The organism is Pseudomonas sp. G1002, from assembly GCF_013385455.1.
Lineage (GTDB): Bacteria > Pseudomonadota > Gammaproteobacteria > Pseudomonadales > Pseudomonadaceae > Aquipseudomonas.
This window is the reverse complement of the sequence record NZ_JACAPY010000019.1, coordinates 55,329-112,999: the sequence shown is the minus strand read 5'-3', so window position 1 is coordinate 112,999 and position 57,671 is coordinate 55,329. Positions and strand designations below refer to the sequence as shown.

General features: G+C 62.3%; 45 protein-coding genes (2 of these 45 cut by a window edge). 24 read left to right on the top strand and 21 right to left on the bottom strand.

Features of this window, described 5'->3' with window-relative positions:
- From HX801_RS09670 to gloB, 5 genes are all read right to left on the bottom strand, one after another.
- Positions 1-55, bottom strand: the 5' portion of a protein-coding gene (locus HX801_RS09670; RefSeq protein ID WP_008435207.1) for a microcin C ABC transporter permease YejB. 1,019 nt of this gene lie to the left of the window's left edge; only the first 55 of its 1,074 coding nucleotides appear in the window; the start codon lies at positions 53-55; its stop codon lies beyond the left edge, outside the window.
- Between the two features lies 1 nt (position 56).
- Positions 57-1,895 (bottom strand): extracellular solute-binding protein, encoded by a 1,839-nt coding sequence (locus HX801_RS09665; RefSeq protein ID WP_177021970.1) that lies wholly within the window; start codon positions 1,893-1,895, stop codon positions 57-59.
- A complete protein-coding gene (locus tag HX801_RS09660; protein WP_008435204.1) occupies positions 1,892-3,721 on the bottom strand; it encodes an extracellular solute-binding protein in 1,830 nt (609 codons plus the stop codon). Before HX801_RS09660 ends, HX801_RS09665 begins: the two co-directional genes overlap by 4 nt.
- 168 nt (positions 3,722-3,889) lie before the next feature.
- The gene (locus tag HX801_RS09655) at positions 3,890-5,302 is read right to left on the bottom strand and encodes a lytic transglycosylase domain-containing protein (protein WP_008435202.1); all 1,413 of its coding nucleotides are present in this window, start codon (positions 5,300-5,302) and stop codon (positions 3,890-3,892) included.
- A gap of 98 nt (positions 5,303-5,400) precedes the next feature.
- Positions 5,401-6,168 (bottom strand): hydroxyacylglutathione hydrolase, encoded by a 768-nt coding sequence (gene gloB / locus HX801_RS09650; protein WP_177021969.1) that lies wholly within the window; start codon positions 6,166-6,168, stop codon positions 5,401-5,403.
- Between the two features lie 65 nt (positions 6,169-6,233).
- Here gloB and HX801_RS09645 point away from each other — a divergent pair, with 65 nt between their 5' ends.
- The 3 genes from HX801_RS09645 to dnaQ all read left to right on the top strand — a co-directional run bounded on the left by HX801_RS09645 (position 6,234) and on the right by dnaQ (position 8,357).
- A complete protein-coding gene (locus tag HX801_RS09645) occupies positions 6,234-6,992 on the top strand; it encodes a class I SAM-dependent methyltransferase (RefSeq protein ID WP_008435200.1) in 759 nt (252 codons plus the stop codon).
- A gap of 101 nt (positions 6,993-7,093) precedes the next feature.
- On the top strand, positions 7,094-7,546 hold the full coding sequence (gene rnhA, locus HX801_RS09640; protein ID WP_003207474.1) for a ribonuclease HI: 453 nt from the start codon (positions 7,094-7,096) through the stop codon (positions 7,544-7,546).
- Between the two features lie 70 nt (positions 7,547-7,616).
- A complete protein-coding gene (dnaQ, locus tag HX801_RS09635) occupies positions 7,617-8,357 on the top strand; it encodes a DNA polymerase III subunit epsilon (protein WP_162835175.1) in 741 nt (246 codons plus the stop codon).
- A gap of 3 nt (positions 8,358-8,360) precedes the next feature.
- Here dnaQ and HX801_RS09630 read toward each other — a convergent pair whose 3' ends face one another.
- On the bottom strand, positions 8,361-9,221 hold the full coding sequence (locus HX801_RS09630; protein ID WP_003207477.1) for a LysR substrate-binding domain-containing protein: 861 nt from the start codon (positions 9,219-9,221) through the stop codon (positions 8,361-8,363).
- 239 nt (positions 9,222-9,460) lie between these two features.
- On the opposite strand from HX801_RS09630, the gene HX801_RS09625 reads away from it, so the two are divergent.
- The 17 genes from HX801_RS09625 (at position 9,461) to HX801_RS09545 (ending at position 33,097) form a co-directional block, all read left to right on the top strand.
- Positions 9,461-10,297: a transporter substrate-binding domain-containing protein gene (locus tag HX801_RS09625; protein ID WP_008435195.1), complete on the top strand. Its 837-nt coding sequence runs from the start codon at positions 9,461-9,463 to the stop codon at positions 10,295-10,297.
- Between the two features lie 3 nt (positions 10,298-10,300).
- Complete coding sequence (locus HX801_RS09620; RefSeq protein WP_177021968.1) at positions 10,301-11,107, top strand: transporter substrate-binding domain-containing protein; 807 nt, start codon at positions 10,301-10,303, stop codon at positions 11,105-11,107.
- The gene (locus HX801_RS09615) at positions 11,100-12,521 is read left to right on the top strand and encodes an FAD-binding oxidoreductase (protein WP_177021967.1); all 1,422 of its coding nucleotides are present in this window, start codon (positions 11,100-11,102) and stop codon (positions 12,519-12,521) included. Before HX801_RS09620 ends, HX801_RS09615 begins: the two co-directional genes overlap by 8 nt.
- Complete coding sequence (locus HX801_RS09610) at positions 12,518-13,729, top strand: aminotransferase class I/II-fold pyridoxal phosphate-dependent enzyme (protein ID WP_177021966.1); 1,212 nt, start codon at positions 12,518-12,520, stop codon at positions 13,727-13,729. The genes HX801_RS09615 and HX801_RS09610 overlap by 4 nt, the downstream gene beginning before the upstream one ends.
- On the top strand, positions 13,726-14,460 hold the full coding sequence (locus tag HX801_RS09605; RefSeq protein ID WP_003207485.1) for an amino acid ABC transporter permease: 735 nt from the start codon (positions 13,726-13,728) through the stop codon (positions 14,458-14,460). Before HX801_RS09610 ends, HX801_RS09605 begins: the two co-directional genes overlap by 4 nt.
- On the top strand, positions 14,450-15,142 hold the full coding sequence (locus HX801_RS09600) for an amino acid ABC transporter permease (protein ID WP_003207487.1): 693 nt from the start codon (positions 14,450-14,452) through the stop codon (positions 15,140-15,142). Before HX801_RS09605 ends, HX801_RS09600 begins: the two co-directional genes overlap by 11 nt.
- On the top strand, positions 15,129-15,953 hold the full coding sequence (locus HX801_RS09595; protein WP_003207489.1) for an amino acid ABC transporter ATP-binding protein: 825 nt from the start codon (positions 15,129-15,131) through the stop codon (positions 15,951-15,953). Before HX801_RS09600 ends, HX801_RS09595 begins: the two co-directional genes overlap by 14 nt.
- 16 nt (positions 15,954-15,969) lie before the next feature.
- Positions 15,970-16,566, top strand: a complete 597-nt coding sequence (locus HX801_RS09590; protein WP_102368879.1) for a cysteine dioxygenase — start codon at positions 15,970-15,972, stop codon at positions 16,564-16,566.
- Positions 16,567-16,701: 135 nt separating this feature from the next.
- Entirely contained in the window at positions 16,702-17,349 is a 648-nt protein-coding gene (locus HX801_RS09585) for a glutathione S-transferase family protein (protein WP_177021965.1), read from the top strand.
- A gap of 25 nt (positions 17,350-17,374) precedes the next feature.
- Positions 17,375-20,083 (top strand): cystathionine beta-lyase, encoded by a 2,709-nt coding sequence (gene metC, locus HX801_RS09580; protein ID WP_177021964.1) that lies wholly within the window; start codon positions 17,375-17,377, stop codon positions 20,081-20,083.
- A gap of 108 nt (positions 20,084-20,191) precedes the next feature.
- The gene (gene tpx / locus HX801_RS09575) at positions 20,192-20,692 is read left to right on the top strand and encodes a thiol peroxidase (RefSeq protein ID WP_102368881.1); all 501 of its coding nucleotides are present in this window, start codon (positions 20,192-20,194) and stop codon (positions 20,690-20,692) included.
- A 230-nt stretch (positions 20,693-20,922) separates the two neighbouring features.
- A complete protein-coding gene (locus tag HX801_RS09570) occupies positions 20,923-22,233 on the top strand; it encodes an MdtA/MuxA family multidrug efflux RND transporter periplasmic adaptor subunit (RefSeq protein ID WP_177021963.1) in 1,311 nt (436 codons plus the stop codon).
- Positions 22,230-25,331, top strand: coding sequence for an MdtB/MuxB family multidrug efflux RND transporter permease subunit (locus HX801_RS09565; RefSeq protein ID WP_177021962.1), 3,102 nt, complete (start codon positions 22,230-22,232; stop codon positions 25,329-25,331). Before HX801_RS09570 ends, HX801_RS09565 begins: the two co-directional genes overlap by 4 nt.
- Entirely contained in the window at positions 25,328-28,435 is a 3,108-nt protein-coding gene (locus tag HX801_RS09560; RefSeq protein WP_003207502.1) for an efflux RND transporter permease subunit, read from the top strand. Before HX801_RS09565 ends, HX801_RS09560 begins: the two co-directional genes overlap by 4 nt.
- A complete protein-coding gene (locus HX801_RS09555; protein WP_003207503.1) occupies positions 28,432-29,910 on the top strand; it encodes an efflux transporter outer membrane subunit in 1,479 nt (492 codons plus the stop codon). Before HX801_RS09560 ends, HX801_RS09555 begins: the two co-directional genes overlap by 4 nt.
- 274 nt (positions 29,911-30,184) lie before the next feature.
- Positions 30,185-32,278, top strand: coding sequence for a bifunctional diguanylate cyclase/phosphodiesterase (locus HX801_RS09550; RefSeq protein ID WP_003207505.1), 2,094 nt, complete (start codon positions 30,185-30,187; stop codon positions 32,276-32,278).
- A gap of 72 nt (positions 32,279-32,350) precedes the next feature.
- A complete protein-coding gene (locus tag HX801_RS09545) occupies positions 32,351-33,097 on the top strand; it encodes an SDR family oxidoreductase (protein WP_003207506.1) in 747 nt (248 codons plus the stop codon).
- Positions 33,098-33,146: 49 nt separating this feature from the next.
- On the opposite strand, the gene HX801_RS09540 is transcribed toward HX801_RS09545, so the two are convergent.
- From HX801_RS09540 to HX801_RS09525, 4 genes are all read right to left on the bottom strand, one after another.
- A complete protein-coding gene (locus tag HX801_RS09540; protein WP_003207508.1) occupies positions 33,147-33,449 on the bottom strand; it encodes a hypothetical protein in 303 nt (100 codons plus the stop codon).
- 257 nt (positions 33,450-33,706) lie between these two features.
- The gene (mapR, locus tag HX801_RS09535) at positions 33,707-35,116 is read right to left on the bottom strand and encodes a GntR family transcriptional regulator MpaR (RefSeq protein ID WP_003207510.1); all 1,410 of its coding nucleotides are present in this window, start codon (positions 35,114-35,116) and stop codon (positions 33,707-33,709) included.
- Positions 35,117-35,286: 170 nt separating this feature from the next.
- Positions 35,287-36,702 carry a cytochrome c oxidase accessory protein CcoG gene (gene ccoG / locus HX801_RS09530; RefSeq protein WP_177021961.1) on the bottom strand — a complete coding sequence of 472 codons (1,416 nt, stop codon included), beginning with the start codon at positions 36,700-36,702 and terminating at the stop codon, positions 35,287-35,289.
- A 184-nt stretch (positions 36,703-36,886) separates the two neighbouring features.
- A complete protein-coding gene (locus HX801_RS09525; RefSeq protein ID WP_003207514.1) occupies positions 36,887-37,126 on the bottom strand; it encodes a DUF3203 family protein in 240 nt (79 codons plus the stop codon).
- 120 nt (positions 37,127-37,246) lie between these two features.
- Between HX801_RS09525 and HX801_RS09520 the strand changes: the two genes are divergently transcribed.
- Entirely contained in the window at positions 37,247-37,741 is a 495-nt protein-coding gene (locus HX801_RS09520; RefSeq protein ID WP_008435167.1) for an MgtC/SapB family protein, read from the top strand.
- Between the two features lie 86 nt (positions 37,742-37,827).
- Here the strand turns inward: HX801_RS09520 and HX801_RS09515 are convergent, their stop codons facing one another.
- Positions 37,828-38,664: a hypothetical protein gene (locus HX801_RS09515; protein ID WP_177021960.1), complete on the bottom strand. Its 837-nt coding sequence runs from the start codon at positions 38,662-38,664 to the stop codon at positions 37,828-37,830.
- 195 nt (positions 38,665-38,859) lie between these two features.
- A complete protein-coding gene (locus HX801_RS09510) occupies positions 38,860-39,018 on the bottom strand; it encodes a hypothetical protein (RefSeq protein ID WP_166742161.1) in 159 nt (52 codons plus the stop codon).
- A 205-nt stretch (positions 39,019-39,223) separates the two neighbouring features.
- On the opposite strand from HX801_RS09510, the gene HX801_RS09505 reads away from it, so the two are divergent.
- The 3 genes from HX801_RS09505 to glgB all read left to right on the top strand — a co-directional run bounded on the left by HX801_RS09505 (position 39,224) and on the right by glgB (position 46,940).
- The gene (locus HX801_RS09505; RefSeq protein ID WP_102605565.1) at positions 39,224-41,221 is read left to right on the top strand and encodes an alpha-1,4-glucan--maltose-1-phosphate maltosyltransferase; all 1,998 of its coding nucleotides are present in this window, start codon (positions 39,224-39,226) and stop codon (positions 41,219-41,221) included.
- A 140-nt stretch (positions 41,222-41,361) separates the two neighbouring features.
- The gene (gene treS, locus HX801_RS09500; protein ID WP_008435160.1) at positions 41,362-44,709 is read left to right on the top strand and encodes a maltose alpha-D-glucosyltransferase; all 3,348 of its coding nucleotides are present in this window, start codon (positions 41,362-41,364) and stop codon (positions 44,707-44,709) included.
- Positions 44,706-46,940 (top strand): 1,4-alpha-glucan branching protein GlgB, encoded by a 2,235-nt coding sequence (glgB, locus tag HX801_RS09495; RefSeq protein WP_003207521.1) that lies wholly within the window; start codon positions 44,706-44,708, stop codon positions 46,938-46,940. The genes treS and glgB overlap by 4 nt, the downstream gene beginning before the upstream one ends.
- A 129-nt stretch (positions 46,941-47,069) precedes the next feature.
- Here glgB and HX801_RS09490 read toward each other — a convergent pair whose 3' ends face one another.
- The 9 genes from HX801_RS09490 to HX801_RS09450 all read right to left on the bottom strand — a co-directional run.
- Positions 47,070-49,655 carry an autotransporter outer membrane beta-barrel domain-containing protein gene (locus HX801_RS09490; protein WP_177021959.1) on the bottom strand — a complete coding sequence of 862 codons (2,586 nt, stop codon included), beginning with the start codon at positions 49,653-49,655 and terminating at the stop codon, positions 47,070-47,072.
- Between the two features lie 95 nt (positions 49,656-49,750).
- Positions 49,751-50,512, bottom strand: a complete 762-nt coding sequence (locus HX801_RS09485; RefSeq protein WP_087692380.1) for a PIG-L deacetylase family protein — start codon at positions 50,510-50,512, stop codon at positions 49,751-49,753.
- A 187-nt stretch (positions 50,513-50,699) separates the two neighbouring features.
- Positions 50,700-51,359 carry a glycosyltransferase family 2 protein gene (locus HX801_RS09480; protein WP_177021958.1) on the bottom strand — a complete coding sequence of 220 codons (660 nt, stop codon included), beginning with the start codon at positions 51,357-51,359 and terminating at the stop codon, positions 50,700-50,702.
- Complete coding sequence (locus tag HX801_RS09475; protein ID WP_177021957.1) at positions 51,356-51,955, bottom strand: SAM-dependent methyltransferase; 600 nt, start codon at positions 51,953-51,955, stop codon at positions 51,356-51,358. The genes HX801_RS09480 and HX801_RS09475 overlap by 4 nt, the downstream gene beginning before the upstream one ends.
- Positions 51,952-52,710: a PIG-L deacetylase family protein gene (locus HX801_RS09470; RefSeq protein ID WP_003207531.1), complete on the bottom strand. Its 759-nt coding sequence runs from the start codon at positions 52,708-52,710 to the stop codon at positions 51,952-51,954. Before HX801_RS09470 ends, HX801_RS09475 begins: the two co-directional genes overlap by 4 nt.
- Complete coding sequence (locus HX801_RS09465; RefSeq protein ID WP_102368888.1) at positions 52,707-53,705, bottom strand: acyl-CoA dehydrogenase family protein; 999 nt, start codon at positions 53,703-53,705, stop codon at positions 52,707-52,709. Before HX801_RS09465 ends, HX801_RS09470 begins: the two co-directional genes overlap by 4 nt.
- Position 53,706: 1 nt before the next feature.
- Entirely contained in the window at positions 53,707-55,866 is a 2,160-nt protein-coding gene (gene glgX / locus HX801_RS09460) for a glycogen debranching protein GlgX (RefSeq protein WP_003207536.1), read from the bottom strand.
- Positions 55,867-55,989: 123 nt separating this feature from the next.
- Positions 55,990-56,256, bottom strand: coding sequence for a DUF2934 domain-containing protein (locus HX801_RS09455; protein WP_003207537.1), 267 nt, complete (start codon positions 56,254-56,256; stop codon positions 55,990-55,992).
- A 23-nt stretch (positions 56,257-56,279) separates the two neighbouring features.
- Positions 56,280-57,671 carry the 3' portion of a malto-oligosyltrehalose synthase gene (locus tag HX801_RS09450; RefSeq protein ID WP_177021956.1) on the bottom strand. The gene runs 1,365 nt beyond the window's last position, so the window shows 1,392 of its 2,757 coding nt (coding positions 1,366-2,757); its start codon lies beyond the right edge, outside the window; it ends in the stop codon at positions 56,280-56,282.

Sequence of the window (57,671 nt, the reverse complement as noted above, 5' to 3'; positions counted from 1 at the left end):
TGCCGAACAGGGTCGGGATGATCAGCAGCAGTCGACGAAAAATATAGGCCAGCATCTCAGTCGCCCCCGCTCGCCGGATCGGCGCTCTGGTCGGTGTCCACGGTTATCGCAGGTTTCACGTCGGGTTTGCTCCACCAGGTGGCGGTGCCGACGTCATACCGTGGCGAGACCTTCGGATGGCCGAGGTGGTCCCAATACGCCACGCGGAAGGTCTTGATGTGCCAGTTGGGGATCACGTAGTAGCCGAACTGCAGCACGCGGTCCAGAGCCTTGGCGTGGGCCACCAGGCTTTTGCGCGAGTCGGAGTCGATGAGTTCTTCCACCAACTGGTCGATGGCCGGGTCTTTCAGGCCGATGTAGTTGCGGCTGCCGGGCTTGTCGGCGCTGGATGACTTCCAGTACTCGCGCTGCTCGTTACCGGGCGATGAGGATTGCGGGAAGCTGCCCACCACCATGTCGAAGTCCCGGGAACGGATGCGGTTGATGTACTGCGAGATGTCGACCCGGCGAATCACCAGGTCGATCCCCAGGTCTGCCAGGTTACGCTTGAACGGCAACAGGATGCGTTCGAACTCGGTCTGTGCCAGCAGGAACTCGATGGTCACTGGCTTGCCGGTGGTGTCGACCATCTTGTCGTCGACGATCTTCCAGCCGGCCTCTTGCAGCAGTTGATAGGCCTCGCGCTGCTGGGTGCGGATCATGCCGCTGGCATCGGTCTTCGACGGCTCGAAGGCTTCGGTAAACACCTGGGGCGGGATCTTGTCCCGCAGCGGTTCAAGAATCGCCAGCTCATCCGGGCCGGGCAGGCCGGTGGCGGCCATCTCGGAGTTTTCGAAATAGCTGCGGCTGCGGGTGTAGGCGCCGTTGAACAGTTGCTTGTTGCTCCATTCAAAGTCCAGCAACAGGCTGATGGCCTTGCGCACTCGCACGTCCTGGAACATCGGCTTGCGGGTGTTGAACACGAAGCCCTGCATGCCGGTGGGGTTGCCGTTGGGAATTTCTTCCTTGATCAGGCGGCCCTGGGTGACGGCGGGGGTGTTGTAGGCATTGGCCCAGTTTTTCGCGCTGATTTCCAGCCAGTAATCGAACTGCCCGGCCTTGAGGGCTTCGAGGGCCACGGTGTTGTCGCGGTAGTAATCGGTGACCCGGTTATCGAAGTTGTAGAAGCCCTTGTTGATCGGCAGGTCCTTGGCCCAGTAGTCCTTGACCCGCTCGTAGCGGATCGAACGCCCGGCCTTGACCTCGGCCACCTTGTACGGGCCGCTGCCCAGCGGAATCTCCAGGTTGCCCTTGGAGAAGTCGCGGCCCTCCCAGTAATGCTTGGGCAACACTGTCAGTTGCCCAAGGATCAGCGGCAGTTCGCGGTTGTTGGTGCGCTTGAACTTGAACAGCACCCGCAGCGGGTCTTCGGCGATCACTTCGTCGACATCGGCGTAGTAGGTCTTGAAGATCGGCGAGCCGTCCTTCATCAGTGTCTGGAAGCTGAACACCACGTCTTCGGCACGGATCGGGTGGCCGTCGTGGAAGCGCGCTTCGGGGCGGATGTAGAAGCGCACCCAGCTGTTGTCCGGGGCCTTTTCGATCTTGCCGGCCACCAGCCCGTATTCGGTGATGGGTTCGTCCAGGCTTTGCTGGGCCAGGGTGTCGTAGATCAGGCCGATATCATCTGCCGGCACGCCCTTGCTGATGAATGGGTTGAGGCTGTCGAAGCTGCCCATGCTGGATACGCGGAAGGTACCACCCTTGGGGGCATCCGGATTTACGTAGTCGACGTGTTTGAAATCGGCGGGGTACTTGGGCGGTTCGTTGTAGAGGGTCAGGGCATGTTGCGGGGCCGCATTGGCCGCGGCGCAAAACAGCAGGCTGCCAAGGATCGCAGTACGCAAAGGTATCATTGGGCTTTCTCCGAAGCTTTCAGCCACCATGCGCTCAGGCCCAGGCTGTAGGGCGGCGTGGTGACGAAGGCGAACCGGTTGCGGTACGCCAGGCGATGATAGTTGAGGTACCAGTTGGGAATACTGTAGTGCTGCCACAGCAGGACGCGGTCCAGCGCCCGGCCGGCGGCCAACTGTTCTTCACGGGTTTGCGCCGCCAGCAGTTGGTCCAGCAGGTGGTCGACCACCGGGTTGGCGATGCCTGCGTAATTCTTGCTGCCCTTGATCCCCGCCTGGCTGGAGTGGAAATACTGCCACTGCTCAAGGCCGGGGCTGAGGGTCTGGTTGAGGGTCATCAGAATCATGTCGAAGTCGAACTGATCGAGGCGTTGTTTGTACTGTGCGCGGTCTACCGTGCGCAAGCGGGCATCGACCCCGATGCTTGTCAGATTCTCGACATAGGGCTGCAGGATGCGCTCCAGGTTCGGGTTCACCAGCAGAATCTCCAGCCTCAGCGGCTGCCCGTCACTGTTGAGCAAGCGTTGCCCGGACAGCTTCCAGCCGGCGTCCGCCAACAATGCGAGGGCGCGGCGCATCGTGTCGCGAGGAATGCCGCGACCGTCGGTCTGGGGCAGGCTGAAGGGCTGGGTAAACAGGTTGGCCGGCAGTTGGTCGCGATAGGGCGACAGCATCAGCCACTCATGGCCGGTCGGCACGCCGGTAGCGGAGAATTCGCTGTTGGGGTAATAGCTGAGGCTGCGTTTATAGGCGCCGCTGAACAGGGTGCGGTTGGTCCACTCGAAATCGAACATCAGCCCCAAAGCTTCGCGGACCTTGGCCTGGCTGAAGGCCGGGCGCCGGCTGTTCATGAACAGGCCCTGGCTCTGGGTCGGTATCTGGTGGGCGATCTGCGCCTTGATCACATCGCCGCGGTTGACCGCCGGGAAGTTGTAGCCATTGGCCCAGTTTTTCGCCTGGTGCTCGATATAGATATCGAACTCGCCGGCCTTGAACGCTTCGAAGGCCACGTCGCTGTCTCGGTAGAACTCCACCTCGACCTTGTCGTAGTTATACAAACCACGGTTGACCGCCAGGTCCTTGCCCCAGTAATCCTTGACCCGCTCGAACACCAGTTGTCGCCCGGGGCTGACCTTGCTGATGCGGTAAGGCCCGCTGCCCAGCGGCGGTTCGAACGTGGTGGCCTTGAAGTCGCGGTTTTTCCAGTAATGCTGGGGCAATACCGGTAGCTCGCCCAGGCGCAGGATCAGCAACGGGTTGCCGGCGCGCTTGAACACAAAACGAATGCGATGCCGGTTAAGAATGTCGACCCGGGCCACTTCCTGCAGGTTGGTGCGGTACTGCGGGTGGCCTTCGGTCAGCAGCGTGCGATAGGAAAACGCCACGTCGTAGGCGGTGATCGGCTTGCCATCGTGAAACCGCGCTTCAGGGCGCAGGTTGAACACTACCCAACTACGGTCCTCGCTGTATTCCACCGATTGGGCAATCAGGCCGTAACTGGAAGTCGGTTCATCGCCGGACGGGGCATATTGGCCGGTGCCGACCATCAACGGCTCATTGAGCTCGTTGACGCCATATTGCAGGAAATTGGCGGTGGAAACCGGGCTGGAACCCTTGAAGGTATAAGGGTTGAGGGTGTCGAACGTGCCAAACGCCATGACCCGCAAGGTGCCGCCCTTGGGCGCTGCGGGGTTTACCCAGTCGAAGTGGGTGAATTTGGCCGGGTACTTGAGCGTGCCGAACTGCGCATAACCGTGGCTCTCGGTGATGGTCGCGTTCGCGGAAAAGCTCAAGGCCAGACTTATTAGTAGAAGGAGGGGACGCTTCAAGTCAGGGATCCGATCCAGGCGGCTTGGGCTTTATGAACCGTACAGTAACAGCTTGTTCCGATTGGAAAAAGGCTGGCGCCGCAGGAGGGAGACTACAGGCTTGGATGGGGGTTGGCAGGGTGAAGAACAAAGGGGGAGCTGTTGCCAGTTCCCCCTCGTGTTTGCTGCTTAGCGCGGCCCGGAAACCACCAGCATCTGCCCAGGTTTCAGCGCCTGGCCAGTGCGTGGGTTCCAGCGCTTGAGATGTTGCATCTCGACGTTGAAGCGCTTGGCGACGATGTACAGCGAATCGCCTTTCTTGACCTTGTACTGCACCGGCTTCTTGCTGTCGGCCTTGGCCACCAGCTTGCGGGTGTCCTGCATCACCAGGGTCTGGCCGACCTTGAGCGCCTGCCCGTTGAGCTTGTTCCAGCGCTGCAGGTCATGTACATCGACCTTGTTGGCCTTGGCGATCAGCGTCAGGTTGTCGCCGCTGCGCACCTTGTAGTTGCGGGTGCGACCGGCAATGGCCTTGTGCTCAACGTCGTCGAACACCGGCTTTTTCGGGCGCATGCTCAGCAATTCTTCCGGCTTCATCGCCGAAAGGCTGCTGGCCAGCAGCTGCGCCTTGGACGTCGGCACCAGCAAATGCTGCGGGCCGTCCAGGGTGGTGCGCTGTTTCAAGGCAGGGTTGAGCTGGAACAGTTCGTCTTCGTCGATCTCGGCCAGCGCGGCGACCCGTGACAGGTCCATGCTGGTCTTGATTTCTACCACTTCGAAGTACGGCGTGTTGGCGATCGGGTTGAGGTTGACGCCATACGCCTCGGGGGCCAGCACCACCTGGGACAGCGCCAGGAACTTGGGCACGTAGTCCTTGGTTTCCTGGGGCAGTGGCAGGTTCCAGTAGTCCGTCGGCAAGCCGAGCTTCTCGTTACGCTCGATGGCCCGGCTGACCGTGCCCTCACCGGCGTTGTAAGCCGCCAGGGCCAGCAACCAGTCGCCGTTGAACATGTCATGCAGGCGCGTCAGGTAGTCGAGGGCGGCGGTGGTGGAGGCGGTGATGTCGCGGCGGCCGTCGTAGGCGCGGGTCTGACGCAGGTTGAAATAGCGCCCGGTGGCGGGAACGAACTGCCACAGGCCGACCGCATCGCTGCGGGAATAGGCCATTGGGTTGTAGGCACTTTCAATCACTGGCAGCAGCGCCAGCTCCAGCGGCATGTTGCGTTCTTCAAGGCGTTCGACGATGTAATGAATATAGAGGCTGCCGCGTTCGCCGGCGTTCTCGAGGAAGGATGGGTTGCTGGCAAACCACAATCGTTGCTGTTCAATGCGCGGGTTGACGCCTAACCCGTCCTGCAATTGAAAGCCCCGGCGCATGCGTTCCCAGACATCCTGGGGCACTTCCGGGCTTGGCTTCTCTGATAGCCAAAGGGGTTTTTGCTTGATCTTGGCGGTAAGGTTTGGCTTGGGTTGCACGGTGGATTGTGCGGCAAAATGGGTCGATTGGCAGCCCGCCAGAGTAGCGGACACAGCCACCGCCACGGCTTGAGCCAGGCGGGTCAATGCGTCTGAATGGTTGGTTTTACGAATAGATGACGACATTGGCTGGAAGTAAGTTCCGGGCAAAAATGTCGGGCGATTCTAGAAAGCGCGTGGGTTGCGGTCAACCATTCAGAAATTACGTACTAAATTCCGCGCGCTTAGAACGTATCTTTCCACGACCTCAAGCTAGCAAACACCTCACTCCCGGCCCGGTTATCGCGGCCATTCCGTTCGTCCGCTTTTTCTTTAACGGATGTTTCAGAGGTCCGCAGAAAAGGGTTGGTGCGTTTTTCCAGGGCCAAAGTCGAAGGCAATGTTATCTGGCCGTTCGCCCGCAGTTGCCGCACGTTTTCCACCCGTTCGGCGATATCCGCGTTATGCGGTTCCACGGCCTGGGCGAATTTCAGGTTACTTTGTGTGTATTCGTGGGTGCAGTACACCAGCGTGTTGGCCGGCAAGGCCGCCAGGCGCTCCAGTGAGGTGTGCATTTGCTGCGGGGTGCCTTCGAACAGGCGGCCACAACCGGCGGCAAAGAGGGTGTCGCCACAGAACAGCACGCCCTCGTGATAAAAGGCGATGTGCCCCAGGGTATGGCCGGGTACGGCAAACACCTCGAAGTCCCAACCCAGCACGTTGATGCGGTCGTTATCCTGGAGTGCCACGTCCCGCGCCGGGATCTTTTCATTTGCCGGGCCGTAGACCGTGGCGCCTGAAACACTTTTAAGTTGCTCGACGCCGCCGACATGATCATGGTGATGGTGAGTCACCAGGATGTCGCTGAGGGTCCACTCGGGATGCTGCTGGAGCCAGGCCAGCACGGGCGCGGCATCACCGGGATCGACCACCGCGCAGCGCTTGCTCGGCTGATCCTGTAACAACCAGATGTAGTTATCGGTGAAGGCGGGCAGGGCACTGATCTGTATCATTCTTTGATTCGCCAAGCTGAACACATTGGTGCATCTTAGAGCTTCTTGGCGCGTTGGAGAATGCAATGACTGATAAAGCGTTCGCCCAGGCCGATCCCGAGTGGCTGGCACTGATCGGTGCCGCCCGTGAATGGCTGTCCGGGCCTGTCGGGCAATTTTTACTGGATGAAGAACGGCGCATGCTCGAAGACGAGCTGGGTCGGTTCTTTGGTGGTTACCTGGTGCATTACGGGCCGTCGGCACAAACCCCGCCGTCGGCACCCCAGGTGCAACGCAATGTGCGCCTGGGGGCGCCGCTGCCGGGGGTTGAAATCGTCTGCGAGGAGCAGGCCTGGCCGTTGAGCGAGCATGCGGCCGATGTGGTGGTGATGCAGCATGGCCTGGATTTCTGCCTGTCGCCCCACGGTTTGCTGCGCGAAGCGGCCAGCAGCGTGCGCCCTGGTGGCCATTTGCTAATCATTGGCATCAACCCCTGGAGCAGTTGGGGCTTGCGCCATGTGTTCGCCCATGACGGGCTGCGCCAGGCGCGCTGCATCTCGCCGTCGCGAGTCGGCGACTGGTTGAACCTGCTGGGCTTTGCGCTGGAGAAACGCCGCTTCGGGTGCTATCGTCCGCCGCTTGCGTCTGCCAAGTGGCAAGGCCGGCTGGCCGGCTGGGAACGCAGGGCCGGTGCCTGGCAATTGTCCGGCGGGGGTTTCTACCTGTTGGTGGCGCGCAAGATCGTCGTTGGCCTGCGCCCGGTGCGCCAGGTGCGTCGCGAGCCGATGGGCAAGCTGGTGCCGATGCCGATGGCCAAGGTCAATCGCAAGCAGAGCGAACAGTAAACATACCTTTTTGATTTCAGGTCGAGCCTCTCGACCTCGGGCACTTGTCGGTCGATTATCGGCAACCCGCTTTGATGGATCCCGCTTTAATGGACAGTGAAATGACCGATACCGTAGAACTCTTCACCGATGGCGCCTGCAAGGGCAACCCCGGCCCCGGCGGATGGGGCGCCTTGCTGGTGTGCAAGGGCGTGGAGAAGGAACTGTGGGGCGGCGAAGCCAACACCACCAACAACCGTATGGAACTGATGGGCGCGATCCGTGGCCTGGAAGAGCTCAAGCGCCGTTGCGACGTATTGCTGGTGACCGACTCCCAGTACGTGATGAAGGGCATCAACGAGTGGATGGTCAACTGGAAGAAGCGCGGCTGGAAGACTGCGGCCAAGGAGCCGGTGAAAAACGCCGACCTGTGGCAATTGCTCGATGAGCAATGCAATCGCCACAACATCACCTGGAAATGGGTGCGCGGGCACATCGGCCATCCCGGCAACGAGCGGGCCGACCAACTGGCCAACCGCGGTGTGGATGAAGTGCGCGGCTACAAACAGAGCTGATGCCGGTTGACGTGTTAAGATCCCGCCCTTTGAAATGTACCAAACCGTTGAGAGCTGAACCCTGATGGCCATCCGATCTGTTGTACTCGATACCGAAACCACCGGCATGCCGGTGACCGACGGCCACCGGATCATTGAAATCGGCTGTGTCGAACTGATGGGCCGCCGCCTCACCGGCCGGCACTTCCACGTCTACCTGCAACCGGACCGGGAAAGTGACGAAGGCGCCATCGGCGTCCACGGCATCACCAACGAATTCCTGGTGGGCAAGCCACGGTTTGCCGAAGTGGCGGATGAGTTCTTTGAGTTCATCAACGGCGCGCAACTGATCATCCATAACGCGGCGTTCGACGTTGGCTTCATCAACAACGAATTCGCGCTGATGGGGCAGACCGACCGGGCTGATATTACCCGGCACTGCTCGATCCTCGACACCTTGATGATGGCGCGTGAGCGTCACCCGGGCCAGCGCAACAGCCTCGACGCATTGTGCAAACGCTATGGCGTCGACAACTCCGGCCGTGAACTCCACGGCGCGTTGCTCGACTCCGAGATTCTCGCTGACGTCTACCTGACCATGACCGGTGGCCAGACCAGTCTGTCCCTGGCCGGTAATGCCTCGGACGGCAATGGTTCGGCGGAAGGCTCGGGCAATCGTCCTTCGGAAATCCGCCGCCTGCCAGCGGATCGTCAGCCCACTACGATCATTCGTGCCAGCGAGCAGGACATGGCCGAGCATGCAGCGCGCCTCGAGGCGATCGCCAAGTCTGCCGGCGCACCCGCGCTATGGACCCAATTGACCCAGCAATAACCGTCACCCCAGCGCCAGCCCCTGGCTGGCCCTGATCAGGTCATATGCCTTGCGCGCAATCGGGTTCGCCGTGTTCGGACGGATCCACAGGTAGTACGTCACCTCCGGCATCCTCGGCAATCCATCGTTTTCCCCCAATACCCGCATATCCGGCCCTAGCATCTCCATGCTCCGTGGGGTCACGCCCAGCCCTGCGCGGGTTGCCGCCTTGATACCGATCAGGTTCGATGCCAGGTACGCCTGGCGCCACGGGATATTCGCCCGTTCCAGCGCCTCAAGGGCGTAGCGCCGATAAATGCTCGGCTCATCCACCAGAATCAATGGCAGCGGCTCGCTTGGCGAGTGAATGTATTGCGCCGAACAAATCCACCACACCGGCGAGGTCCGCAGTGCAAAGCCCTCCAGGTTGGCATCGGCGCGGGTGGAAATCACCATGTCGACCTTGCCCCGGTGCAGGTCATCCATCAGGAACGGGCTGCGCCCGACGTCGATCTCCAGGCGCAGGCGCGGTGCCGAGCGGGCGATGTGGCTGAGGATCGGCGGCAGGATGGTGTCGGCGATGTCGTGGGGCGAGCCGATGCGCAGTACGCCGCTGAGGCTGCTTTCCCGCAGGGAATTGAGTGCATCGTCATTCAGCGAGAGCATCTGCCGCGCATGCCGCAACAGCTGCATCCCGGGTTCTGTCAGTTGTTTTTGCCGGCCACGTTTTTCAAACAGGCTGACGCCCACTTGTTGTTCCAGGCGCTGCATATGCTGGGTGACGGAAGATTGTGTGCGTGCCAGGTGAGTGCCGGCTTCGGCAAAGCTGTGGTGGTCGACCACGGCGATAAAGGTGCGGAGCAGTTCAAGATCGAGGGTCGACATGGCCATTCCAGGGCGTTTTTATATCAAGGGTGCGAAGATAAACATTACAGATGTTTATGTTTTGTCGCGCCGGGTTTTTACGAGGGCTAATGAATTCGAGTATATGGCCAAAAGTCAGCGCGTCCATATACGGGAAGTTATAACGATATTAGATATTTGAATTTCCGTTAGCCCGGCACTCTCCCTAGCATGCCCCCACATCAGGTCGGGGTACGCCGATCGCTAATGAGGGGAGTTCCATGGGGTTTGTGCGCGCGGCGGTAAAACGAAGGTTGCCTGTGGTCCTGGGCGCGTTGATCGCCCTGGGCGGCAGCGCAGTGGCTCAGGCCGATGCGACCCTGGACAAGATCCAGCAGCGCCATGTGCTGGTGGTCGGCGTGCTGCTGTCTGGCGGGCCGTTTGGCGGCATCGACCCCACCACCCAGAAGCCCAGGGGCTTGAACGTCGACCTGGCCAACGAGCTGGGCCGTCAGTTGGGCGCCGAGGTGCAGCTGGTGCCGGTATTGCCGGCCAACCGTGTGCAGTTCCTGCAACAGGGCAAGGTCGACCTGCTGATCGCCAATATGGAATGGACCGCCGAGCGTGGCGAGATCCTCGGGTTCGTGCCGACGCCGTTCTACAAGATCGGCGGCACTGCTGCCGTACTCAAGGACAGCAAGATCACCCGCTGGGAAGATCTCAAGGACCAGCCGGTGTGCACCTCCCAGGGCAGCAGCTACGTCAAGCCGTTGACCGAACTGGGCGCGCAGATCAAGGCCTTCAAGAGCTCTTCGGAATCCCTGCTGGCCCTGCGCGGCAACAACTGCGTCGCCGCGGTGCATGACTCCACCCTGGTCAACCCGCTGATCAACGACAGCGCCGAATGGAAGGATTACCGCACCCTCAGTCCCGAGCTGAACCCGGCGCCATCGGTAATCTGGACCCGCCGTGGCGAGAGCGACACCCAGGCCAAACTCGACCCTATCGTCAAGGACCTGCACCGCAGCGGCTGGCTGATCGAAGCCCAGACCCGCAACCACATCACCCCGGCGTCCCCGGCGCTGGTGGAGTTGCAGAAACAGTTCAAGGGTGCCTGACACATGACATTGAGAACCCTGACTGCCTTGGGCCTGGCACTGTGCGCCAGCCTGGCCCACGCCGACGCCACCCTCGACAAGATCCAGCAACGCCACGCCATCAGCGTCGGCGTGATCCTCAGCGGTCCGCCGTTTGGCACCATCGACCCCAAGACCGGCGAACACCTGGGCTACAACGTCGAACTGGCCAAGGGCCTGGGCCAGGCGCTGGGTGTGGAGACCAGGACCGTTTCGGTACTGGCGCCCAACCGCGTGCAGTTCCTGCAACAGGGCAAGGTCGACGTGCTGATCGCCAACATGCAGTACACCGACGAACGCGCCGAGATTCTCGACTACGTGCCCACGCCCTATGAAGAAGTTGGCGGCGCGGCGTTGATCCGCAAAGGCGCCGGCATCACCCAGTGGGCCGACCTCAAGGACAAGCCGGTGTGCGTGTCCCAGGGCAGCAACTTCATCAAGCCGTTGCAGGAAACCTACGGCGCGCAGATCAAGGCGTTCCGCAGCCAGTCCGAATCCCTGCTGTCGTTGCGCGGCAATGGCTGCGTGGCGGCGGTGCACGTCAGCCCGACCATGCATGCGCTGCTGGAGGATGCCGAATGGTCCGGCTACGAGATCCCGTTGCCGGGGGATTTGATCCCGTCCAAATCCGTGATCTGGATCCGCAAAGGCGAACACGACACCCAGGCCAGGCTCGACGCCATCGTGCGCGACTGGCATCGCAGCGGCTGGTTGATCGCCCTCGGCGAACGTACCGGCATGGCTCCGTCCCAAGCCCTGCGTGATCTGCACGAGCAGTACAGCCATGAGTGAAGCGCTATTCGCCACCCTGCAACAACTGCTCGGCGCCGCCCATGTGCAGCGCAGCGAAGACGCCGCTCAGTACCTGACCGACAAACAGGGCCGCTACACCGGCCAGGTAATCGCCGTGGTGCACCCGGCCAACACCGAGGAAGTGGCCGCCGTGGTGCGTGCGTGTGTCGCCCTGGAAGCGCCCATCGTGGTCCAGGGCGGCAACACCGGCCTGATGGCGGGTGCCACACCGGATGCCAGCGGCCGCGCGGTATTGTTGCTGCTCGACCGCATGAACCGGGTGCGCGTGATCGATACCGACAACGACACCCTGACCGTCGAAGCCGGCTGCATCCTGCAAAACATCCAGGACGTGGCCCGTGAAGCCGGTCGCCTGTTTCCATTGAGTCTGGGCGCCGAAGGCAGTTGCACCATCGGCGGCAACCTTGGCACCAATGCAGGCGGCACCGCCGTGCTGCGTTATGGCAACACCCGCGAGTTGACCCTGGGCCTGGAAGTGGTGACCGCCGAAGGCGAAATCTGGAATGGCCTGCGAGGGTTGCGCAAGGACAACACCGGCTACGACCTGCGGGATTTGTATGTGGGCAGCGAAGGTACCCTCGGGATTATCACCGCCGCGACCCTGAAGCTGTTCCCGCTGCCCAAGGCCCAGGCGACAGCGCTGCTGGCGTTTGACGAGTTGGCCCAGGCGGTGGCGTTCCTGTCCCATGCCCGCGCCGGTTTTGGTGCAAACCTCACTGCATTCGAATTGCTCAGCGCCGATTGCCTGGCGTTGCTGCGTGAGCAATTTCCCGAGGGCCCGCAACCGTTTTTCAACGCCAGCCAACCCTGGTTTGCCTTGCTGGAGCTGTCGGATAACCACGGTGAAACCCACGCCCGCGAAGCCTTCGAAACGGTCCTCGGTGAAGCCTTCGAACAGTCACTGCTGGCCGACGCACTGATCGCCGAAAGCCTGGCGCAAAGCGAAGCGCTATGGCTGCTGCGGGAGAACATGAGCGAAGCGCAGAAGCGTGCCGGACGCAATATGAAGCACGATATCTCGGTGCCCATTTCGCAAATCGTCGCCTTCGTCGCCCATACCGATGCGCTGTTGCAGACGCATTTCCCCGGTGTTCGCAACTTCACGTTCGGGCACCTGGGGGACGGCAACCTGCATTACAACGTGGCCCATCCGCTGGATTCAACGGTTGACGAGCACATGCGCAACTACGCCGAATTGAGCTTGCTGGTACACGACAGCGCCCACGCCCACGGCGGCTCCATCAGCGCCGAACACGGGATTGGCCAGCGCAAGGTCGGCCTGCTGGGCCGCTACAAAAGCCCGGTGGAACTGGACCTGATGCGCCGCATCAAGCGGGCCCTCGACCCGAAAAACCTGCTCAATCCCGGCAAAGTCCTGGAGGTACAGCCATGACCGTTCACCTGTCCAAGCGGGTGCAGCGCGTGTCGCTGTCGGCCAATGCGGCGGCCAAATCCCGCGCCACGGAACTGCGTGACGCCGGGCGCGACATCCTGGACCTGACCACCGGCGAGCCGGATTTCGATACCCCGGAGCACATCAAGCAAGCCGCCTGCGCAGCCATTGCTGCGGGCGCCACCAAGTACACGCCGACACCCGGGGTAAAAGCCTTGCGCGTGGCCGTGCAGCGAAAACTGGCCGAAGAAAACCACCTGGACTATTCGCTGCCGAATATCGTGATCGCCAACGGCGCGAAACAAATCATCTTCAACGCCTTCGCCGCAACCCTCGACGACGGCGATCAAGTGCTGGTGCCGACGCCTTACTGGCCGTCGTTCCCCGACAGCGTGCGCTTCAACGGTGGCGAGCCGGTTTTTATCGAGTGCGGGCTGGAGCAGGGTTGCAAACTGCTGCCCGCCCAGCTGGAGCAACACATCAATCAACGCACGCGCTGGCTGATCCTTAACGGCCCGGGCAACCCGAGCGGTGCGGTGTATGGCGAGGCTGAACTGCATGCGCTGGCCGAGGTGCTGCGTCGCCATCCCCAGGTGCTGGTGCTGCTGGATGAACTCTACGAACACATCCGCTTCGACGGTCGCCCGGCCCAGAGCCTGCTGAACGTCGCGCCGGATTTGCAGGACCGTTGCCTGCTGGTGGGCGGCGTGTCCAAGACCTACGCCATGACCGGCTGGCGCATCGGTTTCGGCGCCGGGCCGCAGGCCTTGGCCCATGCAATGGCGGTTGTTCAGTCGCAATCCACCTCCGGTGCTTCCTCCGTGGGCCAGGCTGCTGCATTGGCGGCATTCACCGGCGGGCTGGGCTTTTTGGCCGAGCAGGTAGCGGCCTATCAGCTGCGCCGGGACCTGTTGATGATGGCCCTCGGCACCGTCGAGGGCCTGGAAGTACTCGAACCCCAGGGCGGCTTTTTCGTGTTCGTGCGTTGCGCCGGGTTGCTTGGCCGCTATCGCCCGGACGGTCAGCGCCTGAACGATGATGGCGATGTCGTCGCGTACTTGCTGGAGGAGGGCGTCGCCGGAGTAGCGGGCAGTGCCTACGGCCTGTCGCCGTGGTTTCGCCTGTCCATCGCCACGGCGACCGACAGCGTGGCCGAGGCCGGCCGCCGTATCGCTGTCGCCTGCGGCAAGCTGCGGGGCGTCGAATGAGTCATTGGCTGGAGCTTTTTGTGCACTGGGCCGCCGGTATCGGCCTCAACTACAGCTTCCTGCTGGATGCCTATCAGCGCGGCACCCTGGAGCAGGGCGCGCTGACCACGGTGCTGTTGTGCCTGTTCACCATCGTCGGCAGCCTGCTGGCCGGGATCAGCCTGGCAGCGCTGCTGACTTCCGGCAACCCGTGGCTGGCCAAACCGGCGCGGGTGTTTATCGAAGTCACCCGCAACACGCCGACCCTGGTGCAGCTGTACTGCGCATTCCTGGTGTTGAACATGCTGCTGACCCAGGCCGTCGGCGCGGCCAACCCGCTGACGCCGTTTGCCTGGGTGGTGATCGTGATTTCGCTGCACAAGGGCGCGTTCCACGCCGAAGCCCTGCGCGCCGGCATCGAGGCGGTGCCCGCCGTGACCCTGGAAGCCGCCAGCTCCCTGGCCTTCAGCAGCCGGCAATTGCTGTGGAATGTGCAGTTGCCGTTGGCCCTGCGTTTCGCGCTGCCGTCGCTGATCAACAATCTGATCGACCTGGTGAAAATGACCGCCGTGGCCTCGGCCATCGCCGTGGGCGATATCACCTACGCCTCGATCATGATCTGGACCCAGAGCGACAACGTGCTGGAGCTGATGATTCTGATCCTGAGCTTTTTCGGCTTGCTGAGTTTTACCGTCAATTGTGTGGGGCGCTGGCTGGAAGCGCGCCTGAGGATGCCCGGCTATGGCCATTGATTCATTCCCGGTGCTGTCGGCGTTGCTGCAATGGTCGCCGGCGCTGGTGACTGGTTTCGGCCAGAACATCCTGATCAGCCTGGTGGCGATTGGTCTTGGTTCGCTGCTGGGCCTGATGGTGGGCGCGTTGGCCCTGTCACCCCTGCGCCTGCTGCGGTTGCCCGCGCGGATCTGGGTGCAGGTTTTCCGCAATGCACCGTGGCTGGTGCTGATCTATTTCACCACCTACGTGTTCCCGTTCGAGATCCATATCGGCAGCAGCTACGTGTCGTTCCCGGACTGGGTCAAGGTGACGATTGGCCTGGCATTGCCGGCCAGCGCCAACGTGGCGGAGATCTTTCGCGGCGCCATCGGCTCGATCCCCAGCACCCAATGGGAAGCGGCGCGCTCACTGGCATTCACCCGCGGCCAGATATTCAGCTCGATCATCCTGCCCCAGTGCTTCAAGCGCATGTTGCCGCCGTGGATGAACCTCTACGCGGTGGTCACCATGGGCACCGCCCTGGCGTCGCTGGTGGGCGTGCACGACGTGATCGACACCGCACAGATCGCCAGCAACACCGTGAACATGACCGGCTTTACCGTGGTGATCTACCTGAGTTTGCTGGTGCTGTTCTTTGCCTACTGCTACCCGATTTCCCGTTTGACCCAACGCCTGGAGCGCCGTTATGCCTTCTATTGAACCCCTGGTCAGCCTGCGGGATTTGCAGCTGTCGTTCGGTGACAACCGGGTGCTCAAGGGCATCGACCTCGACGTGCATCGCGGCCAGGCGGTGTCGATCATCGGCCCGTCGGGCTCGGGCAAGTCGACCATCCTGCGCTGTATCACCGGCCTGTTGCAGCCCCAGCGCGGCACCATTCGCGTGGGCGAAACCCGGGTCGATACGCTGACCCAGGAAGCGCAGCGCATCGAGTTGCGCAAGCGTGTGGGTTTTGTATTCCAGCAATACAACCTGTTCCCGCATTTGTCCGTGCTGGAAAACCTGGTGATCGCCCCGCGCAAAGTGCTCGGCCGCAACCGTGCCGATGCCGAGAAAGATGCCCGGGCGCTGTTGGCCAAGGTGCGCATGGAGCACAAGGCCGATGCCTATCCGGGCCAATTGTCCGGCGGCCAACAGCAGCGGGTGGCGATTGCCCGGGCGTTGGCGATGCGCCCCGAGCTGATCCTGTTCGATGAAGTGACCTCGGCCCTGGACCCGGAAACCGTCGGTGAAGTACTGACGGTGATTCGCGAGCTGACCGAAGAAGGCATGACCTGCGTGCTGGTGACCCACGAAATGCGCTTTGCCGAAGAGATCAGCGACATCGTCTATTTCACCGAAAACGGCGTGATCGTCGAGCACGGCAGCGCCGAGCAGATCTTCCAGCGCCCCACCAGTGAACGGACCCAGGAATTCCTGCGCCATGCCTTGGGCGATCCCGGCCGTCGGCCGCCGATCGCCAACGATCCGTACCTGTTGACCAACCTGAGCCGCTACACCCTGTCCGTCTAACAAGAGGAACCTCGTCATGAGTACCGCAAACCGTGCCGCCGTTATCGAAGACTTCCTGCAGCAGATCCGCGTCATCAACCAGCGTGGCGTAGACCGCGCGGCCCTGGTGGAAATCGTCGGGCTGCTGGAAACCCTGGCCGAGCGCCGGGACCTGTTCAACTTCAGCGAATTCCCCGCGCCGGTGCCGGGCCAGGGCAGTACCGCGTTCCGCTATCGCCTGAACGACGACGGCGACACGCCCACCCTGTACCTGAACTCGTTGCTGCCGGGCAAAAGCACCATCCCGCACAACCACGAAACCTGGGCGATCATCAGTGCCGTTGAAGGCCAGGAAATCAACTACGTGTATGGCCGCAACGATGAAGGGCGTGAGGAAGGCTTCACCACCCTGACCCTTGAGAAAGAAGTCGTCGTGCAGCCGGGCACCTCTATCTCGTTCCTCGGTGAAGACCTGCACGGGATTCGCGTTGAGGGTGAGCAGGCGACCTTGCATTTCCACCTGTACGGCTTGCCGCTGGAATCCCTCAACGGCCGTTACGGCGTTGAAGCAGACGGCCGGATCCTCAACTACAACGCCTCGCAGATGGCGCCTTCAATCCGGGCCTATTCCTGAGCACAACACACATCAAATGTGGGAGCGGGCTTGCTCGCGAATGGGGTGTGTCAGCCAATGAATGCGTTTCTGGCCCACCGCATTCGCGAGCAAGCCCGCTCCCACAATTGGATCAGCGTTCATCCAGGTTTTTTTATGATTGATCTGTATTACTGGCCTACGGGCAACGGCCTGAAAGTCGGCATCCTGCTGGAAGAGCTGGAGGCGGAGTACCGCCTGATTCCGGTCAACATCCGCGAAGGCGCGCAGAAGCAGGAAAGCTTCCAGCGCATCAGTGCGAATGGGCGGATTCCGGCGATTGTCGACCACCGCCTTGAAGCACCCCTGAGCCTGTTCGAGTCCGGGGCGATCCTGAACTACCTGGCGGACAAGGCCGGGCGCTTCCTGCCGCCCGCCGGCAGCGCCGAGCGCCAGAGGGTCCAGGAATGGCTGTTCTGGCAGGTAGGGCATATCACCCCGTACCTGAGCCAGTTGCAGCTGTTCAAGGAGAAGGCCCCGGAACCGATTCCCTTTGCCCTGGACCTGCTGAACGCCGAAGCCACGCGCCTGTATCGGGTGCTGGAGCAGCGCCTAGCCGAGGTGCCGTATGTGGCGGGCGAATATTCGGTGGCCGACATGGCGATTTTCCCGTGGATCCAGCCCCTGCGCCAAGGCCAGGACCTGGCGGACTACCCGAACATCCAGGCCTGGCGTCTGCGCATCAAGGCGCGCCCGGCAGTCCAGCGGGCCTATGCCAAGGGCCGTGAAGTGGCCGCCGGCGAGCGTTCGCTGGCCTTGCAGTAACCCATCTATTTTTTGCGGGACTTCCATGAGCCAGACCATCACACCCGGGCAATTGCAACAATGGCTGTTTGACGGCCAGGAAATCGCCCTGTTCGACGTACGCGAGCACGGCCAATACGGCGAGGCCCACCTGTTTCACGGGGTGAACCTGCCCTATAGCCGCCTGGAACTGGAGGTGCAGCGCCTGGCACCGAATCCCCGGGTGCGCCTGGTGATCTACGACCAGGACGGCGGCGATGTGGCTGCGCGCACGGCACTGCGTTTGCAAGCGCTGGGCTACCGCCATGTGCATGTGCTGGAAGGTGGTGCGAACGCTTGGCAGGCGGCGGGTTTGCAGTTGTTCGCCGGGGTGCATGTGCCGTCGAAAGCCTTTGGCGAATTGGTGGAAGAGGCCAGCCACACACCCCACGTCACCGCGCAGCAACTGGCGGACTGGCAGGCCACGGGCGAGCCGTTGGTGGTGCTGGACGGTCGGCCGTTCGATGAATACCGCAAGATGACCATTCCCGGTTCGATCTGCTGCCCCAATGGTGAGCTGGGCTACCGCGTACACGACCTGGTGCCGGATGAAACCACGCCGATCGTGGTCAACTGCGCCGGGCGTACCCGCAGCATTATCGGTGCCCAGACGTTGATCAATCTGGGTGTGAAGAACCCGGTTTATGCCCTGGAAAACGGTACCCAGGGTTGGTACCTGGCGGACTTCAAGCTGGAGCATGGCAGCACTCGGCGTTATGCCGACCAGGTCTCGACGGATCTGGGCCGGCAGCGCGAAGCTGCCCGGCAGTTGGCGGAGCGGGCAGGGGTGGTCAGTGTCAAGGCGGAGCAGGTCCGGCAATGGGCGGCGGACCCGGCCCGTAGCCTGTTCCTGTGCGATGTGCGTACCGCTGAAGAATTTGCCGCCGGCAGTTTGCCGGGGGCGCAACACACGCCGGGCGGGCAATTGATCCAGTCCACCGACCTGTACATCGGCGTGCGTCAGGCACGGGTGGTGCTGCTGGACAGTGATGGTGTGCGTGCGCCGATTGTCGCCAGTTGGCTGCGGCAGTTGGGGCATGAGGCGTATGTGCTGGAGGGTGGCGTCCACAGTGGATTGGCGCTGGAGGTCAAGGAGGCCGTGCCCTTTGACGCGCTGCCGCTGATCTCGGTGCAGGCGCTGGCCGAGGCGCTGAAGGACGACACCGTGGACCTGGTGGACCTGCGCCCGAGCATGATCCATCGCAAGGGCCGGATTGTCGGTTCGCGCTGGTCGATTCGTTCGCGGTTGACCGCGGGTGGGCGTCCACTGGTGCTGTTGGCTGATGATCCGGCGCTGGCCGCTTTTGCTGCGTTGGGCCTGGGCGGCGATGTGCGTTTGCTCGACGGCGGTTATGCCGCGTGGGTTGCGGCCGGTTTGCCGGTGATCGAGGATGCGCAAACGCCTCCGGACAACCAGTGCATCGACTTCCTGTTCTTCACCCACGACCGTCACAGCGGCAACAAGGACGCTGCCCGCCAATATCTCGCCTGGGAAATTGGCCTGTTGGCACAGATGAGCGAAGCGGAAATCGCCAGTCTCAAGCCGTTGTTGCCCGCGTCACGGGTGCGTACCCGGCTGATTCACGCGGCGCGTACCGAAGGCGGCAATGGTGGTCGGGCGGTGAACGTACCGATCACCCGCCTGAGCACCGTGCTGTTCGACAACCTGGCCCAGATGCGTGACGCGCGCTCCCGACGCGACAGTGAGCGGGTCCTGAGTTACGGCGCACGCGGCAATCCCACCGCTTTTGCCCTTGAAGACCTGGTCACCGAACTTGAGGGGGGCTATCGCACACGGCTGTATGGCACCGGGCTCGCCGCCGCGGCGCAGACGTTCCTGGCCTACCTGCGGCCCGGCGACCATGTGTTGATCACCGACGCCGTCTATTCGCCGGTGCGCAAACTGGTCCGGGAGTTCCTCCAGCCATTCGGCATCGAAGTCAGCTATTTCGCCCCGGACGGCAGCGGCCTGGAAGCGCAACTGCAGGCCAACACCAAAATGGTCTACGCCGAAGTGCCGGGTTCGCTGCTGTATGAGCTGTGTGACCTGCCCGCGCTAGCCGCACTGTGCAAGCCGCGGGGCATTCTGTTGGCGGTGGACAACACCTGGGGCTCGGCGTACCTGTACCGCCCGCTGGCGCTGGGTGCCGACATCTCGATCATGGCCTTGACCAAGTACCTTGGCGGCCACAGTGACGTGATGATGGGCAGCGTCTGCACCACCGAAGCGGCATGGCCGGCCCTGGCGAAAATGAGCGATACCTTTGGCAATGCAGTGAGTGCCGACGATGCCTACCTGATCCTGCGTGGCGCACGCACCCTGGCTTCCCGGCTGGACGTGCACGAGCGCCAGGCGTTGAAGATTGCCCAGTGGTTGCAGCCGCAGGTCAAGCGGGTGTTTCATCCGGCACTGGCGGAGCATCCTGGCCACGCGCTGTGGAAGCGTGACTTCAGCGGGAGCAACGGTTTGCTGTCCTTCGAACTCGACCGCGCGGATGCCGGCTACGTCGAACGGTTTATCGACGGCCTGCAGCTGTTTGGCCTGGGCGCATCCTGGGGCGGCTTTGAAAGCCTGGTGACCCTGGCCGATACACAGGATCGCCAGAACGCCGCCGACCGTGGATTGAACCCGGTGGTGCGCCTGCATGTGGGGCTGGAGGATGTGGAGGCGTTGATCGAGGACCTGCAGCGCGGGTTCGTGGCGGCGGGGCGTTGAGCCTCGCACCATGACAATTTGCGTCCGCCCATAGGTGCCAATCGAACTTTGTGTTTAACTTCGGCACCTGAAATTCGTTTCACTACCACCACTAGAAGGATTCCGTTCATGGCTCAAGTTACCCATAAAGGCAACCCTATCCAGGTCGACGGCGACTTGCCACAAGTCGGCGCCAAAGCGCCAGCCTTTACCCTGACTGCTGGCGATCTGTCGGACGCGACCCTGGCTACCTTTGCCGGCAAGCGCAAAGTGCTGAACATTTTCCCAAGCGTTGATACCCCGACCTGCGCGACTTCGGTTCGCAAGTTCAACGCCCAGGCCAACAGCGTGGACAACGCCGTGGTGCTGTGCATCTCCACTGACCTGCCATTTGCCCAGGCACGTTTCTGCGGCGCCGAAGGCCTGGAAAACGTTAAGAACCTGTCGGACTTCCGCGATGCCGGCTTTGCCGTTGACTACGGCGTTGCGATCGCCGCAGGCCCGCTGCGCGGCCTGACCGCCCGTGCCGTCGTGGTACTGGACGAGAACGACAACGTACTGCACAGCGAACTGGTCAGTGAAATCGGCCAAGAGCCGAACTACGAGGCAGCCCTGGCTGTTTTGAAGTAACTGTTACTACGCATTACTGTCGTTTTGCAGTAACACGCGTGATGCAGTATTGCGGCCTGGCCTAGTCCAGGCCGTTTTTATTTGTGCTTCAGAGGCTTAGCCAGATAGCGAATGGACTAAGCACAGAAGTTAAAAGTTGTAATCCAAGGTAAATAGCCGGTAAAGGCGCTTTTCTTAACGCGCCCCAGTGCTTATCTTTCAGCCTCCCGAAGAAGAAGCTCTCGCACCCAATGGTTGATCACTCCATGCAATCCACCCCTCGTCACTCCCGCCGCTGGCTGTTCGGCCTGCTCGTGCTGCTGGTCATTGCCGGCCTGTGCTGGAAGTTCTGGCCTGGCACCAGCCACAAGGACAGCGCCGAGAAGAAGCCCGCCGGGCATGCCGGCAAGTCGGGGATGATGCGCCCGGGCTTTGGGGGGGCTACTGGCCCGGTGCCGGTGCGTGTGGCGCCGGCGGTGCTGGGCGAGTTCCCGGTGTACTACAAGGCGCTGGGTACGGTGACGGCACTCAACACTATCAATGTGCGCAGCCGGGTTGGCGGAGAACTGGTCAAGATCGCCTTTGAAGAGGGGCAGATGGTCAAGGCCGGTGACCTGCTGGCGGAAATCGACCCGCGCAGTTACCAGAATGCCTTGCTCCAGGCCCAGGGCACGTTGCTGCAGAACCAGGCCCAGCTGAAAAACGCCCAGGTCGACGTGCAGCGTTATCGCGACCTGTATGCCCAGGACAGTATCGCCAAGCAGACCCTGGACACCGCCGAAGCGCTGGTGTTGCAGTACCAGGGCACGGTCAAGACCAACCAGGGCGCGGTGGATGACGCCAAGCTCAACCTCGAATTCACCAAGATCCGCGCACCGATCACCGGGCGTGTCGGCCTGCGCCAGGTGGACGTGGGCAACCTCGTCGCCGCCAACGACACCACCTTCCTGGCGGTGATCACCCAGACCCAACCCATCAGCGTGGTCTTCACGTTGCCGGAAAACACCCTGGAAACCGTGCTGGCGCGTTATCACGCCGGCAACAAGCTGCCGGTGGAAGCCTGGGACCGTGGCGATGTCGCGGTGAAAGCCACGGGCGTGCTGCAGAGCCTCGATAACCAGATCGACGTCACCACCGGCACCCTGAAATTCAAGGCGCGGTTCGATAACAAGGACCAGGCGCTGTTCCCCAACCAGTTCGTGAACGTGCACTTGCTGGCCGACACCCTGCACAACGTGGTGCTGGCGCCGTCGGCGGCGATTCAGTTCGGCAATACCGGCACCTTCGTCTACGTGCTCGATGGCGACAAGAAGGTCAAGGTGCGTCCGCTGGTGATCGGTGATTCCGACGGCGACAACACCGTGGTCAAGCAAGGCCTGGCCGCCGGCGACCGCGTGGTGCTGGAAGGCACCGACCGCCTGAAGGACGGCAGTGACATTGAAGTGGTCAACGACAGCACTGAAGTGCCGACCACGCCGACCGAACACCTCCAGGGTCAACCGGCAGCCAAGACGCAACAAGGCCCGGCTGATGCCGCCAAGGCGCAAAAGGGCGGCGCATGAACCTCTCGCGGCTGTTCATCCTTCGCCCGGTAGCCACTACCCTGAGCATGCTGGCCATTGTCCTGGCTGGCGTGATCGCTTATCGCCTGCTGCCGGTCTCGGCCTTGCCCCAGGTGGATTACCCGACCATCCGGGTGATGACCCTGTACCCCGGCGCCAGTCCGGACGTAATGACCAGCGCGGTCACGGCGCCCCTTGAGCGTCAGTTCGGGCAGATGCCCGGCCTGACCCAAATGGCGTCCACCAGCTCCGGCGGCGCCTCGGTGCTGACCCTGCGTTTCAACCTCGACATCAACATGGATGTCGCCGAGCAACAGGTGCAGGCCGCGATCAACGCCGCCACCAACCTGCTGCCCAAGGACCTGCCGGCGCCGCCGGTGTACAACAAGGTCAACCCGGCGGATACCCCGGTGCTGACCCTGGCCATCACCTCCAAGACCATGTTGCTGCCCAAGCTCAATGACCTGGTCGACACGCGCATGGCGCAGAAGATCGCGCAGATCAGCGGCGTCGGCATGGTCAGCATCGCCGGCGGCCAGCGCCAGGCGGTGCGGATCAAGGTCAACCCCGAGGCCCTGGCGGCCAACGGCCTGAACCTGTCGGATGTGCGCACCCTGATCGCCGCCTCCAACGTCAACCAGCCCAAGGGTAACTTTGACGGCCCCACGCGGGTGTCGATGCTCGACGCCAACGACCAGTTGGTCTCGCCCAAGGAATACGCCGAACTGATCCTCGCCTACAACAACGGCGCGCCGTTGCGGCTCAAGGATGTGGCGCAGATCGTCGACGGCGCCGAGAACGAACGCCTCGCGGCCTGGGCCAACGAAAACCAGGCGGTCCTGCTGAACATCCAGCGCCAGCCCGGGGCCAACGTCATCGAGGTGGTGGACCGGATCAAGGCGCTGTTGCCAAGCATCACCGACAACCTGCCGGCGGGCCTGGACGTGACGGTGCTTACCGACCGTACCCAGACCATCCGGGCCTCGGTCAAGGATGTACAGCACGAATTGCTGATCGCCATTGCCCTGGTGGTGATGGTGACGTTCCTGTTCCTGCGCCGCTTCAGCGCGACCATTATTCCGTCCATCGCCGTGCCGCTGTCCCTGGTGGGCACCTTCGGCGTGATGTACCTCGCCGGTTTCTCCATCAACAACCTGACGCTGATGGCGCTGACCATCGCCACCGGTTTTGTGGTGGACGACGCCATCGTGATGCTGGAGAACATTTCCCGCTACATCGAGGAAGGCGATACACCGCTCAATGCGGCGCTCAAGGGCGCCAAGCAGATCGGCTTCACCCTGATTTCCCTGACCCTGTCGCTGATCGCGGTATTGATCCCGCTGCTGTTCATGGCGGACGTGGTGGGGCGCTTGTTCCGTGAATTCGCGATCACCCTGGCGGTGGCGATCCTGATTTCCCTGGTGGTGTCCCTGACCCTGACGCCGATGATGTGCGCGCGGTTGCTCAAGCGTGAGCCGAAAGAGGACGAGCAGGGCCGTTTCTACAAGGCCAGCGGCGCCTGGATCGACTGGCTGATCGAGGCCTACGGGCGCAAGTTGCAGTGGGTGCTCAGGCATCAGCCGCTGACCCTGCTGGTGGCCATCGCCACCCTGGGCCTGACCGTGGTGTTGTACATGGTGGTGCCCAAGGGCTTCTTCCCGGTGCAGGACACCGGCGTGATCCAGGGCATTTCCGAAGCGCCACAGTCGATTTCCTTTGCGGCGATGAGCCAGCGCCAGCAGGAACTGGCGAAGATCATCCTCGAAGACCCGGCGGTGGAGAGCCTGTCGTCCTATATCGGGGTAGACGGTGATAACGCCACCCTCAACAGTGGTCGCCTGCTGATCAACCTCAAGCCCCACGGCGAACGGGACCTGAGCGCGGCGCAGATCATCACGCGCCTGCAGCCGCAGTTGGACAAGCTGGTGGGGATTCGCCTGTTCATGCAGCCGGTGCAGGACCTGACCATCGAAGACCGCGTCAGCCGTACCCAGTACCAGTTCAGCATGTCCTCGCCGGACGCCGAGCTGCTGGCCTTGTGGAGTGAAAAGCTGGTACACGCCCTCAGCCAGTTGCCGGAACTCTCCGACGTCGCCAGCGACCTGCAGGACAAGGGCCTGCAGGTGTACCTGGTGATCGACCGTGACGCCGCATCGCGCCTTGGTGTGTCGGTGTCGACCATCACCGACGCGCTGTACGACGCGTTCGGCCAGCGGCAGATATCCACCATCTACACCCAGGCCAGCCAGTACCGCGTGGTATTGCAGGCCCAGTCCGGTGAAACCCTCGGCCCGGACGCCCTGAACCAGATCCATGTGAAAACCACCGACGGCGGCCAGGTGCGGCTGTCGAGCCTGGCCCATGTGGAACAGCGCCAGGCCCAGTTGGCAATCGCGCATATCGGTCAGTTCCCGGCGGTGATGATGTCGTTCAACCTGGCCCCCGGCGTGGCGCTGGGCAAGGGCGTCGAACTGATCAACCAGACCCAGAAAGACATCGGCATGCCGGTGGGCGTGCAGACCCAGTTCCAGGGCGCGGCCCAGGCATTCGAGGCTTCGCTGTCGAGCACCTTGCTGCTGATCCTGGCGGCGGTGGTGACCATGTACATCGTGCTCGGGGTGCTCTACGAGAGCTATATCCACCCGATCACCATCCTCTCCACCCTGCCGTCGGCAGCGGTGGGCGCCTTGCTGGCCTTGCTGCTCAGTGGCAACGACCTGGGGATGATCGCGATCATCGGCATCATCCTGCTGATCGGCATCGTGAAGAAGAACGCGATCATGATGATCGACTTTGCCCTCGACGCTGAGCGCAACCAGGGCCTGGACCCGCAAACCGCGATCTACCAGGCGGCGCTGTTGCGCTTCCGGCCGATCCTGATGACCACCCTGGCGGCGCTGTTCGGTGCCGTGCCGTTGATGCTCGCCACCGGCTCCGGCGCCGAGTTGCGCCAGCCCCTGGGCCTGGTGATGGTGGGCGGGTTGCTGGTGAGCCAGGTGTTGACCCTGTTTACCACCCCGGTGATCTACCTGTATTTCGACCGCCTCGGCCGTCGCTGGCGCAAAGAGCCGGTGCGCCTGGAGCCGGTTGAGTCATGAACCTGTCCGGACCTTTCATTCGCCGGCCGGTAGCCACCATGCTGCTGAGCCTGGCGATCATGCTGCTGGGCGGCGTCAGCTTCAACCTGTTGCCGGTGTCGCCATTGCCGCAGATCGATTTCCCGGTGATCGTGGTGTCGGCCAGCTTGCCGGGGGCCAGCCCCGAGGTGATGGCGTCTACGGTGGCCACGCCGCTGGAGCGTTCCTTCGGCGCGATTGCCGGCATTACCACCATGAGCAGTTCGTCGAGCCAGGGTTCGACCCGGGTGATCCTGGCGTTCGACTCCAATCGCGACATCAACGGCGCGGCGCGGGAAGTGCAGGCGGCGATCAACGCCTCGCGTAACCTGCTGCCCAGTGGCATGCGCAGCATGCCCACCTACAAGAAGATCAACCCGTCCCAGGCGCCCATCATGGTGCTGTCCCTGACCTCGGACGTGTTGCCCAAGGGCCAGCTGTACGACCTGGCCTCGACCATCCTGTCCCAGAGCCTGTCCCAGGTGCCGGGCGTGGGTGAAGTGCAGATCGGCGGCAGCTCGTTGCCCGCCGTGCGTATCGAACTGGAACCCAAGGCCCTCGACCAGTACGGCGTGGCCCTGGACGATGTGCGGAATACCATCGCCAATGCCAACGTGCGCCGGCCCAAGGGTTCGCTGGAGGACAGCCAGCGCAACTGGCAGATCCAGGCCAACGACCAGCTGGAAAAGGCCAAGGACTATGAACCGCTGCTGATCCGCTACCAGAATGGCGCGGCCTTGCGCCTGGGGGATGTGGCGAAGATCAGCGACGGCGTCGAGGACCGCTACAACAGCGGCTTCTTCAACAATGACTCGGCGGTGCTGCTGGTGATCAACCGCCAGTCCGGCGCCAACATCATCGAGACGGTGAAGCAGATCAAGGCACAACTGCCGGCCTTGCAGGCGGTGTTGCCGTCCAGCGTCAAGCTGAACCTGGCCATGGACCGTTCGCCGGTGATCACCGCCACCTTGCACGAAGCCGAGATGACCCTGCTGATTGCCGTGGCCCTGGTGATCCTGGTGGTGTACCTGTTCCTCGGCAACTTCCGCGCCTCGCTGATTCCCACCCTGGCGGTGCCGGTGTCGCTGGTGGGCACGTTTGCAGTGATGTACCTGTTCGGCTTTTCCCTGAACAACCTGTCGCTGATGGCGCTGATCCTCGCCACCGGCCTGGTGGTGGACGATGCCATCGTGGTGCTGGAGAACATTTCCCGGCACATCGACGAGGGTGTGCCGCCGATGAAGGCGGCTTACCTGGGGGCCCAGGAAGTCGGCTTCACCTTGCTGTCGATGAACGTCTCGCTGGTGGCGGTGTTCCTCTCGATCCTGTTTATGGGCGGTATCGTTACCAGCCTGTTCCGCGAGTTTTCCATCACCCTGGCAGCGGCGATCATCGTCTCGCTGGTGGTGTCGCTGACCCTTACCCCGATGCTCTGCGCCCGCTGGCTCAAGCCGCATGTCAAAGGCCAGGAAACAGGCTTGCAGCGCTGGAGCCAGAAGATCAACGATCGCATGGTGGCCGGCTACGCCCGCAGCCTGGACTGGGTGCTGCGCCACAAGCGCCTGACACTGCTCAGCCTGTTGGTGACCATCGGGGTCAACGTCGCGCTGTATGTGGTGGTGCCGAAAACCTTCATGCCCCAGCAGGACACCGGGCAACTGATCGGCTTTGTGCGTGGCGACGACGGGCTGTCATTCAGTGTGATGCAGCCGAAGATGGAAATCTTCCGCAAGGCCGTCCTGCAGGACCCCGCGGTGTTGAGCGTGGCAGGCTTTATTGGCGGCAACAGCGGCACCAACAACGCGGTGATGCTGGTGCGGCTCAAGCCCATCAGCGAACGCAAGATTTCTGCCCAGGCGGTGATCGAGCGCATGCGCAAGAATGTGCCACTGGTGCCCGGCGGGCGCCTGATGCTGATGGCTGACCAGGACCTGCAATTCGGCGGCGGCCGCGACCAGACCACCTCGCAGTATTCCTACATCCTGCAAAGCGGCGACCTGGCGGCCTTGCGCCTGTGGTACCCGAAAGTGGTTGCCGCGTTGCGTGAGCTGCCGGAGCTGACCGCCATCGATGCCCGTGAAGGACGTGGGGCGGCCCAGGTGACGTTGATTGTCGACCGCGACCAGGCCAAGCGCCTGGGCATTGACATGGACATGGTCACTGCCGTGCTCAACAACGCCTACAGTCAGCGGCAGATTTCCACCATCTACGACAGCCTCAACCAGTACCAGGTGGTGATGGAGGTCAATCCGAAGTACGCCCAGGACCCGATCACCCTCAATCAGATGCAGGTGATCACGTCCACCGGTGCGCGCGTGCCGCTGTCGGCCATCGCTCACTATGAGAACAGCCTGGCGGACGACCGGGTCAGCCATGAAGGCCAGTTCGCCTCGGAAAACATTGCGTTTGATATGTCGCCCGGCGTCACGGTGGAGCAGGGCACGGCCGCCATTGAGCGGGCGATTGCCAAGGTCGGCCTGCCGGAAGAGGTGATCGCGAAGATGGCCGGTACGGCCGACGCCTTCGCCGCCACCCAGAAAGGCCAGCCGTTCATGATCCTCGGTGCACTGGTAGCGGTGTACCTGGTATTGGGGATTCTGTATGAGAGCTATATCCACCCGCTGACCATTCTGTCGACCTTGCCGTCGGCGGGGGTGGGCGCCTTGCTTTCGATTTACCTGCTGGGGGGCGAGTTCAGCCTGATCTCGCTGCTGGGGCTGTTCCTGCTGATCGGGGTGGTGAAGAAAAACGCGATCCTGATGATCGACCTTGCGCTGCAACTGGAACGCAAGGACGGCATGAGCCCGCTGGAATCGATCCGCGCCGCTTGCCTGGTGCGGCTGCGCCCGATCCTGATGACCACGCTGGCGGCGATTCTTGGCGCCGTGCCGCTGCTGCTCAGCACGGCCGAAGGCGCGGAAATGCGCCAGCCTCTGGGCCTGACGATTATCGGCGGGCTGGTGTTCAGCCAGATCCTGACCCTCTACACCACGCCTGTGGTTTACCTTTATCTCGACCGCCTGCGCCACCGTTTCAACGGTTGGCGCGGAGTGCGTACCGATGCTGCCCTGGACACTGCGCTATGACCGATTCAACGTTTCCCACCGTGCAACGTCTGGCGATGACTCGCGGCTCAAAGCTGCTGAGCCTGGCCCTGTGCGGCGTGATGCTCAGCGCCTGCGCCGTCGGCCCGGACTACAAACGCCCCGAATTGACCGAGCCGGCCCAGTACAAAGAGGCCCAGGGCTGGCGCCAGGCCGCGCCCAGCGACTCGCTGGCCCGGGGCGCCTGGTGGGAGCTGTACGGCGACAAACAACTGAATGAGCTGGTAGAAAAACTCAACAGCTCCAACCAGACCGTGGCCCAGGCCGAGGCGCGTTATCGCCAGGCCGCCTCGCAGGTGCGCAGTGCCCGTGGGGCGTTCTTCCCCACGGTTGACCTGAGTGCCTCGAAAAGCCGGGCCAGCCAGGGTACCGGCAGCAGTAACGCCAGCCTCAGCAGCTCCAGCAGCGGTATTCGCGACACCCTCAACACCCAGTTGGGCGTGAGCTGGGAAGCCGATATCTGGGGCAAACTGCGCCGGGGCCTGGAAGCCAATGAAGCCAGCGCCGAAGCCAGCGCGGCGGATCTTGCGGCGATGCGCCTGAGCCAGCAATCGGAACTGGTGCAGGATTACCTGCAACTGCGGGTCATGGACGAACAGACCCGTTTGCTGCAAGCCACGGTGGACACCTACCAGCGCTCCCTGCAGATGACCCAGAACCAATACCGCGCCGGTGTCTCGGGCAAGGACGCCATCGCCCAGGCCCAGACCCAGCTGAAAAGCACCCAGGCCAGCATGATCGACCTGATCTGGCAGCGGGCGCAGCTGGAAAACGCAATTGCCGTGCTGATCGGTGTGCCGCCGGCCAACTTCAACCTGGCGGTGAGCAAGGACATTCCGGCGCTGCCGCAGATTCCGGTGAGCCTGCCGTCGCAACTGCTGGAGCGCCGCCCGGATATCGCCCAGGCGGAGCGCTCGGTGATCGCGGCCAATGCCAACATCGGCGTGGCCAAGACCGCTTACTACCCGGACCTGACCCTGAGCCTGGCCGGCGGCTATTCCAGCAGCACCTACGCCGACTGGATCAGCCTGCCGAACCGCTTCTGGTCGGTGGGGCCGAAACTTGCCATGACCCTGTTCGACGGGGGCCAGCGTTCGGCCGAAGTTGACCGCGCCGAGGCGTCCTACGATGAAACCGTGGCCAAGTACCGCCAGACCGTACTCGATGGGTTCCGTGAGGTGGAAAACTACATGGTCCAGCTCAAGGTCCTGGAAGACGAGGCGGTCGTGAGTAACGAGGCCCTCGAAGCGGCCCGGGAATCCCTGCGCCTGACCCAGAACCAGTACAAGGCCGGGTTGATCGCCTATCTCGATGTGGTCACCGTGCAAGCCACTGCCCTGAGCAACGAGCGTACGGTGCTGACCCTGCTGCAAACCCGGCTGGTTGCCAGTGTGCAACTGATCGCTGCACTGGGCGGTGGCTGGGATGGCCAAATGCAGCTGAGCGACAAGAAGTAAACACCGCTCTGGCTGGTGTACGGGCTTGTGTGGGAGCGGGCTTGCTCGCGAAAACGGTGGGGCAGTCAACTGTGTATGAACTGACCCGCCGCTTTCGCGAGCAAGCCCGCTCCCACAAGGGTTCTGCGGTGTTTTTGAGCCAGCGGATTGGCGTCAAATTTTGAATGATGGCTATACGACAATATTTCAGGTGTACAAGATTTATTCTCGCTACAATCCCTGACTTTTCAGCCCGGCACGGATGCCGTTCGGCCCATAGGTCACGAGAAGTCCCATGCTCACCGGTAGTTATTCCCCCGCCCTGGTCCTGATTTCCCTGTTCGTCGCGATCCTCGCATCCTATACGGCGTTGGACCTGACCGGCCGCATCGCCACTGCCAGGGGCCGCGCGGTGTACCTGTGGATGGGCGGCGGCGCGCTGGCGATGGGCGTGGGCATCTGGTCGATGCACTTTATCGGCATGCTCGCCTTCCGCCTGCCCATCAGCCTCGGCTATGACGTCGGCATCACGGCGCTGTCGTTGTTGATCGCGATCCTGTCCAGCGGTTTTGCCTTGTGGCTGGTGAGCCAGCCGCGTTTGCCGGCGTGGCAACTGGCATTTGGCGCATTGATCATGGGCGCCGGCATCAGCGCCATGCACTACACCGGCATGGCCGCCATGCGCATGACCCCCGGCATCGACTACGACCCCACGCTGTTCACCGCCTCGTTGCTGATTGCCGTGGGTGCGTCGGCGGCGGCGTTGTGGATTGCCTTCAACCTGCGGCGCAACACGCCGTATGTGCGGTTGGCCCGAGGCGGGGCGGCGATGGTGATGGGCGTGGCGATTGTCGGCATGCACTACACCGGCATGGCCGCCGCGCGTTTCGCCGATGGCAGCTTCTGCGGCGCGGCCCTGGACGGCTTGAGTGGCAAGGGCCTGGATAACCTGGTGCTGGTTACCACCCTGGCAGTGTTGATCATCGCGCTGCTGACCTCCCTGGCCGATGCCCGCCTGGAAGCCCGCACCGCGGTGTTGGCCGACTCCCTGACCCAGGCCAACCAGGAACTCACCCACCTGGCCCTGCACGACATGCTCACCGGCTTGCCCAACCGCACCCTGCTCGCCGACCGGATCCAGCAGGCGATACAGCGGGTGAACGAAGAGGGCGGCTGCTTCGCGCTGATGTTTATCGACCTGGACGGCTTCAAGCCGGTGAATGACGCTTTTGGTCACCACATGGGCGACCAGCTGTTGCAGCAAGTCGGCCTGCGCCTGCGCGAAGACTTGCGCAGCCAGGACACCCTGGCCCGCATCGGCGGTGACGAGTTTGTATTGCTGGTGCAATTGGGCCAGCCCGACGATGCGTTGCGCTTGGCCGAGCGCCAGGTGGGCATGATCAACCAGGCCTTCCACGTCGCCGAGCATGAGCTGAAAATCTCCGCCAGCATCGGCATCGCACTGTTCCCCGGCAATGGCGCCACGCCCCAGGAACTGCTGATGAACGCAGACGCGGCGATGTATCACGCCAAGGGCATGGGCAAGAACGGCTACAGCTTTTTCGACGTGTCGATGAACACCAATGCGCGCAAGCAACTGCAACTGCTGCAGGACTTGCGCAATGCCGTGGAGCACGAGCAGTTCCGGCTTTATTACCAGCCCAAGTTCGACGCCATCAGCGGCCGCCCGGTCGGTGCCGAGGCGCTGCTGCGCTGGGAGCACCCGCAACAAGGCCTGTTGTTGCCGGACAAGTTTATCGAGCTGGCGGAAAAGACCGGGCTGATCATCCCCATCGGCGAATGGGTACTCAACGAAGCCTGCCGCCAGATGCAGGTGTGGTATGCCCAGGGCTATCACGACTGGCGCATTGCCGTGAACCTGTCGGCGTTGCAGTTCTGCCACGCCGGGCTGGTCAAGAGTGTCGCCGCTGCCCTGGAACGCCACCGCTTGCCAGCCAACAGCCTGACCCTGGAAATCACCGAAACCACCGCCATGAGCGATGCCGACGCGAGCATGACGGTGTTGCAGAAGCTTTCGGACATGGGCGTCGACCTGTCCATCGACGACTTCGGTACCGGCTATTCGAGCCTGATGTACCTCAAGCGCCTGCCGGCCAATGAGCTGAAGATCGACCGGGGATTTGTGCGTGACCTGGAGCACGACAGCGACGACGCGGCTATCGTCTCGGCCATCGTCGCCCTCGGTCAGGCCCTGGGCCTGCGCATTGTGGCCGAGGGTGTAGAGACCGACTCACAGCAGAGCTTCCTCACCCGGCTGGGCTGCGATTCGCTTCAGGGGTATCTGCTGGGGCATCCGTTGCCGGCCGAGGGTTTCATGGCCGACATCCAGCGCGCCGAGCAGGTGGTGAGTGTGCATTCGGTGATGTGAGCCCATGCAAAACCTGCAGGGCGCAGGTAGTATTGGATCCATCAGCTCACGTTGAACCAGGAGACCTTACACATGGACAAAGTCGTCGTCATCACCGGTGGCAGTCGTGGGATCGGCGCCGCCACGGCGCTGCTGGCCGCCGCCCAAGGCTATCGCATCTGTATCAATTACCAGGCCGATGAAGACGCCGCCCACCGCGTACTTGAGCAAGTGCGTGCCCTCGGCGCCCAGGCGATTGCCGTGCGGGCTGATGTCAGCATTGAAGACGAAGTGATTGGCCTGTTCCACCGGGTCGATACCGAACTGGGCCGGGTGACGGCACTGGTCAACAACGCAGGTACCGTCGGGCACAAGTCGCGGGTCGATGAGATGTCCGAGTTCCGCATCCTGAAGACCCTCAGGACCAATGTGTTGGGGCCGATCCTGTGTGCCAAGCATGCGCTGCTGCGCATGTCGCCCAAGCATGGCGGGCAGGGCGGCAGCATCGTCAACGTTTCATCGGCCGCCGCCCGGTTGGGCTCGCCGGGGGAATATGTGGATTACGCCGCGTCCAAGGGCGCGCTGGATACCTTCACTCTCGGGCTCTCCAAGGAAGTGGCGGGCGAGGGGATCCGGGTCAATGGCGTGCGTCCCGGGCTTATTTTCACCGACTTCCACGCCCTGAGCGGCGACCCGGATCGGGTCAGCAAGCTTGAGCCGGGCATCCCCATGGCACGTGGCGGGCGTGCAGAGGAAGTCGCGGAAGGGATTATCTGGCTGCTCTCGGACAAGGCGTCCTATGCGACGGGAACCTTTCTTGACCTGGCGGGCGGTCGTTAGTTTTGTACCGCCTGTGGTGAGGGGCACGCCGCTCGCCACAGCCCAGGTATCAGGCGCCGCGCAGCGCTTCATAGCCCCTGAGGGAAAACGCCTTGAGCAGGCTGGCCTCCGAGTCTGGATGAATGGCGTAGCCGTGATTCGAAAAACCGTCCAGGACACCGTTGCGGCTATGGCTGGCGCTTAATTTGAGATCGTCCACGTTGTCGATAAATCGCAGTACCTTATCCAGGTTGTAGGTGGCGTCGGCGCGAGAGTCCGGGTCTTGGTTGGCCGCGCTCCAGTCACCCACCTGGCGCTTCAGGTCATCGCTCACTTCGTAGTGGTCGCGGTTATCCAGGAAGTTCTTCAGCACAGGGCTTTGTTCGGTAATTTGGTCACTCGATCGATGATCTCCCGAGGGGCGCCCGGTAGCGCCTGTCATTTCGCGCACCTGTTGCTGCTCTGCGGCACGCGTATAGTGGGGAGGAACGGGAAGGGGTCGCAGGCCGGCAGCTGAAGAAATAGTCATAAGGCATCTCTGATGTGAACCAAGTGAATGCGCTCTTTCTATCGTAAGAAATAGCGCACTCCTGTGTGGTTCTTAGCCCGGCTACGGTTCCCATCCGTAGGTTAAAACGACCGCACAATCTTCCCCAGCGTCTCCATCGCCTTCTCACACGACTCATCCCACGGGCTGCCGTAGTTCAAGCGAATGCAGTTCCTGAAGCGCTGTGTCGGCGAGAAGATCGGTCCCGGTGCGATGCTGATGCCCTGGGCCAGCGCCATCTGGAACAACTTCAACGAGTCGGTTTGTTCCGGCAATTCCAGCCACAGGAAGTACCCGCCGGCAGGCTGGCTGACCCGTGTCTGCGCCGGGAAATAGCGCGCGATGGCGGCGAGCATGGCGCTTTGCTGTTCTTCCAGCGCGTAACGCAATTTACGCAGGTGCCGGTCGTACCCGCCGTGTTGCAGGTAATCGGCAATCGCCGCCTGGGCGGGCATCGAGGCACACAGCGACGTCATCAATTTCAGCCGCTCGATCTTCTGCGCATAACGTCCGGCGGCGACCCAGCCGATGCGGTAGCCCGGAGCCAGGCTCTTGGCGAACGAGCCGCAATGCATCACCAGGCCTTCGGTGTCGAACGCCTTCGCCGGTTTGGGCGCCTGTTGACCGTAGTACAACTCGGCGTACACGTCGTCTTCGATCAGCGGCACCTGGTGGCTGCGCAGTAACTCCACCAGTTCCTGTTTCCGGGCCTCGGGCATGGTTGCGCCCATCGGGTTCTGGAAACTGGTCATGCACCAGCAGGCCTTGATCGGGTAACGCTCCAGGCTTTGCGCCAGCACCTTGAGGTCGATGCCATCGCGTGGGTGTACGGGGATTTCCACCGCCTTGAGTTTCAGGCGCTCGAGGATTTGCAGGCTGGCGTAGAACGCCGGTGCTTCGATGGCCACCAGGTCGCCCGGCTCGGTCACGGCTTGCAGGCACAGGTTCAGTGCTTCAAGGGCGCCGTTGGTGATCAACAGTTCTTCCATGGGCAGCATCAGCCCGCCCACCATGTAGCGCAAGGCAATTTGCCGGCGCAGTTGCGGGTTGCCCGGCGACATGTCGGTGACCACCATGCGCGGGTCCATTTCCCGGCTGGCGCTGGCCAGGGAACGGGCCAGGCGTTGCAGCGGGAACAGCGTCGGGCTGGGGAAGGCCGAGCCGAAGGGCACGGTTTGCGGGTCCTTGATGGAATCGAGCACCGAGAACACCAATTCGCTGACGTCCACCTCGGTGGACTCGTGCACATGGGCACTCACCACCGGCTCGGAAAACGGGCTGGGCGCATGGGTGTTGACGAAGTACCCGGAGCGCGGCCGGGCGCGGATCAGCCCGCGTCGCTCCAGCAGGTAGTACGCCTGGAACACCGTGGACGGGCTGACACCGTAGGTCTGGCTGGCATAACGCACCGAAGGCACGCGCTGGCCGGGCCCGAGCACGCCGGAGCGGATCAGTTCTGCGATGTCGTCGGCGAATTTTTCGTAGCGTTTCATTGGGGCTCAGTGCTTTGAACAGATTTTGCTGATTGAACACAGATCAAACGGTGGGAGCGGGCTTGCTCGCGAAAGCAATCTTTCAGTTGATGTATCCATTGACTGGCACACCGCTTTCGCGAGCAAGCCCGCTCCCACATTTTGATCTCCAGTGTTGCTGAAAGCTGGGCTCAGCGATTCAATGGCGCCACAAACCGGCTGTCCGCCGCGCTGTAAATCCACGGCTCATCCACATCCGAGACCTTGAAGCGGATCGTCTGCGAACTGCTGGCCGGCTTCTCTGCGGTCATCGCCACCGACACCGGCACATCGGTAATCTCACCTGGTGCCAGGCTGATCTCGGTCTTGCCCTGCAGCTGGAAGCCGTCGCCGTCCATCAGCTCCAGGCGGTAATCCTGGCGCTGCTGGGTCTTGTTGATGACCTTGAGGCTGTAGATGTTCTCGATGAAGCCGTCACTGTTCTCGCGGAACATCCCCCGGTCCTTGGTCACGTCCAGCGACACCATCGGGCGTTCCACCAGCGCCACCACCAGCGCGCCGATCATCACCAGCAGCACGGCACTGTAGCCGATCAGGCGTGGCCTGAGCAGATGGGTCTTGCCACCTTGCAACTGATGCTCCGAGGTGTAGCTGACCAGGCCGCGGGCATAGCCCATTTTATCCATGATCGAATCACAGGCATCGATACACGCGGCGCAGCCGATGCATTCCATTTGCAGGCCGTCACGGATGTCGATGCCGGTGGGGCATACCTGCACGCACAGCTGGCAGTCGATGCAATCACCCAGGCCGACGTCCGCCGGTTGCACGTCTCGTTTGCGCGGGCCACGGTTCTCGCCGCGGGCTACGTCGTAGGAAATGGTCAGGGTGTCCTTGTCGAACATCACACTCTGGAACCGCGCATACGGGCACATGTGCATGCACACCGCTTCACGCAGCCAGCCGGCGTTGATGTAGGTGGCGCCGGTGAAGAACAGCACCCAGAACAGGCTTACGCCACCCATCTGCCAGGTCAGCAGCTCCTCGGCCAGCGGCCGGATCGGCGTGAAGTAGCCGACAAATGTCAGCCCGGTCAGCACGCTGATCCCCAGCCACAGCGTGTGCTTGGCCGAGCGCCGCGCCAGCTTGTCCAGGCTCCAGGGCGCAGCTTGCAGCTTGATGCGTTGGTTTCGCTCGCCTTCAGTGACCTTTTCGCACCACATGAACAACCAGGTAAACGAGCTTTGCGGGCAGGTATAGCCACACCACACACGCCCTGCGAATACGGTGATGGCGAACAGGCCGAACGCGCAGATGATCAACAGCGCTGACAGCAGGATGAAATCCTGGGGCCAGAACGTGGCACCGAAGATGTGGAATTTGCTTTCAGCCAGGTCCCATAACACCGCCTGCCGTCCGCCCCAGTTCAGCCACACGGTGCCGAAAAATGCCAGGAACAGAAAGCCTGCGCCTGCCACGCGCAAGGTACGGAATAGGCCGGTAAAACTGCGGGTGTGAATCAGGTTGTCGCTGGATTTGGCCTTCATCTTCTTTGGATGTGCAGGCTCAAACACTTCTACGGTTCGGACGGGGATTCTATCGCTCATGGTCTTTCGCTCATCAGCCTCCATCAGGCAGATGAACTATGACCGGCGCTCTGTTTGCATAACAGACTCAGGTATGGCGATAAAAAGCGGATCAGATGGGCCGCCCGTGCATGCCTGCGACAATGTGCTGCACCCGGTGGTGCGCGGGGTGCAGCGCTTTTGAGGCGGGGCTGATCCAGGTCAATCAAATCACCGAATCACCGTCGGTAGCTTTCAAGTGCTTACGGCCGTCTTTGGCACCCGCTACGGTCAATGCGTCGGCTTCGGCTTCGGTGATATAGGTGCGGTCACCGTTCAGCTTCACGAACGACATGGATTTCTCGCTGTCGGTTTCGACCGTGACATGGGTGGCTTCCAGTTGTTTCTCGTGGCCGTCCACATCGACGGTGAAGAAACATTGCTGACCTTCGATACGTACGGGCATATCGATCTCCTTTTTGTGGGCTATTACTGATTAGGGTGGGATGCGCAGGCAATGGTTCTGCGCAACTGACTGACGGTCGATGCTGTCCATGTTCTATCGACCCCCAACAAGGAAACGTCCATGGACGCCTGGTGGCATGAAGTCTGGGTAACCCTGCAAGCGGAATTTGCCGATATCGGCGATGCCCGGCAACTCACGCAAATCACCATTCGGCTGCTGATTGCCGCGATATTGGGCGGGATCCTGGGTTACGAGCGCGAACAGAAAGGCAAGGCCGCCGGGGTACGCACCCACATGCTCGTGGCCCTGGGCGCCGCGCTGTTCGTGTTGGTGCCGAGCATGTCCGGCTCCCAGGCAGACGCCATGAGCCGTGTGCTGCAGGGCGTGATCGCGGGCATCGGCTTTCTTGGTGCTGGCACCATCCTCAAGGGCAAGGAAGACGAAGAGGGTCAGCACGTCAAAGGGCTGACCACCGCCGCCGGCTTGTGGATGACCGCCGCCATTGGGGTGGCGGCGGGAATGGGGCGGGAATCCACGGCGGTACTCAGCACGTTGTTGGCTTTGGCGGTGTTCAGTGTGATGCCAAGAATCGTCAGGCTATTGGAAAAGAATTAGTCGCCGTATTTTTCATCAGGTCGCGCGTGAATGGGCTGACAGCGTGATATCGAGGCGTGTGCAACTTCACGCTCCTGCTGGACTGATCACTGTACCGGAATGGTGATTTGATCTTCTTTGTGATACGCGAATATGCGTTGGTCTTGAGCGAGCAAGTCAACACGAACCACCGGAAGCAGGCGCTGCGTATAGCCGTAATACTCGCGCTGAAGTTTCTTGGCCGCATCTCTTCCTGGCAAGTTGGCAGCGTTATAGAAGAAAGCCTGGAAGGGGACTTTATCAATCTCGGACACTGTCCAGGCTGAGGTGACGACTTCATTCCAATCTTCAATATAGTTTGCCGGCATCAGTTTTCTGACAGTGATGCTTAGAGAAAACTGCTGCGCCGATCCACGAAACGCACACATAAAAAAATAAGCCGGTTTGACTTTGTTGAAGTGGGCCAGCCAGGTGGGGCCATCCACCACGCCTTGCTCATCGCAGTGCCGGCTCCATTCACGCTGGTAGCCTGGCAGCTCCCTGGAAGTTTCGCCGCATCCATCCGGGCGGTCACCTGTCGCACCATTGGTGGGAAAAGAGCAGCGCACGCTGATTGGGCCCGCTGCGGTGGAGGGCAATGCCGACATTATTACGCCAGCGTCCCGTGCAAACAGCTTCCTGATGCCCAGGTCGGCTCGCAGGTAAGAGAATGCGGCGGCATTGCGCTCAAGCTCGCCGGGCGATGCTATGAGGCTGTCAGTGACGCGAATAAGCACCCCATTGCAGTGATACAGGGCCACGCCTTCGGCACACTGAGCAGCGGTGTCCTGGTAGCGGTTGTTTAATTTGCTTGCGATTTCCGTATCGAGCGGGCCGGAGGGTTCGGTGGTGCAGGCGGTCAAGGTGCAAAGGGAAAGCAGCAGGTAGGCGGCTGTTCTTTTCATGAGGTTTCTCCGAGAGGTTTTATTGTTCTGTTGTTCGCGCGTCGCGCACTTTGATCATGGGCGGCGTTCGTCTCGGCTGATACTGTCGGTTTTGACAGTTCTTTATAATTTTTTGTGAATGAAGTTGCACCTTATAGATTCAAGTAAACGCGGAAGCCTGAAGCTTCCGCTTTTTACTTCCTGTGATCGGTCTCTTCAGACAATCACCGGCGGCATCGTCGTCGGTGGTTCCTCCACCGGTGGTGGCTGTGTGCCTGGCGGTTCCTGCTCGGGAACCGGGTCGGGTTCGGTCGGCGGTAATGTGGGCTTATCTATATTGGGATCAGGCGTTTCAGCCGGAATAGGGATATTCATCGGTGTGGCCTCCTTTGTGCTTTGCTCTATCGGTGGACAATCGCGTGGTGGATTTGATTCCCCGCCCGATGGCGGGATATCCGCCTGAACTTTTCACTCGTCGGCATGCTCGGAACCTAGACGGCCCTGCTCAGGGAGAGTGGCGTCGTTTCAGAATTTGAATCAAGCACAAGAGCGTCCACTGGGCGTTAAGGGGAGATGCTCGATGACTGCTGAAACACTGACTCAAGACGATTCAACCTCCACATTACCGCTGTCCCAGGCACTGTTGCTGCCAAGGATCGCGATTGAAAGCACGACCCCGGTGATCGATGGCGGCGAGTTCGCGGTCAAGGCTGTGGTTGGCCAGCGCGTGCAGGTTGCCAGCAAGGTGTTCGCTGATGGCCACGACAAGCTTGCGGTGATGATCCGCTGGCGCCCGCGCAGTGAAGAAAGCTGGCACAGCGTGGTGATGACCGATGTCGGCAACAACGGCTGGGAAGGCGCATTCACCGTGACCGCCCAGGGCCCGCATGAGTATTGCATCGAAGCCTGGATCGACACGTTTGCCAGCTTTCGCTACGAACTGAGCAAGAAACACGAGGCCGGGGTGCCCGTCAGCCTGGAGTTGCAGGAAGGCCGCAGCCAGGTCCTGCAAGCCGCCGAGCGCAGTGACAATGAGCTGCGTGACCGCTTGATGTTGCTGCACCACGAACTCTCCGGTTTGCTGGAAACCGAGCAGGTCGCGTTGTTCCTGCACGAAGACAGTGCACACCTGATGACCCAGGCCGATCACCGCGCCTATTTGAGCATCAGCCCGGTGTATCCGATTGATGTAGAGCGCGAGGCTGCGCAATTTGCCAGCTGGTACGAGTTGTTTCCCCGCTCGATCACCGACGATCCCGCCCGCCATGGCACATTCAACGATGTGCACTCACGGCTGTCGATGATCCACGACATGGGCTTTGACGTGCTGTACTTCCCGCCGATCCATCCGATCGGTCGCAGCCACCGCAAGGGCAAGAACAATTCCCTGACCGCCGGGCCGGACGACCCGGGCAGCCCGTATGCCATCGGCAGCGAAGAGGGCGGCCACGAGGCGATCCATTCGCAGTTGGGCACCCGTGAAGATTTCCGCAACCTGGTCAAGGCCGCCGCCGACCATGGCCTGGAAATCGCCCTGGATTTTGCCATCCAGTGCTCCCAGGACCACCCGTGGCTCAAACAGCATCCGGGCTGGTTCAACTGGCGGCCCGACGGCACGATCAAATACGCCGAGAACCCGCCGAAGAAATACCAGGACATCGTCAACGTCGACTTCTATGCGGCCGACGCGATTCCCAGCCTGTGGGTCGAGTTGCGCGACATCGTGGTCGGTTGGGTGGAAGAGGGCGTGAAGACCTTTCGCGTCGACAACCCCCACACCAAGCCGCTGCCGTTCTGGCAATGGCTGATCAGCGATGTGCGTTCTAAATACCCTGAAGTGATCTTCCTCGCCGAAGCCTTCACCACCCCGGCGATGATGGCGCGCTTGGGCAAGGTTGGTTACTCCCAGAGCTACACCTACTTCACCTGGCGCAACACCAAGGCCGAGTTGAGCGAGTACCTGAGCGAACTGAACGAGTCGCCGTGGCGCGAGTGCTTCCGGCCAAACTTCTTCGTCAACACCCCGGACATCAACCCCGGCTTCCTGCATGAATCCGGCCGCGCCGGCTTCTTGATCCGCGCCGCGTTGGCCACCATGGGCTCAGGCCTGTGGGGCATGTACTCGGGTTTTGAACTGTGCGAAGCGGCACCGGTGCCGGGCAAGGAAGAGTACCTGGACTCGGAGAAGTACGAGATCCGCCCACGAGACTTCACGGCGCCGGGCAACATCATTGCCGAGATCGCCCAGCTCAACCGCATCCGCCGGCAGAACCCGGCCTTGCAGACGCACCTGGGGCTCAAACTCTACAACGCGTGGAACGACAACATCCTGTACTTCGGCAAACGCAGCGAGGATGGCAGCAACTTTATCCTGGTGGCCGTGAGTCTCGACCCGTTCAACGCCCAGGAGGCCAATTTCGAGTTGCCGCTGTGGGAGCTGGGCTTGCCGGACGATGCCCAGACCCAGGGCGAAGACCTGATGACCGGCCACCGCTGGACCTGGTACGGCAAGACCCAGTGGATGCGCATCGAACCGTGGCATCAGCCGTTTGGCATCTGGCGCATTACCGTAAGTTGAGATCGTTCCCACGCTCCGCGTGGGAATGCAGCCCCGGATGCTCTGCGTCCCCCAAGCGTGACGCGGAGCGTCGCAACAGGCATTCCCACGCAGAGCGTGGGAACGATCAGCGGCCCTCACGAATTTTCCAGGAGTTTCCAATGGCGAAGAAACCCAAGGCTGCCACCTTTATCAAAGATCCGCTCTGGTACAAAGACGCGGTGATTTATCAGGTTCACGTCAAATCCTATTTCGACTCCAACAACGACGGCATCGGTGATTTTCCCGGGCTGATCGCCAAGCTCGACTACATCGCCGACCTTGGTGTGAACACCATCTGGCTACTACCGTTCTACCCCTCGCCACGCCGTGACGATGGCTACGACATCGCCGAATACCGCGGCGTGCACAGCGACTACGGGACCATGGCCGACGCCAAGCGCTTTATCGCCGAAGCCCATAAACGCGGGCTGCGGGTGATCACCGAGCTGGTGATCAACCACACCTCCGACCAGCACCCCTGGTTCCAGCGCGCCCGCAAGGCCAAGCCCGGCTCGGCGGCGCGGGATTTCTACGTATGGTCCGATGACGATCAGAAATACGACGGCACCCGGATCATTTTCCTCGACACCGAAAAGTCCAACTGGACCTGGGACCCGGTCGCCGGCCAATACTTCTGGCACCGCTTTTACTCCCACCAGCCGGACCTCAACTTCGACAACCCGCAGGTCATGAAAGCCGTCCTGTCGGTGATGCGCTACTGGCTCGACATGGGCATCGACGGCCTGCGCCTGGACGCCATTCCGTACCTGATCGAGCGCGACGGCACCAACAACGAAAACCTCCCCGAAACCCACGACGTGCTCAAGCAGATCCGCGCCGAGATCGACGCCAACTACCCCGACCGCATGCTCCTGGCCGAAGCCAACCAATGGCCGGAAGACACCCAGTTGTACTTCGGGGACAAAAAGGGCGACGACGGCGATGAGTGCCACATGGCGTTCCACTTCCCGCTGATGCCGCGCATGTACATGGCGCTGGCCCAGGAAGACCGTTTCCCGATCACCGACATCCTGCGCCAGACCCCGGAGATCCCGGCCAATTGCCAATGGGCAATCTTCCTGCGCAACCACGATGAACTGACCCTGGAAATGGTCACCGACAAAGAGCGCGACTACCTGTGGAACTATTACGCTGCCGACCGCCGTGCACGTATCAACCTGGGGATTCGCCGCCGCCTGGCGCCGCTGATGGAACGCGACCGCCGGCGCATCGAGCTGCTCAACAGCCTGCTGCTGTCGATGCCGGGCACGCCGACCCTGTACTACGGCGATGAGATCGGCATGGGCGACAACATCTACCTCGGTGACCGCGACGGCGTGCGTACGCCGATGCAATGGTCCATCGACCGCAACGGCGGCTTCTCCCGCGCCGACCCGGCCAGCCTGGTATTGCCGCCGATCATGGACCCGCAATACGGCTACCAGTCGGTCAACGTCGAAACCCAGACCCAGGACCCGCACTCGTTGCTGAACTGGACGCGGCGCATGCTCGCGGTGCGTAAACAGTCCAAGGCGTTCGGTCGCGGCAGCCTGAAAATGCTCTCGCCCAGCAACCGCCGCATCCTGGCGTATACCCGCGAATACGCAGGCGCCGATGGCAAGAATGAAATCATCCTGTGCGTGGCCAACGTGTCCCGCAGTGCCCAGGCCGCAGAACTGGACCTCTCGGCGTTTGCCGGCATGGTTCCGGTGGAGATGCTCGGTGGCAATGCCTTCCCGCCCATTGGCCAGCTGAACTTCCTGCTGACCCTGGCGCCGTATGGCTTCTATTGGTTCGTGCTGGCGGCGGAAAACCAGATGCCAAGCTGGCACGTGGAACCGGCACAAAGCATCCCGGACTTCACCACCCTGGTGCTGAAGAAACGCATGGAAGAATTGCTCGAAGCACCGTGCCGCACCACCCTGGAACAGAATGCGTTGCCGGCGTGGCTGCCCAAGCGCCGCTGGTTTGCCAGCAAGGATACGGCAATCGACAGCGTGCACATCGCTTATGGCGTGCGCTTCGGCGACCCGCAGCATCCGGTGCTGCTCAGTGAAATCGAAGTCACCAGCGCCGGCCAGGTCAGCCGCTATCAACTGCCGTTCGGCTTCCTTGGCGAAGACCAGTTCACCAGCGCCTTGCCGCAACAACTCGCGCTTGCCCGTGTACGGCGAGTGCGTCAGGTAGGTTTGGTGACCGATGCCTTCAGCCTCGACACTTATATCCGCGGCGTGATCCAAGGCCTGCAGGCCAAAACCGTCCTCGACTCCACCGATGGCGAGATTCGCTTCGAGCCCACGGCGCAGTTGGCCAAACTGGAATTGAACGACGAGTCGGAAGTGCGCTACCTCGCGGCGGAGCAGTCCAACAGTTCCGTGGTGGTGGGCGGCAGCCTGGTGCTCAAGCTGATCCGAAAAGTCAGCGCCGGGGTTCACCCGGAACTGGAAATGGGCGCCTACCTGACCGAAGCCGGCTACGAGCATATCTCGCCGCTGTTGGGCTCGGTGATCCGCCACGATGCCGATGGCCAGGACAACCTGCTGATGATCGCCCAGGGTTACCTGAGCAACCAGGGCGACGCGTGGGGCTGGACCCAGAATAACCTGGAGCGAGCGATTCGCGACGAACTGGCCGAAGCCATGTCCGAGCAGGAACAGCACTACAACGCCCTCGGCGAGCTGGCGGATTTCGCCGGCTTGCTCGGCCAGCGCCTGGGCGAGATGCACCTGGTGCTGGCGGCGCCCACCACTAACAAGGCGTTCAAGCCCGAGGTCACAACCCTCAAGGACAGCCAGGGCTGGGCCAGGCACGTGGGCGCACAAATCGACCACGCCTTGCAGTTGCTCAAACAGCATCAAACCAAGTTGAACCCTGCCGATCAGGCGTTGGTCAGTGCTTTACTGGAGCAGAAAAAGGCCATCGCCAGTCACGTTCAGGACCTGGCGAAAGCCACGGTGGGCGGGTTGCGCATTCGCGTGCACGGCGACCTGCACCTGGGCCAGGTACTGGTGGTCAAGGGCGATGCCTACCTCATCGACTTCGAGGGCGAACCGGCGCGGCCGCTGCCTGAACGTCGCGGCAAACACAGCCCGTACAAGGATGTGAGCGGGGTGCTGCGCTCGTTTGATTACGCGGCGGCCATGGCGGTGAATGTGCAGGGCGTCGACCAGTCGCCCGAGGCCAATGCGTCCCGGCAACGTGTGGCGGATCGCTACTTGCATGAGGCCAGGCAGGCATTTATCCAGGCCTATCACGCTGCCACGACTACACTGGCCCATGACTGGCAGGATGCCAAAGGCCAGGACGCAGCGCTGGCGTTGTTCAGCCTGGAGAAGGCCGCGTACGAAGTGGCCTACGAAGCAGAGAATCGCCCGAGCTGGTTGCCGGTGCCGTTGCAAGGTTTGCACGGGCTGCTCAGCGGGTTGAAACCAATATCGAAAACTGCACGCGGTGGGGAGACGTCATGAGTTTTACAAGCAAAGAACCGCTGCAGGAAAAGTTGAGTGTGATGCCCAAGCCTGCTGATATCGAAGCCCTGGTGCGGGCCGAGCACCATGATCCATTCTCGATCCTGGGTCCCCATGACGATGAGCAGGGCGGCCAGTTCATTCGCGCCTTCCTGCCGGAAGCACTGAGTGTCCAGGTCCTGGCTCGCGACAGCGGCGAGCACATCGGCAGCCTCGATGCGACCCAGGTGCCGGGCTTGTTTGTCGGGCATTTCGGCAGCCGTCAGGCGTACTTGCTGAAGATCCAGTGGGCCGGTGGCGAACAGATCACCGAAGACCCTTACAGCTTCCAGCAACTGCTGCTGGGGGAGATGGACCTGTACCTGTTTGCCGAAGGCAATCACCGCGACCTGAGCAGTTGCCTCGGGGCACAAGTGACCAGCGTCGACGGGGTCCAGGGCGTGCGTTTTGCGGTATGGGCACCGAATGCCCGCCGGGTCTCGGTGGTGGGCGACTTCAATATCTGGGACGGGCGCCGTCATCCGATGCGCCTGCGCCATCCGTCCGGTGTGTGGGAGATTTTCATCCCGCGCCTGCAGCCCGGCGCGGCCTACAAGTATGAAATCCTCGGTGCCCACGGGATTCTGCCGCTCAAGGCCGACCCCATGGCCCTGGCCACGCAGTTGCCGCCGGATACTGCGTCCAAGGTCGCTTCGCCGCTGCAGGTCGACTGGCAGGACCACGACTGGATGCAATCGCGCAGCGAGCGACAAAAGCCCAGCGCACCCTTGTCGATCTACGAGTTGCATGCCGGTTCCTGGCAGTGCGAGCTGGATGAAGTCGGCGAGGTGTCCCGCCAGTACAGTTGGCGCGAGCTGACCGAGCGGTTGATCCCTTATGTACAGCAGTTGGGCTTCACCCATATCGAACTGATGCCGATCATGGAGCACCCGTTCGGCGGCTCATGGGGTTATCAGGCGCTGTCGCAATTTGCCCCGACGGCACGTTTCGGCTCGCCGGAGGATTTCGCATTTTTCGTCAACGCCTGCCATCAGGCCGACATCGGCGTGATCCTGGATTGGGTGCCGGCGCATTTCCCCACCGATACCCACGGCCTGGCGCAATTCGACGGCACCGCGCTGTACGAATACGCCAACCCGCTGGAAGGCTTCCACCAGGATTGGGACACCCTGATCTACAACCTCGGCCGCACCGAAGTCCACGGCTTCATGCTGGCGTCGGCGTTGCACTGGCTCAAGCATTTCCATATCGATGGCCTGCGGGTGGATGCGGTGGCCTCGATGCTGTACCGCGACTATTCGCGCAAGGCCGGTGAATGGGTACCCAACCGCCACGGCGGGCGGGAAAACCTCGAGGCCATCGACTTCCTGCGCCACCTCAACGATGTCGTTGCCCTTGAGGCTCCCGGCGCGCTGGTGATCGCCGAGGAGTCCACCGCATGGCCGGGCGTAAGCCAGCCGACCCAACAGGGCGGCCTGGGCTTCAACTACAAGTGGAACATGGGCTGGATGCACGATTCGCTGCACTACATCCAGCAGGACCCGGTGTACCGTGCCCATCACCACAACGAGCTGAGTTTCGGCCTGGTGTATGCCTGGTCCGAGCGTTTTATCCTGCCGATTTCCCACGATGAAGTGGTGCACGGCAAACACTCGTTGATCGACAAGATGCCCGGCGACCGCTGGCAGAAATTTGCCAACCTGCGGGCATACCTGAGCTTCATGTGGATGCACCCGGGCAAGAAGCTGCTGTTCATGGGCTGCGAGTTCGGCCAATGGCGCGAGTGGAACCACGATCAGCAACTGGACTGGTACCTGCTGCAATACCCCGAACACAGGGGCGTGCAGAAACTGGTGGGCGACCTGAACCGCCTGTACCGCGAAGAGCCGGCGCTGCATGACCAGGACGACGCGCCACAGGGCTTCCAGTGGTTGATTGGGGATGACGCGATCAACAGCGTCTACGCCTGGTTGCGCTGGAGCAAGGATGGCAGGCCGGTGCTGGTGGTGGCCAACTTCACGCCGGTGCCGCGTGAGGCCTACAAGGTCGGCGTGCCGTTTGCCGGGCGCTGGAGCGAGGTGATCAACAGCGATGCCGACACCTATGCCGGTTCCAACTTCGGCAACGGTGGCGGGGCGTTTACGGAGGAGGAGCCCAGGCATGGGCAGCCGTTGTCGCTGTCGTTGAACCTGCCGCCATTGGGCGTGCTGATCCTGCGACCGGACGCCTGACTTCCAGCCGATGAGGATCAAATGTGGGAGCGGGCTTGCTCGCGAATGCGCAGTACCAGTGCCAGATTTTTTGGCTGACACACTGCATTCGCGAGCAAGCCCGCTCCCACAGTGGGGATGTGTTGTGGCTTAGAAGTCGACCCTTATGCCAATCGTGCCTTTGCGCCCATTCAGCTGATTACTGTCCAGATTGCTGTTGTACCCCACCTCGCCATACACACTGACCGTACTCGATACCTGCAGCGTTGCCCCGGTGCTGACGTCCAGCGTGGTGGACTTCTGTTCGGTGTTGATGTCCGTGCTGTTATTGAACGTGACGGTGTTATTCCCGGCGCTGGCGTGCCACACGTTGGTACGCACATAAGGCAGCAGGGGCATGCCGCTCACGCTGTAGCTGCCCTTGAGGCGGACACCGAGACGAGTGACGACGTTAGTGTCGGCGCGGAATGAGACATCCGAGATTCCGTCGTTCTGGCTGTCCACATAGCTTCTATCGACAATCACCTGTGCCTGCGGCTCAACCTCCCACTGTTCAGACACCGCAAACGGCATTCCCACCTCCACAGACCCCAGCACGTTGTGGCCCTTGGTTGGGAGTTTGACGCCTCGGTCGGATTCACTGTGGCCATCGAACCGTGTACCCATCAGCACGACATCGATATAGGCGCGGTTGGCGCCGATGAGCGTCCAATACGCGCCCAGGCTGTCGCCGCGCAGGGTGGTGTTGCCGGCGTCCTTGCCCTGAAAACCGCCATTGAAGCCCGCCACATTGCCGGTCAGGCGGCTGTGGCCGACAAAGAAGCCGAAGCGTTGGGTCAGGCCAGCGTCGTTGGTCCAGGCATACAGGTCAGTGCCAACCTGGAAACCGGACAGGGAGCTGTCCAGCGACGGGCTGACGGTGCCGGCGAATGATTGCCGCGTGCTGCTGCCATACACCCGGCCCCAACCGGCCGCTAAAGCGCCAGGTTGACGTTGCAGGCTTTGATCGCCCGTGCGTTCGTGGTAGGTGCCCAGCATGCCCTGGACCATCTGCTGCACGGCGGGAAACAGTACGGCATATACCGGGACTTCCGGGCGATAGATGGGTATGGGTTCTTCTCCCGGGAAAATCCCCGGGAGGTCCGGCGTGCCGTCGGCGGGGACGGGGGGGAGAATGCCCACTGGGTCGTCAGGATCCTCAGGGTTGGGCAGCGGCGGCGCCACCACCGAGGACCGCAGGAACCAGTTTTGCCCGGTGCCCGGCGTTACGCCTCCTTTGAACAGGTAGTACTCATAGGCGCCTGCGGAAACGGATCCACCGCGCAGGGTAAACGCCAGGTCGCTGCTCGTGGCACCGTTAAGCGCTTCAACCACCTGGATGCCGTTCTGCAGCGTCATGGCGCCGGGGCCGGCAAGGTTGGTGACGGTGATGGTGGTGCCGCCTTGCAACGTGCCCTGGCTGACTACCAGCTTGTCACTGGCCGAGCCGTCGGCGCCGAGTACCGATTGCAGCGCGAGTTCGCCACCATTGCCGGTGTAGTTGCCGTTGACGGTCAGGCTGTCGGTGGCGCTGGAGCTGCCGGTGGTCATGTCGATCAGACCGCCGTTGTTCAGGTTGGCTGGTTGCCCGGCCGTGAAGGGGCTGATGCTGCCCTGTGTTACCTGCAGGGCGGCACTGCCAAAAATATTCAGGGTACCGGTGGCTGTAGCGCTGTCACCGAGCTTGAAGTCGCCGCCCAGGGTCAGGCGCGAATTGTTGTCCAGGTTGACGGTTTCCCAGTTGACATAGCGGGTTGGCGTGGCGGATCGGGTGTTGTCGAAGGTCAGGGTGTCGTTACCCAAACCACCGTCCAGAAGTGGTGTGGAGGCCAGGGTGGTTTCGGTCATGTTGAGCAGGAAACCCCTGTCAGCGCCATCACCCATGAGGATTTCCTTATGGATCAGACCGCCGCCTTCCCAAGTGAACTCATCGTTGCCAAAGCTGGCGAGGATCTGCCCACTTATTTCCCCTCCGCTGACGTTGATGATGTCGTCGCCGCCGCTGACGCTGATGTTGCCACCAACCGTTCCTCCGGAAACCAGGATGGTGTCGTTTCCGAAGCCAGTAACGAGGTTGCCGATGATCGCTCCACCCCGCAGGTCAAACAGGTTGTTGTCGAGCTTCATGTCGACCCGCCCGATGCTGCCACCGGTCATCAGCGCTACATCTCCATCTTCAAAAGCACCGACAATCCTGCCACTGCTCATGGTGAACTCGTCACGGCCGTCGCCCTGAGCCAGTGAGGCGACGGTGCCACCGCTCTGGAAGTACTGGTCTACCCCGTCACCCTGGGAGATTGCACCGGAGCTGCCGCCGCTGATTTGCGCAATATCACCGCCCGCGCCTTGCGTCACCGTGCCGGAGATATTGCCATTGAACAGCTGGAAAATATTTCTTCCGTCACCTTGATTGATCGCACCGTTGATCGCGCCGGAATCCATCGTGACCCGATCATCTCCCGCGCCATAAGTCACGTTGCCGACGATGATGCCGGTGCCGCCGACGGGGAACTCAAGGATGTTGCTTCCTTGTAAATCCGTCAGCGCGCCAGCACTGCCATCGCTGCACAGGGTGGTGTCGTTGCCTGCGGTTATGACCAGCGTACAGGCGGCGTGCGCGGGGAGGGGCCAATTGAGCAACAGCGTCGTCACGCTGCAGACGCTCAGATACGTCACTGATGAAAACCGCGTGCTCATGATTCGCCCTCCCTGCAAGCCGGTGTTCCAAGCTAGCCACACAGAAAGAGCGTTCGCTACTGTCAGAAGTTACAGGTATAGACGAGTGGGTGCGCCTACAAAAATACAATCTCATAGGGCTCGCGCATGCGCTCCAGCAGCACCTGCGCCAGGATCGGCGCCAGGCCGATTTCCGGGTCGCCTGCCAGTTGGCTGGCATAGGCGTGGGCGGCGTGCAGCTTGCGGGCGACGCTCCAGGTGTCGAGCCGCACCTTGCGCGCGCGCTGCCAGGGGATGGCGGCGGTTTCCCGAAGCGGCCAGTGCCACGCCCAGATCGGCAGTTCGTGCAAGCGCACGCCCTTGACTGCGCAGGCTTTGGCAGCGGCACGGCCGACGGCGTCGTGGTCGTCATTGCCGTCGTTGCGCCAGGTGGTGAACACCACGTCGCCGGGTTGCAGGTAGCGCGCAATGAACTGGCTCATTTGCTGTTCCCGCGCGGCCAGGGCGTTGTCGGCGAAACCGCCGCGGATCCATTTCAGGCTGTGCAGGGGCACGCCCAGGCGGCGCAGGGCTTCGACACTTTCCTGGGGCCGCACCACGCTCAAGCGTTTGGCCGGCCACACGGTAGACCCCGGATGGCTGGCGCTGCCGTCGGTGATGGAGATCAGTTGCAGGGAGTATTCAAGGGTGCTGAGCAATTGCAGCAGACCGCCGCAGGCGATCACTTCATCGCCGGGATGCGGGGCGATGATCACCACGCGGGCGCCCTTGGGCACCAGGGTTGCGGGGTTGATGGCAGGGATTTGCGCGAGTTGCGGGGCGCTGTTCCAGATTTGCGCGGGGCCCCGGCGGTTGTCACTTAACAGTGCAGGCTTCATGGGTGTCACGTCCTTGTTTATCGGTGGTGCAGGCCGTACCCCGTTGACGGGACGGCTCTTGTGGTACGCGAGCGTCAGGTACTGCACGCTCGCGGCGCGACGGCGTTCCAACCCTGGATTGCCGTGCAAGGAATAGTGATGATAGTTATGAATCGCCGCTTTAACACCGCCGGGTGTCGCAATTTTTTCAGGAGGCCTGCATCAGGCTCTTCAGGTAATCACCGAAGCCGCCCTGGGCGCGACAATCCAGGCGGGCACTGGTAATCACCTGGGGCGAGTGGCTCCAGGCAATGGAAGCCCCGCAGCGCTCCAACTGGCGCACCAGCTCCACGTCTTCATGGCAGGGCAGGGGCTCGAAACCGCCGGCCCGCACGTAGGCGCCGGCACTGACGCCCAGGTTGGCGCCGTGGATATGCCGATGCCCGTCCCGGGCGGTGTAGGCCTGGTGATAACGGATCTGCGCCGCCGGGTCGAAGCCCTCGCTCCAGGCGTCCACCGTCACCGTGCCGCACACCGCATCCACGCCCAGGGCCAGTTGCGCCACCAGCCAATCGGGAGCGACGCGGCTGTCGGCGTCGGTGCAGGAAATCCAGCGCGCGCCGTTATTAAGCAGGTGCCGCGCACCCACGCCGCGCACGTGGCCCACGTTTCGCGCCTGCACTTCCAGGCTGTGCACCTGGTATTCGCGGGCGATCATGGCGCTGCGGTCGCTGCAGCTGTCGAGCACTGTCAGAATCTGCACATCTTCACCCAGCAGGCCCGGATGACTGGCGGCGACCATCGCAGCTTTCAGGCATTCGGGCAGCAGTTTTTCTTCGTTATGCACGGGTATCAGGATGCCGATCATCGCAGTCCCTCCAGGGTCGCAACCGTGGTGCCGTCGCGGCTCCACAAATCCAGTAGAAAATCGCTTTCGTGATGTTGCGCCAGATGTGGCATGCCCAGGCGCTGGTCGAGGCGCACATGCACCTGTTCGGCGGTCTGCGGGCAGCCTTCGATGATCGGGCGCCAGTGGCAGGCGAGGATTTGTCCGTCAGGCGTCAGGGAGGCGAGCGCGCGATCGATCAGCCCATCGAAATCCTTCGGGTCCAGGTAGTAGCAAAGCTCGCTGAGCACGATCAGCTCGAAGGTTTCGCTGGGCCATTGCTGCGGCAGGCGGCTCTGCTGCACGGTGGCATGGCTGAAACCCCGCAGCCGCGCCTGTGCCAGGCTGACCGCCGCTTGCGCCGTGTCACAGCAGAGCAGGCGGTCACAGCGCGGGGCCAGCTCGAAGCTCAGTTCGCCATTGGCGCAGCCGGGTTCAAAGATCGAGGCATAGCGCGGCCGGGTCAGCAGCGCCAGGGTCAGGGCTCGCTTGCGCTGTTCATACCAGCGTTGCCGAAAGGCCCAAGGGTCGTCGTTGCCGGCAAACAGCTCGTCGAAATAGGGCGTGGCGACACTCATACGAACACCACTTCAAAAGGTTGCAGCAGGCGCTCCAGCACATAGGGCGCGAGCACCGGCGGCAGGCCGATCTGCGGGTCGCCTTCCAACTGGCTGGCGAAGGCATGGATGGCGTGCCGTTTACGGGCCACGGCTTCAGGTGTCAGGGGGATTTTACGAGCGCGATCCCAGGGCACCTGGCTGTCTTCCGGGGTTGCCCAATGCCAGGTCCACACGGGCAGCTCGAGCAAGGTTGCGCCCACCGCCCGGGTCGCCTTGGCACTGGCACGGCCCACGGCCTCGTGGTCGCAATGACCGTCTTCGCGCCAGGTGGTGAAGACCACGTCGCCGGGCTTGAGGTAACGCTCGATGAAGCGGCTCAGGTCTTCTTCACCTGCGGCGACCTGGCTGTCGCTGAACCCGGCCCGCAACCATTTCAGGCTGTGCAACGGCAATCCCAACCGGTGCAGGGCCTGCGCCGACTCTTGCGGCCGCACCACGCTCAGGCGTTCCACCGGCCAGCGGCGCGAGCCGGGATGACTGGCGCTGCCGTCGGTGACGGAGATCAGCAGGATAGGGCGATCCAGCGCGGCAAGGCCTTGCAGCAGGCCGCCGCAGCCTAGGACTTCGTCATCCGGGTGTGGCGCGATGATCACGGCGCGGCTGCCTTCAGGCACCAGTTCGGCAATGTCTACGCAAGGCAGCTCGGCCAGTCGCGACGAGCTTTGCCACACATGCAAGGGCGTGCCCTGGCCGACGATTGGATTGATCTTCATAGTTCCCATCTCCCTGGGCGCTCATCGGCGACTTGTTGACCAAGGGCGGCCAGGTCGCGCTCGGCGTGACTTTGCCGCAGGTACACCGGCAAGTCGGCCATCAACTGGGCAAAATGCGGGTCCTTGCAATACGGCCCGGCGCCCAGTGCTCGGCCGACATGGTGAATCACCTGGTCGACGGTTTCTTCGATACAGGCCCGTGCCTGTTGTGCCAACAGCCGGGCATCTGCCTTGGGCTGCCGGTCGATATGGGTGGCGCTGTCGCGCAGCACACAGGCCGCGCTGTGCAAGGCACTGTCGACGCTGCCAAGGTGCGCCAGGGCGTGGGGCTCCGGGCGTTTTGCGCACTGCTCGCGCAAGGCCTCCGCCAAGCGTTGTGCCGCGCCGTACCAGCAGGCGGCGATGCCGATGCCGCCTTGCCAGAAGCCCGGGCGCGCCAAATAGTCCCCAGGCTTGCCGATGGCCAGGCCAACGGCGTCGTGGAAAAGCACTTCAACGCTGCCCGTAGCGGCCATGCCCACGGCGGCCCAGCCCTCATCGGTGACGGTTACGCCGGGCTGGTGCATTTGCACTGCAACCAGTTGCTGGCGATCCTCTTCATCCCACGCCGTGAGCAAGCCGTGGCTGACCACCGCCGCGCCCGAGCACCAGGCCTTGCGGCCCTCCAGCCGCACACGTTGGCCGTCACGCCGGATCCGCACCTTGGCGGTGGGCGGTTCGGCCGCCCACATGCCCCACGTGCTGCCAACCGGCGGCAAGGGGCTGTCGAGTTCAGCGATGATCGCCAGGGCGTCCGTGTGGCCTTCAAACAATTTGCACAACCGCAGGTCATGGCCGGCGACTTGCGCCAGCCGGCTGAAGCGTTCCAACGTTTGCCCGCTGCCCGGCAAGGGCAACTGGTCCAGGCCTTCCTCCACCAAAGCCCTCAGCGCAGCGCCAAGGGCCTGGGTGTCCGGGTAATCCCGGTAGCCGCGAAGAAACTCATGCAAGGCCATGTCACACCTCGTCCTCATGCTGCAATTCAAACAGCAGCAGCGAACGCCCGGTGACCGCGTATTCGTGATCGAAATCGAAGCGTTCCTGGCCACGCACTGCCGGCTGGTTGGTGTCGAGCATGCAGGTCCAGAAGCCGCCATCCGGCACCGGTGGCAGGCGGAAATTGACCATGTCGTGGTGGGCATTGACCACCAGCAGCAACGTGGCATCGGCCCCCGGGCGGCGAATCCCGGTTTCCTGGGCGCGGCCATCCATCAGCATGCCCAGGCAACGGCCATGGCTGTCCTGCCATTGCTCGATGGTCATTTCATCGCCGCTCGGCGCGAGCCAGGTGACGTCCTTGACCCCGATATCTTCGTTGTAGTCGCCCACCAGGAAGCGCCCGCGACGCAGGATCGGGTACGCCAGGCGCAACTTGATCAGGCGCTTGACGAACTTGAGCAGGGCCTTGCCGTCTTCATCCAGTTCCCAATTGATCCAGCCGATCTCGCTGTCCTGGCAGTAGGCGTTGTTGTTGCCGTGCTGGGTCCGGGCGAACTCGTCACCGGCTACCAGCATTGGCGTGCCCTGGGCCAGCAGCAGGGTGGCGAAGAAATTGCGCATCTGGCGCAGGCGCAGCGCGTTGATTTCCGGGTCGTCGGTAGGGCCTTCGACACCGTGGTTCCACGACAGGTTGTTGTTGCTGCCGTCCTGGTTGTTCTCGTCGTTGGCTTCGTTGTGTTTGTCGTTGTAGGACACCAGGTCGTGCAGGGTGAAACCGTCGTGGGCGGTGATGAAGTTCACCGAGCTGTACGGCCGGCGGCCGCGCTGGTTGAACATCTCGCCCGAGGCAGTCATGCGTCCGGCGAAGTCGGCCAGTTGGCCGTCATCACCTTTCCAGAACGAGCGCACGGTGTCGCGGAAACGGTCGTTCCATTCCACCCAGCCCGGCGGGAAACCGCCGACCTGATAGCCGCCGGGTCCACAGTCCCAAGGCTCGGCAATCATTTTCACCTGGCGCAGCACCGGGTCCTGGCGGCAGGCCACGAGGAAGCTGTGGCGCTCGTCGAAACCGTCGCGGTAGCGGCCAAGGATGGTCGCCAGGTCAAAGCGGAAACCGTCGACATGCATCTCGGTCGCCCAGTAGCGCAACGAGTCGGTGACCATTTGCAGCACGCACGGGTGGCTCAGGTCGAGGGTGTTGCCGGTGCCGGAATCGTTGATGTAGAAGCGCTTGTCATCGGGCATCAGGCGGTAGTACGAGGCGTTGTCGATGCCGCGCATGGACAGCGTCGGGCCTTGCTCGTTGCCTTCGGCGGTGTGGTTGTAGACCACGTCCAGGATCACTTCCAGCTTGGCTTCGTGCAGGTGCGCGACCATTTCCTTGAACTCGGCGATCTTGCCGCTGGCCAGGTAGCGCGGGTCCGGGGCGAAGAAGGCGATGCTGTTGTAGCCCCAGTAGTTGGTCATGCCTTTTTGCAGCAGGTGCTGGTCGTTGACGAAGGCGTGCACCGGCAGCAACTCGACCGATGAGACACCCAACTGGCGAATGTGCTTGAGCACATCGTCGACCATCAGCCCGGCGCAGGTGCCGCGCACTTCCTCAGGCACCGAAGGGTGGCGCATGGTGATGCCGCGCAGGTGGGTTTCATAAATGATCGTGCGATCCCACGGCGTGCGCACTGGCTGGTCGTTGCCCCAGGTGTGGGCCGGGTCGATGACTTTGCACTTGGGCACGAAGGGCGCGCTGTCGCGTTCGTCGAAACTGAGGTCGGCGTCCGGATGGCCGATGGTGTAGCCAAACAGGGCCTCGGACCATTTGAGCTCGCCCACCAGCTGTTTGGCGTAGGGGTCGATCAGCAATTTGTTGTGGTTGAAGCGATGACCGTTGGCCGGGTCATAGGGACCGTACACGCGGTAGCCGTAGATCAGCCCGGGGTGGGCGTCGGGCAGGTAGCCGTGGAAGGTTTCGTCGGTGTATTCCGGCAGTTCGATGCGCTCCAGCTCGACTTCGCCGCTGTCGTCGAAGATGCACAGTTCGACTTTGGTGGCGTTGGCCGAGAACAGCGCAAAGTTGACCCCCAGACCGTCCCAGGTCGCGCCGAGAGGGAAGGGCAAACCTTCACGAATCCGCGACGGCTCGTTTTCCGGCGTCGAGTTGGGCTTGTTGGGTTTGCTCATTGAGATGCTCCTGCAAAAGGGTTTTTCCGGGCCGAACGGGGCCATTCCGGCGTGATGCCGGGTAGATATCGGTAGTTGGATAGCCTCCTGCGGTGCGGGCGCACCTGCAGGAGGATCTTTGGGTCAGGGGGCCTTGGGCTTCTTCGCAGCAGGCTTCTTCGCCGCCGGCACTGCGCTCGGCTTGGCTGCCGGTTTCGGCGCTGCCGCTGCGGGCTTGGCTTTTGGCTTGGCCTTGGCGGCGGCCTTCGGTGCCTTGGATGGCGTCAGCGCTTCGGCTTCCGCCAGTTTGCGCGCCATTTCCCAGTGTCGTGCGTCCTCGCCATGGGGTTTACCTTCAGATTCCCAGATCTGATGTGCCAATTCGCGGATGCGTTTGTCTTCAGTACTCATCGCAATGCTCCTCACAGAAAATTTCAGCTTTCTTGATCATCAGGATTGATAAAGACATTGACCGGGAAATCCCCCAGGGCAGCGCTGATCATGAGCTCCTTGTTTGGTGTGACTGCGCCTGTTCGGAAAAGTCCCTTCCAATTTTGGGTTGGAGCGGCGAACGGTAATCGGACCCGGGTATCGCCCCAAATCTGCGCGTTGATCAGGGGATACACACCGTTTTCAAGCAGCCGGTGAGGCCAGCGTGGCACCACCACCAGCAGCTGTTTGCCCTGGTATTCGCGGTAGAAAGCGACCACCCGCTCGGCGTGTTCGCCCACCACTTCCAGAGGCTCGTACGTGCCCTGGCGAAACAGTTGCGGATGCGCCTTGCGCAACCCCAGGACCTGGCTGATCAACGCCTGTTTTATACGCCCGTCATGCCAGTTGAACATCAGCTCGCCGATGTCCGGCGGCGTGTGCAGCCCCTGTTGCCGTGCGGGGTAGTCCACCGGGCGGCGGTTGTCAGGGTCTACCAATGTGAAGTCCCAGAACTCATCGCCCTGGTACAGGTCCGGCACGCCCGGCACGGTGAGGCGAAGCAAGGATTGCGCCAGCCCGTTGAGCGCGCCGGCCGGGGCGATGGCCTGGGCGGCCTCGCCGATGGCATCGCGCAGGGTCTTGCCGGCGTCCTCCAGCAGCAGCCGTGACAGGAACGCTTCGACACCTTGCTCGTACAACTCGTTGGGTGCGCTCCAGCTGCTGTTGAGCTTGGCTTCACGCAGGGCTTTCTGCTGCCACTGCCACAGGCGCTGGTGATAGTCCGCCAGGCCCTCGGTATCGTCGCGGTGCAGGTCCAGCGGCCAACTGCCCAGCAGCACCTGATAGAGGATCAGTTCGTCACCCGCGGACGGCGTGTTGGCATCGCTGCGCAGGCGGGCGGCGAGGGGGCGCCATTGCTCCACCTGCTCGGCATACCAGTCGGCGGCCTCGCTGAGCACCGCCAGGCGCGCACGGGTATCTTCGCCGCGCTTGTGGTCGTGGGTGGCGGTGGCCAGGAGGTTGTCGGGGAAGGTGCGCAGTCGTTGCTGGTTGACCGCGTGGAAGTCTTCCAGCGGGGCGCTGAATTGTTCGGTGCTGAAACCCACGTCATTGCGCGACAACAACACACCCGAGCGGTAGAACGCAGTGTCTTCCACGGCCTTGGCCGCCGCCGGCGAGGTCAGTTGCTGGAAGCGTACGCAGGCGTGCTTGAGCATCTTGCGTTTGCGGCCCAGGGGGCGGTCGCGCCAGGGTTGGCCGCCGAGCCATTTTTCCAGGTAGTCGAGCACCGGCCAGTCGCCTTCGCTCAAGGTGCTGCGGGCACCGGCCAGGGCTTGCAGGAAAAACACGTCATCCAGTTCGCTGCGGCCCCGGGCGCTGATGTAGGTGCGGTA

What these genes read in the sequence shown, in the direction of transcription:
- HX801_RS09545 (WP_003207506.1), top strand. Translation starts at nt 32,351, where the DNA reads ATGGACAAAGTCGTCGTCATCACCGGTGGCAGTCGTGGGATCGGCGCC.
- tpx (WP_102368881.1), top strand. Translation starts at nt 20,192, where the DNA reads ATGGCTCAAGTTACCCATAAAGGCAACCCTATCCAGGTCGACGGCGAC.
- mapR (WP_003207510.1), bottom strand. Translation starts at nt 35,116, where the DNA reads ATGAAACGCTACGAAAAATTCGCCGACGACATCGCAGAACTGATCCGC.
- gloB (WP_177021969.1), bottom strand. Translation starts at nt 6,168, where the DNA reads ATGATACAGATCAGTGCCCTGCCCGCCTTCACCGATAACTACATCTGG.
- HX801_RS09550 (WP_003207505.1), top strand. Translation starts at nt 30,185, where the DNA reads ATGCTCACCGGTAGTTATTCCCCCGCCCTGGTCCTGATTTCCCTGTTC.
- HX801_RS09470 (WP_003207531.1), bottom strand. Translation starts at nt 52,710, where the DNA reads ATGAAGATCAATCCAATCGTCGGCCAGGGCACGCCCTTGCATGTGTGG.
- HX801_RS09465 (WP_102368888.1), bottom strand. Translation starts at nt 53,705, where the DNA reads ATGGCCTTGCATGAGTTTCTTCGCGGCTACCGGGATTACCCGGACACC.
- rnhA (WP_003207474.1), top strand. Translation starts at nt 7,094, where the DNA reads ATGACCGATACCGTAGAACTCTTCACCGATGGCGCCTGCAAGGGCAAC.
- HX801_RS09475 (WP_177021957.1), bottom strand. Translation starts at nt 51,955, where the DNA reads ATGAGTGTCGCCACGCCCTATTTCGACGAGCTGTTTGCCGGCAACGAC.
- HX801_RS09665 (WP_177021970.1), bottom strand. Translation starts at nt 1,895, where the DNA reads ATGATACCTTTGCGTACTGCGATCCTTGGCAGCCTGCTGTTTTGCGCC.
- HX801_RS09595 (WP_003207489.1), top strand. Translation starts at nt 15,129, where the DNA reads ATGCCTTCTATTGAACCCCTGGTCAGCCTGCGGGATTTGCAGCTGTCG.
- HX801_RS09455 (WP_003207537.1), bottom strand. Translation starts at nt 56,256, where the DNA reads ATGAGTACTGAAGACAAACGCATCCGCGAATTGGCACATCAGATCTGG.
- HX801_RS09590 (WP_102368879.1), top strand. Translation starts at nt 15,970, where the DNA reads ATGAGTACCGCAAACCGTGCCGCCGTTATCGAAGACTTCCTGCAGCAG.
- HX801_RS09555 (WP_003207503.1), top strand. Translation starts at nt 28,432, where the DNA reads ATGACCGATTCAACGTTTCCCACCGTGCAACGTCTGGCGATGACTCGC.
- HX801_RS09510 (WP_166742161.1), bottom strand. Translation starts at nt 39,018, where the DNA reads ATGAATATCCCTATTCCGGCTGAAACGCCTGATCCCAATATAGATAAG.
- HX801_RS09515 (WP_177021960.1), bottom strand. Translation starts at nt 38,664, where the DNA reads ATGAAAAGAACAGCCGCCTACCTGCTGCTTTCCCTTTGCACCTTGACC.
- HX801_RS09615 (WP_177021967.1), top strand. Translation starts at nt 11,100, where the DNA reads ATGAGTGAAGCGCTATTCGCCACCCTGCAACAACTGCTCGGCGCCGCC.
- HX801_RS09600 (WP_003207487.1), top strand. Translation starts at nt 14,450, where the DNA reads ATGGCCATTGATTCATTCCCGGTGCTGTCGGCGTTGCTGCAATGGTCG.
- HX801_RS09655 (WP_008435202.1), bottom strand. Translation starts at nt 5,302, where the DNA reads ATGTCGTCATCTATTCGTAAAACCAACCATTCAGACGCATTGACCCGC.
- HX801_RS09630 (WP_003207477.1), bottom strand. Translation starts at nt 9,221, where the DNA reads ATGTCGACCCTCGATCTTGAACTGCTCCGCACCTTTATCGCCGTGGTC.
- HX801_RS09480 (WP_177021958.1), bottom strand. Translation starts at nt 51,359, where the DNA reads ATGATCGGCATCCTGATACCCGTGCATAACGAAGAAAAACTGCTGCCC.
- HX801_RS09505 (WP_102605565.1), top strand. Translation starts at nt 39,224, where the DNA reads ATGACTGCTGAAACACTGACTCAAGACGATTCAACCTCCACATTACCG.
- ccoG (WP_177021961.1), bottom strand. Translation starts at nt 36,702, where the DNA reads ATGAGCGATAGAATCCCCGTCCGAACCGTAGAAGTGTTTGAGCCTGCA.
- HX801_RS09570 (WP_177021963.1), top strand. Translation starts at nt 20,923, where the DNA reads ATGGTTGATCACTCCATGCAATCCACCCCTCGTCACTCCCGCCGCTGG.
- HX801_RS09585 (WP_177021965.1), top strand. Translation starts at nt 16,702, where the DNA reads ATGATTGATCTGTATTACTGGCCTACGGGCAACGGCCTGAAAGTCGGC.
- HX801_RS09560 (WP_003207502.1), top strand. Translation starts at nt 25,328, where the DNA reads ATGAACCTGTCCGGACCTTTCATTCGCCGGCCGGTAGCCACCATGCTG.
- HX801_RS09565 (WP_177021962.1), top strand. Translation starts at nt 22,230, where the DNA reads ATGAACCTCTCGCGGCTGTTCATCCTTCGCCCGGTAGCCACTACCCTG.
- HX801_RS09620 (WP_177021968.1), top strand. Translation starts at nt 10,301, where the DNA reads ATGACATTGAGAACCCTGACTGCCTTGGGCCTGGCACTGTGCGCCAGC.
- HX801_RS09525 (WP_003207514.1), bottom strand. Translation starts at nt 37,126, where the DNA reads ATGCCCGTACGTATCGAAGGTCAGCAATGTTTCTTCACCGTCGATGTG.
- glgB (WP_003207521.1), top strand. Translation starts at nt 44,706, where the DNA reads ATGAGTTTTACAAGCAAAGAACCGCTGCAGGAAAAGTTGAGTGTGATG.
- HX801_RS09610 (WP_177021966.1), top strand. Translation starts at nt 12,518, where the DNA reads ATGACCGTTCACCTGTCCAAGCGGGTGCAGCGCGTGTCGCTGTCGGCC.
- HX801_RS09625 (WP_008435195.1), top strand. Translation starts at nt 9,461, where the DNA reads ATGGGGTTTGTGCGCGCGGCGGTAAAACGAAGGTTGCCTGTGGTCCTG.
- glgX (WP_003207536.1), bottom strand. Translation starts at nt 55,866, where the DNA reads ATGAGCAAACCCAACAAGCCCAACTCGACGCCGGAAAACGAGCCGTCG.
- HX801_RS09485 (WP_087692380.1), bottom strand. Translation starts at nt 50,512, where the DNA reads ATGAAGCCTGCACTGTTAAGTGACAACCGCCGGGGCCCCGCGCAAATC.
- HX801_RS09520 (WP_008435167.1), top strand. Translation starts at nt 37,247, where the DNA reads ATGGACGCCTGGTGGCATGAAGTCTGGGTAACCCTGCAAGCGGAATTT.
- HX801_RS09605 (WP_003207485.1), top strand. Translation starts at nt 13,726, where the DNA reads ATGAGTCATTGGCTGGAGCTTTTTGTGCACTGGGCCGCCGGTATCGGC.
- metC (WP_177021964.1), top strand. Translation starts at nt 17,375, where the DNA reads ATGAGCCAGACCATCACACCCGGGCAATTGCAACAATGGCTGTTTGAC.
- HX801_RS09645 (WP_008435200.1), top strand. Translation starts at nt 6,234, where the DNA reads ATGACTGATAAAGCGTTCGCCCAGGCCGATCCCGAGTGGCTGGCACTG.
- HX801_RS09490 (WP_177021959.1), bottom strand. Translation starts at nt 49,655, where the DNA reads ATGAGCACGCGGTTTTCATCAGTGACGTATCTGAGCGTCTGCAGCGTG.
- treS (WP_008435160.1), top strand. Translation starts at nt 41,362, where the DNA reads ATGGCGAAGAAACCCAAGGCTGCCACCTTTATCAAAGATCCGCTCTGG.